Origin of the sequence: Bifidobacterium leontopitheci (assembly GCF_009193355.1) — a bacterium.
In the GTDB taxonomy this organism is placed as follows: Bacteria; Actinomycetota; Actinomycetes; order Actinomycetales; family Bifidobacteriaceae; genus Bifidobacterium; species Bifidobacterium leontopitheci.
The window spans coordinates 1-56,483 of record NZ_WBVT01000008.1 but is presented as its reverse complement, the minus strand read 5'-3'; the positions used below and the strand labels follow the sequence as shown (position 1 = coordinate 56,483).

At 64.6% G+C, this 56,483-nt stretch carries 54 protein-coding genes (1 of these 54 running past the window's edge); 20 read left to right on the top strand and 34 right to left on the bottom strand.

Going from position 1 to position 56,483, the window contains the following annotated elements; translation table 11 throughout:
- The 5 genes from F7D09_RS04140 to F7D09_RS04120 all read right to left on the bottom strand — a co-directional run.
- Nucleotides 1-334, bottom strand: the 5' portion of a protein-coding gene (locus F7D09_RS04140; RefSeq protein ID WP_152234153.1) for a hypothetical protein. It extends 20 nt beyond the left edge of the window; 334 of the gene's 354 nt are visible here — the first part of the coding sequence; its start codon is at nt 332-334; the stop codon falls past the left edge of the window.
- Nucleotides 335-378: 44 nt separating this feature from the next.
- The gene (locus tag F7D09_RS04135; protein ID WP_152234152.1) at nt 379-1,656 is read right to left on the bottom strand and encodes an MFS transporter; all 1,278 of its coding nucleotides are present in this window, start codon (nt 1,654-1,656) and stop codon (nt 379-381) included.
- A 210-nt stretch (nt 1,657-1,866) separates the two neighbouring features.
- Entirely contained in the window at nt 1,867-2,529 is a 663-nt protein-coding gene (locus F7D09_RS04130; RefSeq protein WP_152234151.1) for a DedA family protein, read from the bottom strand.
- A gap of 139 nt (nt 2,530-2,668) precedes the next feature.
- Complete coding sequence (locus F7D09_RS04125) at nt 2,669-3,727, bottom strand: sensor histidine kinase (protein WP_152234150.1); 1,059 nt, start codon at nt 3,725-3,727, stop codon at nt 2,669-2,671.
- A gap of 31 nt (nt 3,728-3,758) precedes the next feature.
- A complete protein-coding gene (locus F7D09_RS04120) occupies nt 3,759-4,466 on the bottom strand; it encodes a response regulator transcription factor (protein ID WP_152234149.1) in 708 nt (235 codons plus the stop codon).
- Nucleotides 4,467-4,673: 207 nt separating this feature from the next.
- Between F7D09_RS04120 and F7D09_RS04115 the strand changes: the two genes are divergently transcribed.
- Both F7D09_RS04115 and F7D09_RS04110 read left to right on the top strand, forming a co-directional pair.
- Nucleotides 4,674-5,474, top strand: a complete 801-nt coding sequence (locus F7D09_RS04115; protein ID WP_226835940.1) for an ABC transporter ATP-binding protein — start codon at nt 4,674-4,676, stop codon at nt 5,472-5,474.
- Nucleotides 5,471-6,271, top strand: a complete 801-nt coding sequence (locus tag F7D09_RS04110) for an ABC transporter permease (RefSeq protein WP_152234148.1) — start codon at nt 5,471-5,473, stop codon at nt 6,269-6,271. The genes F7D09_RS04115 and F7D09_RS04110 overlap by 4 nt, the downstream gene beginning before the upstream one ends.
- Nucleotides 6,272-6,290: 19 nt before the next feature.
- On the opposite strand, the gene F7D09_RS04105 is transcribed toward F7D09_RS04110, so the two are convergent.
- Nucleotides 6,291-6,953: an endonuclease III domain-containing protein gene (locus F7D09_RS04105; protein ID WP_152234201.1), complete on the bottom strand. Its 663-nt coding sequence runs from the start codon at nt 6,951-6,953 to the stop codon at nt 6,291-6,293.
- 374 nt (nt 6,954-7,327) lie between these two features.
- Here F7D09_RS04105 and F7D09_RS04100 point away from each other — a divergent pair, with 374 nt between their 5' ends.
- Entirely contained in the window at nt 7,328-8,497 is a 1,170-nt protein-coding gene (locus F7D09_RS04100; protein WP_152234147.1) for a hypothetical protein, read from the top strand.
- 49 nt (nt 8,498-8,546) lie between these two features.
- Here F7D09_RS04100 and F7D09_RS04095 read toward each other — a convergent pair whose 3' ends face one another.
- Nucleotides 8,547-9,080 (bottom strand): PadR family transcriptional regulator, encoded by a 534-nt coding sequence (locus F7D09_RS04095; RefSeq protein WP_226835938.1) that lies wholly within the window; start codon nt 9,078-9,080, stop codon nt 8,547-8,549.
- 137 nt (nt 9,081-9,217) lie between these two features.
- Between F7D09_RS04095 and F7D09_RS04090 the strand changes: the two genes are divergently transcribed.
- Nucleotides 9,218-9,991: an NADPH-dependent F420 reductase gene (locus F7D09_RS04090; RefSeq protein ID WP_152234146.1), complete on the top strand. Its 774-nt coding sequence runs from the start codon at nt 9,218-9,220 to the stop codon at nt 9,989-9,991.
- 163 nt (nt 9,992-10,154) lie between these two features.
- On the opposite strand, the gene F7D09_RS04085 is transcribed toward F7D09_RS04090, so the two are convergent.
- Nucleotides 10,155-10,685 (bottom strand): PadR family transcriptional regulator, encoded by a 531-nt coding sequence (locus F7D09_RS04085; protein WP_152234145.1) that lies wholly within the window; start codon nt 10,683-10,685, stop codon nt 10,155-10,157.
- Between the two features lie 111 nt (nt 10,686-10,796).
- The gene (locus F7D09_RS04080) at nt 10,797-11,261 is read right to left on the bottom strand and encodes a MerR family transcriptional regulator (protein ID WP_152234144.1); all 465 of its coding nucleotides are present in this window, start codon (nt 11,259-11,261) and stop codon (nt 10,797-10,799) included.
- 291 nt (nt 11,262-11,552) lie between these two features.
- Between F7D09_RS04080 and F7D09_RS04075 the strand changes: the two genes are divergently transcribed.
- The gene (locus F7D09_RS04075) at nt 11,553-12,125 is read left to right on the top strand and encodes a TetR/AcrR family transcriptional regulator (protein WP_193312315.1); all 573 of its coding nucleotides are present in this window, start codon (nt 11,553-11,555) and stop codon (nt 12,123-12,125) included.
- Between the two features lie 68 nt (nt 12,126-12,193).
- Here F7D09_RS04075 and F7D09_RS04070 read toward each other — a convergent pair whose 3' ends face one another.
- Nucleotides 12,194-13,336, bottom strand: a complete 1,143-nt coding sequence (locus F7D09_RS04070) for an ATP-binding protein (protein WP_152234142.1) — start codon at nt 13,334-13,336, stop codon at nt 12,194-12,196.
- Between the two features lie 123 nt (nt 13,337-13,459).
- Between F7D09_RS04070 and F7D09_RS04065 the strand changes: the two genes are divergently transcribed.
- Nucleotides 13,460-13,678 (top strand): hypothetical protein, encoded by a 219-nt coding sequence (locus F7D09_RS04065; RefSeq protein WP_152234141.1) that lies wholly within the window; start codon nt 13,460-13,462, stop codon nt 13,676-13,678.
- 61 nt (nt 13,679-13,739) lie between these two features.
- On the opposite strand, the gene F7D09_RS04060 is transcribed toward F7D09_RS04065, so the two are convergent.
- Together F7D09_RS04060 and F7D09_RS04055 are read right to left on the bottom strand one after the other, a co-directional pair.
- Complete coding sequence (locus F7D09_RS04060; RefSeq protein ID WP_152234140.1) at nt 13,740-14,630, bottom strand: hypothetical protein; 891 nt, start codon at nt 14,628-14,630, stop codon at nt 13,740-13,742.
- Between the two features lie 437 nt (nt 14,631-15,067).
- The gene (locus F7D09_RS04055) at nt 15,068-17,569 is read right to left on the bottom strand and encodes an excinuclease ABC subunit UvrA (protein WP_193312314.1); all 2,502 of its coding nucleotides are present in this window, start codon (nt 17,567-17,569) and stop codon (nt 15,068-15,070) included.
- A 203-nt stretch (nt 17,570-17,772) separates the two neighbouring features.
- Here F7D09_RS04055 and F7D09_RS04050 point away from each other — a divergent pair, with 203 nt between their 5' ends.
- The 5 genes from F7D09_RS04050 to F7D09_RS04030 all read left to right on the top strand — a co-directional run bounded on the left by F7D09_RS04050 (nt 17,773) and on the right by F7D09_RS04030 (nt 23,397).
- Nucleotides 17,773-18,777 (top strand): DUF3737 family protein, encoded by a 1,005-nt coding sequence (locus F7D09_RS04050; protein WP_152234138.1) that lies wholly within the window; start codon nt 17,773-17,775, stop codon nt 18,775-18,777.
- Nucleotides 18,774-20,060: a MalY/PatB family protein gene (locus F7D09_RS04045; RefSeq protein ID WP_226835936.1), complete on the top strand. Its 1,287-nt coding sequence runs from the start codon at nt 18,774-18,776 to the stop codon at nt 20,058-20,060. The genes F7D09_RS04050 and F7D09_RS04045 overlap by 4 nt, the downstream gene beginning before the upstream one ends.
- 304 nt (nt 20,061-20,364) lie before the next feature.
- Entirely contained in the window at nt 20,365-21,837 is a 1,473-nt protein-coding gene (locus tag F7D09_RS04040; RefSeq protein WP_152234137.1) for a DUF6591 domain-containing protein, read from the top strand.
- A gap of 49 nt (nt 21,838-21,886) precedes the next feature.
- Complete coding sequence (locus tag F7D09_RS04035) at nt 21,887-22,120, top strand: hypothetical protein (RefSeq protein ID WP_152234136.1); 234 nt, start codon at nt 21,887-21,889, stop codon at nt 22,118-22,120.
- 104 nt (nt 22,121-22,224) lie between these two features.
- Nucleotides 22,225-23,397 (top strand): SPFH domain-containing protein, encoded by a 1,173-nt coding sequence (locus F7D09_RS04030; RefSeq protein ID WP_152234135.1) that lies wholly within the window; start codon nt 22,225-22,227, stop codon nt 23,395-23,397.
- Nucleotides 23,398-23,663: 266 nt separating this feature from the next.
- On the opposite strand, the gene F7D09_RS04025 is transcribed toward F7D09_RS04030, so the two are convergent.
- From F7D09_RS04025 to F7D09_RS04010, 4 genes are all read right to left on the bottom strand, one after another.
- Nucleotides 23,664-24,707: a zinc-dependent alcohol dehydrogenase family protein gene (locus tag F7D09_RS04025; protein WP_152234134.1), complete on the bottom strand. Its 1,044-nt coding sequence runs from the start codon at nt 24,705-24,707 to the stop codon at nt 23,664-23,666.
- Between the two features lie 247 nt (nt 24,708-24,954).
- Nucleotides 24,955-26,313: an MATE family efflux transporter gene (locus tag F7D09_RS04020; protein WP_152234133.1), complete on the bottom strand. Its 1,359-nt coding sequence runs from the start codon at nt 26,311-26,313 to the stop codon at nt 24,955-24,957.
- A 104-nt stretch (nt 26,314-26,417) separates the two neighbouring features.
- On the bottom strand, nt 26,418-26,609 hold the full coding sequence (locus tag F7D09_RS04015; protein ID WP_152234132.1) for a hypothetical protein: 192 nt from the start codon (nt 26,607-26,609) through the stop codon (nt 26,418-26,420).
- A gap of 106 nt (nt 26,610-26,715) precedes the next feature.
- Entirely contained in the window at nt 26,716-26,925 is a 210-nt protein-coding gene (locus F7D09_RS04010) for a helix-turn-helix transcriptional regulator (protein ID WP_152234131.1), read from the bottom strand.
- A 648-nt stretch (nt 26,926-27,573) separates the two neighbouring features.
- On the opposite strand from F7D09_RS04010, the gene F7D09_RS04005 reads away from it, so the two are divergent.
- From F7D09_RS04005 to F7D09_RS03985, 5 genes are all read left to right on the top strand, one after another.
- The gene (locus F7D09_RS04005; RefSeq protein ID WP_226835934.1) at nt 27,574-28,620 is read left to right on the top strand and encodes a phage portal protein; all 1,047 of its coding nucleotides are present in this window, start codon (nt 27,574-27,576) and stop codon (nt 28,618-28,620) included.
- A complete protein-coding gene (locus tag F7D09_RS04000; RefSeq protein ID WP_152234130.1) occupies nt 28,508-29,926 on the top strand; it encodes a VG15 protein in 1,419 nt (472 codons plus the stop codon). Before F7D09_RS04005 ends, F7D09_RS04000 begins: the two co-directional genes overlap by 113 nt.
- Nucleotides 29,923-30,171 carry a hypothetical protein gene (locus F7D09_RS03995; RefSeq protein WP_152234129.1) on the top strand — a complete coding sequence of 83 codons (249 nt, stop codon included), beginning with the start codon at nt 29,923-29,925 and terminating at the stop codon, nt 30,169-30,171. The genes F7D09_RS04000 and F7D09_RS03995 overlap by 4 nt, the downstream gene beginning before the upstream one ends.
- A 97-nt stretch (nt 30,172-30,268) precedes the next feature.
- Nucleotides 30,269-30,817: a hypothetical protein gene (locus F7D09_RS03990; RefSeq protein ID WP_152234128.1), complete on the top strand. Its 549-nt coding sequence runs from the start codon at nt 30,269-30,271 to the stop codon at nt 30,815-30,817.
- A 200-nt stretch (nt 30,818-31,017) separates the two neighbouring features.
- Complete coding sequence (locus F7D09_RS03985) at nt 31,018-31,287, top strand: phage major capsid protein (protein WP_264371975.1); 270 nt, start codon at nt 31,018-31,020, stop codon at nt 31,285-31,287.
- A gap of 87 nt (nt 31,288-31,374) precedes the next feature.
- On the opposite strand, the gene F7D09_RS03980 is transcribed toward F7D09_RS03985, so the two are convergent.
- The gene (locus F7D09_RS03980) at nt 31,375-31,644 is read right to left on the bottom strand and encodes a hypothetical protein (RefSeq protein ID WP_152234127.1); all 270 of its coding nucleotides are present in this window, start codon (nt 31,642-31,644) and stop codon (nt 31,375-31,377) included.
- 181 nt (nt 31,645-31,825) lie between these two features.
- On the opposite strand from F7D09_RS03980, the gene F7D09_RS03975 reads away from it, so the two are divergent.
- The gene (locus F7D09_RS03975; RefSeq protein WP_193312313.1) at nt 31,826-32,245 is read left to right on the top strand and encodes a hypothetical protein; all 420 of its coding nucleotides are present in this window, start codon (nt 31,826-31,828) and stop codon (nt 32,243-32,245) included.
- Between the two features lie 6 nt (nt 32,246-32,251).
- On the opposite strand, the gene pyrE is transcribed toward F7D09_RS03975, so the two are convergent.
- The 7 genes from pyrE to pyrB form a co-directional block, all read right to left on the bottom strand.
- Nucleotides 32,252-32,953, bottom strand: a complete 702-nt coding sequence (pyrE, locus tag F7D09_RS03970) for an orotate phosphoribosyltransferase (RefSeq protein WP_152234125.1) — start codon at nt 32,951-32,953, stop codon at nt 32,252-32,254.
- A 121-nt stretch (nt 32,954-33,074) separates the two neighbouring features.
- Entirely contained in the window at nt 33,075-34,031 is a 957-nt protein-coding gene (locus F7D09_RS03965; RefSeq protein WP_152234124.1) for a dihydroorotate dehydrogenase, read from the bottom strand.
- Between the two features lie 5 nt (nt 34,032-34,036).
- Nucleotides 34,037-34,867 carry a dihydroorotate dehydrogenase electron transfer subunit gene (locus F7D09_RS03960; protein ID WP_152234123.1) on the bottom strand — a complete coding sequence of 277 codons (831 nt, stop codon included), beginning with the start codon at nt 34,865-34,867 and terminating at the stop codon, nt 34,037-34,039.
- A 67-nt stretch (nt 34,868-34,934) separates the two neighbouring features.
- Nucleotides 34,935-35,882 carry an orotidine-5'-phosphate decarboxylase gene (pyrF, locus tag F7D09_RS03955; protein ID WP_152234122.1) on the bottom strand — a complete coding sequence of 316 codons (948 nt, stop codon included), beginning with the start codon at nt 35,880-35,882 and terminating at the stop codon, nt 34,935-34,937.
- A gap of 49 nt (nt 35,883-35,931) precedes the next feature.
- Nucleotides 35,932-37,380, bottom strand: coding sequence for a dihydroorotase (locus F7D09_RS03950; protein ID WP_152234121.1), 1,449 nt, complete (start codon nt 37,378-37,380; stop codon nt 35,932-35,934).
- A 106-nt stretch (nt 37,381-37,486) separates the two neighbouring features.
- On the bottom strand, nt 37,487-37,921 hold the full coding sequence (locus tag F7D09_RS03945; RefSeq protein WP_152234120.1) for an aspartate carbamoyltransferase regulatory subunit: 435 nt from the start codon (nt 37,919-37,921) through the stop codon (nt 37,487-37,489).
- Entirely contained in the window at nt 37,921-38,883 is a 963-nt protein-coding gene (gene pyrB / locus F7D09_RS03940; protein WP_152234198.1) for an aspartate carbamoyltransferase, read from the bottom strand. The genes F7D09_RS03945 and pyrB overlap by 1 nt, the downstream gene beginning before the upstream one ends.
- A 245-nt stretch (nt 38,884-39,128) precedes the next feature.
- Between pyrB and F7D09_RS03935 the strand changes: the two genes are divergently transcribed.
- Entirely contained in the window at nt 39,129-41,297 is a 2,169-nt protein-coding gene (locus tag F7D09_RS03935) for an SWIM zinc finger family protein (RefSeq protein WP_152234119.1), read from the top strand.
- Nucleotides 41,298-41,490: 193 nt separating this feature from the next.
- On the opposite strand, the gene F7D09_RS03930 is transcribed toward F7D09_RS03935, so the two are convergent.
- Both F7D09_RS03930 and F7D09_RS03925 read right to left on the bottom strand, forming a co-directional pair.
- On the bottom strand, nt 41,491-42,138 hold the full coding sequence (locus tag F7D09_RS03930) for a tetratricopeptide repeat protein (protein WP_152234118.1): 648 nt from the start codon (nt 42,136-42,138) through the stop codon (nt 41,491-41,493).
- Between the two features lie 252 nt (nt 42,139-42,390).
- Complete coding sequence (locus F7D09_RS03925) at nt 42,391-43,521, bottom strand: hypothetical protein (RefSeq protein WP_193312311.1); 1,131 nt, start codon at nt 43,519-43,521, stop codon at nt 42,391-42,393.
- 242 nt (nt 43,522-43,763) lie between these two features.
- Between F7D09_RS03925 and F7D09_RS03920 the strand changes: the two genes are divergently transcribed.
- Nucleotides 43,764-44,612 (top strand): aldo/keto reductase, encoded by an 849-nt coding sequence (locus tag F7D09_RS03920; RefSeq protein WP_152234197.1) that lies wholly within the window; start codon nt 43,764-43,766, stop codon nt 44,610-44,612.
- Between the two features lie 347 nt (nt 44,613-44,959).
- On the opposite strand, the gene F7D09_RS03915 is transcribed toward F7D09_RS03920, so the two are convergent.
- The 8 genes from F7D09_RS03915 to F7D09_RS03880 form a co-directional block, all read right to left on the bottom strand.
- Nucleotides 44,960-48,091: a bifunctional [glutamine synthetase] adenylyltransferase/[glutamine synthetase]-adenylyl-L-tyrosine phosphorylase gene (locus F7D09_RS03915; RefSeq protein ID WP_152234116.1), complete on the bottom strand. Its 3,132-nt coding sequence runs from the start codon at nt 48,089-48,091 to the stop codon at nt 44,960-44,962.
- 80 nt (nt 48,092-48,171) lie between these two features.
- A complete protein-coding gene (gene metF / locus F7D09_RS03910; RefSeq protein ID WP_152234115.1) occupies nt 48,172-49,020 on the bottom strand; it encodes a methylenetetrahydrofolate reductase [NAD(P)H] in 849 nt (282 codons plus the stop codon).
- 218 nt (nt 49,021-49,238) lie between these two features.
- Nucleotides 49,239-51,542 carry a 5-methyltetrahydropteroyltriglutamate--homocysteine S-methyltransferase gene (metE, locus tag F7D09_RS03905; RefSeq protein ID WP_152234114.1) on the bottom strand — a complete coding sequence of 768 codons (2,304 nt, stop codon included), beginning with the start codon at nt 51,540-51,542 and terminating at the stop codon, nt 49,239-49,241.
- 178 nt (nt 51,543-51,720) lie between these two features.
- Entirely contained in the window at nt 51,721-52,407 is a 687-nt protein-coding gene (locus F7D09_RS03900; protein WP_152234113.1) for a hypothetical protein, read from the bottom strand.
- Between the two features lie 91 nt (nt 52,408-52,498).
- Complete coding sequence (locus tag F7D09_RS03895; protein WP_193312310.1) at nt 52,499-53,386, bottom strand: ImmA/IrrE family metallo-endopeptidase; 888 nt, start codon at nt 53,384-53,386, stop codon at nt 52,499-52,501.
- 37 nt (nt 53,387-53,423) lie between these two features.
- The gene (locus F7D09_RS03890) at nt 53,424-54,455 is read right to left on the bottom strand and encodes a hypothetical protein (RefSeq protein WP_152234111.1); all 1,032 of its coding nucleotides are present in this window, start codon (nt 54,453-54,455) and stop codon (nt 53,424-53,426) included.
- On the bottom strand, nt 54,452-55,393 hold the full coding sequence (locus F7D09_RS03885; RefSeq protein ID WP_152234110.1) for a hypothetical protein: 942 nt from the start codon (nt 55,391-55,393) through the stop codon (nt 54,452-54,454). The genes F7D09_RS03890 and F7D09_RS03885 overlap by 4 nt, the downstream gene beginning before the upstream one ends.
- A gap of 54 nt (nt 55,394-55,447) precedes the next feature.
- Nucleotides 55,448-55,915, bottom strand: coding sequence for a hypothetical protein (locus F7D09_RS03880; RefSeq protein WP_152234109.1), 468 nt, complete (start codon nt 55,913-55,915; stop codon nt 55,448-55,450).
- A 157-nt stretch (nt 55,916-56,072) separates the two neighbouring features.
- On the opposite strand from F7D09_RS03880, the gene F7D09_RS03875 reads away from it, so the two are divergent.
- The gene (locus F7D09_RS03875) at nt 56,073-56,363 is read left to right on the top strand and encodes a hypothetical protein (protein WP_152234108.1); all 291 of its coding nucleotides are present in this window, start codon (nt 56,073-56,075) and stop codon (nt 56,361-56,363) included.
- The last annotated feature ends 120 nt before the right edge of the window (nt 56,364-56,483 follow it).

Sequence of the window (56,483 nt, the reverse complement as noted above, 5' to 3'; positions counted from 1 at the left end):
TTGGATCATGTGTCGCATCGGTTGCTGCTATAGACATGTTATTCTTGGTGACGGGCGGAAAATGGCGGTTGATGAATGATTGTGGTTGATAGTGTGTGAACCGAAAGTTCATGCAATTGCCGTTTGTCGCCGGCTGGAAGGCGGCGATGCGAGCATCCGGCTCGGCGTCTCGCTGCTGCGCCCGGCCATGGGGTTGCTGGACCTGTGGCCCAGGCTTGCGCCGGCCATGGCCGTGCACCGTCCTCCCCTGCGCGTCGAGCTGGTGCCGTTGACGAACCCCCTGGCCAACCGTGCGCTGCTCATGCTCGGCGACCTCGCCGGACAGCGCGCTCACGCAGTCCGACGCCACATCGTCCGCGACTGCCGGTTCGCACTCCCCTATCGCCGCGAATCCGGCTCGCTGACGGCCGTCCGCTCCGCGCGCCTGCCGAACAGCAGATACACGACGACGGCCAGCGGCACGCATGCCGCCAACGTGGGGAACAGCCACTGCGCCGGCAGGCTGGCGTATAGCAGTCCGCCGATGATCGGTCCCAGCGACATGCCCAGGTCGATGCCCACATAGTAGGTGGCGTTCGCCTGTCCGCTGCGGCCGGGGCCTGCGATGCGTACCGCCGCGGCTTGTGACACCGAGCTCATCAGGCCGTATGAGGCCGCCATGAGGATGGCGGCGAGGAGCATCCCCCAATCGTCGCGCATGAGAGCGAGCGCCGCCATCGTCGCCGCCATGGCGAGCGATCCGACGGTGAGGAACCAGGCGAAGGAGAGCCGGTCGAACAGGTTGCGCATGGCGATGCGCATCACCAGCAAGGCGGCCGCGTAGAGGGGGAAGAAGAGGCTGACCTCGACGGCGAGGTGCCGTACGCGCACATAGGTGACGATGTAGGATTGCGTGGCGCAGTAGGGGATCGCGAACAGCATGAATACGACTGCGACGGGGATGACGTTCACGGCGACCACGTGGTCGAGGAGCGTGCGCAGCCGCCCTGCGTCTGCGTGGCCCGGCTGCGTCCCGTGCGTGGGCGGTTTGCGGGGGTCTCCCCCGTTGCGTACCAGCATGACCGAGACGGCCATGAGGATCATCATCGCCGTGGAGGCGATGAACGAGCCGCGGTAGCCGAACGTCTGTTCGACCTTGATGCCGAGCGCGGGGCCGACGGCCATGGCGAGCGCGTTGACGGTGCCGTATACGCCCATGGCCTTGCCGACGTGCGACAGCGGGATCAGCGACACCATCCATGTGGCTAGGCATACGGACACGCAGGAGAAGCCGACGCCGTTGATCGCGCGTGCGGCGGCCAGCACGGCCGGGTTCGGCGACAGCGCGTACATGACGTTGGCGGCGATCAGGCATGCGGCTCCGATGCCGACGAGCCGCCGTTTGGGCATGGTGTCGGAGAGGTTGCCGGCGACGGGCCTGCAGAACAGGGAGACGACGTACATGCCTCCGGCGATTAGGCCTGCCAGCTCGCCGGAGGCGCCGATCCGGTGCGCATAGCCGACGATGATCGGCGTGACGAGCATCGAACTGCCCATGTAGAAGAATGCGGCGGCCATGATGAGGATGACGTCGCGGCTGAGGATCGAATCCTGTCGCCGGGCCGTCGTCCGCGTCGCCGTCGTCGTCTGCTGTGTCGTCGTCTGCTGTGTCGTCATGCCGTGCGCCGCCTCTCGCTTTCCTGTAGGTTCCGTCGACCACTGTAGGCGGGGGCCGGTGTGCGGTGTTGCGACGAGTATCATCATTCGGTTCACATGCGGCGGGTTATGGTTCACGTCGGTGACGTGCGCGGCTGGCAAACGACGGCCGCGGCGCGGGCCTTGCCGGTGGCCCGCGCCGCGGTGCGGATGATGTGCGTGGATGCTGTGTCAGGCGTTCTTCACGGCGAGGCGTGCGTGCACCTTGACGACGACGTACCAGACGACCAGGGCGACGACGATTGCGGCGACCGCGTACTGGAATCTGTCGAGGAAGCCGAGGATGGAACACCATTGAGCGCCGAGCAGGTAGCCTGCCATGACGAGGATCGTGTTCCAGACGGCCGACCCGATGGCGGTGAGCAGCGTGAACTTCGCGAGGTTCGTGCGCGCGATGCCGGCCGGGATGGAGATCAGCGAGCGGACGATCGGGATGACGCGGCCGACGAACACGGAGACCAGCCCATACCGGGCGAACCAGGCGTTCGCCTTGTCGATGTCGGAGGCGTCGGTCAGCGGCATCCGGTCGAACAGGCGGCGCATGCGGCCCGCGCCGATTGCGTAGGCGATGCCGTACAGCATGAGCGCGCCGACCACCGAGCCGACGGTCGCGCCGCCGATTGCCTCGAACAACGTCATATGGCCCTGCGCCGCGGTGAACCCTGCCAGCGGCAGGATGACCTCGCTGGGGATCGGCGGGAACAGGTTCTCCAGCAGCACGGCGACGCCCGTGCCGAGTCCGCCCATGACGGACATGAGACCGACGAGCCAGTCGGTCATGGCTCCGATGAAACCGCCCGTGGAGACCGGGCATGCGGTGATGTTCTCGATCATGCACCCCACCGTACGATGGCTTCGCTTAGACGCCGCTAACCGTCCGTCCTCCCCTGCTGTCCCGACCCTTTCTGTCACAGCGTGCGAACACCCGCTGTGACGGACGCCCGCGCAGTGAAGCGACATGGGCGGCGACGTTCTACGCCGTCAGCGGCAGGACGAGCCGCATCGTCGTGCCCTGCGGCGAGGTCGACTCCACGTCGAGCGTGCCCCCGTACCGGTCCGCCACGTCGCGCGCGAGCGCCAGCCCCAGCCCGTAGCCTTGGTGGGCGGTGCCGTCGTCATCGCGGGCGAAGCGGCGGAACAGCCGTTCCGGGTCTTCGCCGATGCCGGGGCCGTGGTCGCTCACCCTGATGGCCGCCGATTCGCCGTGGTGCAGGAATCCGAGTGATACGGTCACCGCGGTGCCTTGCGGCGCGTGCGCGATCGCGTTGTCGAGTACGGCGACCATGCAGCGTGACAGGCCGGTTTCGTTGCCTTGGACGATGAACTGCTGTGCCTCGCCGTCCACGCGTGTGTCGATGGTGACGTCGGAGCGTTCGGCGAGCGGCCGGACGGCGTCCACGGAGCGGGCGATGACGTTGCCGAGCGCCACGGGCTGCGTGTTTACGGCGCCGCGTGCGGCGGACAGCAGGTCGGTGAGGATGGCGTTCATGCGGTCGACGTCGCTGCGCAGGTCGTTGAGTGCGGTGTCGATGGGCTGGTGGTGGGTGCGGCGGAAGTCGATGAGGTCGATGCGTGTGGCGATGACGGCGAGCGGGGTCTTCAGTTCGTGGCTGGCGTCGGCGACGAAGTTCTTCTGCAGTTCGAGTGCGTGTTCGAGTGGGGCGACTTCCTTGCGTGAGTAGTGGTGGCCGATGATCGCGACGGCGGCGACCACGCCGGCGACGAACAGGAGGGTGAACGCGATGGCTTTGCGTGTGTCGATGACCATCATGCCGGATCCGAATTGTTCGGTGACGCTCATGGCGTTGGGGTCGAGGCCGCGTTCGGTGATCTCGTGCCGTGAGCCGAGGAGCACGCCTGCGGCGAAGAGGATGCCGCCGACGATGGTGACGACGGCCATGGCGATGGTCATGCGTCGGCTGATCAGCCCGGCGACGGTGGTGTTCGCCTGCCGGCCTGGCGTGTGGCCGTGCGATGCCGTGGTGGGGGTCTTGGTCTTCGTGGTGGGGGTCGTGTGTCCTGTCGTGCGCATGATGGTCGCTCCTTTGCGTGTGTGTCGCGTCCTACTCCTGCGGGCTGCCGATCCGGTAGCCGCGGCCGCGCACGGTGTCGATGATGGGGCGCGTGGTTTTGCCGCGCACGTAGGAGACGTAGACGTCGACGGCGCCGAGGTCGCTGCCTTCGGAGAACACGTCGGCGAGCAGCTCTTCCCGGCTGAACACGTGGTCGGGTGATGAGGCGAGCGTGGCGAGCAGCCGGCTTTCGGTTTCGGTGAGCCTGACCGTGCGTCCGTCGGGGTCTTCGATGAGGTTGGATGCGGGTTTGAGCAGCCAGTCGCCGATCATGACGCTGGCGGCTTGTGCGCTGAAGCCGCGTAGCAGGGAGCGCAGGCGCGCCTGGAGTTCGATGATGTGGAACGGTTTGGTCAGGTAGTCGTTGGCGCCGCCGTCGAGGCCGCTTACGATGTCGTCGACTTCGGCGAGTGCGGTGAGCATGAGCGCGGGCGTGGAGATGCCTCCGCCGCGCAGTTCGCGGATCAGGTCGAGGCCATCGCCGTCCGGCAGCCGGCGGTCGACGACGAGCGCGTCGAAGCCGTGCCGCGACAGTGCGTCGTGGGCTTCGTGCAGCGTGCGCGCCCAGGTGGTGCGGTAGTCGGCGTCGAGCATCTCCTTGAGCATGGAGCCGAGGCTCGGGTCGTCCTCGACCAGCAGTATGGCCGGAAGGAGCAGCCGGGACGGGTCGAACCCATCGTTCGCGTGTGGATGGTCCATGATGCTCCCCCTTTGTCTCGTCGGTCCTTCCCGCCTGTGCGCGGCCGGCTGCGACCCATGCTCCTGTTATAGCAGATGCGCTGGGGTCGGATTCGGCGGGCCGTGCGGCGTTCCCGCATCGTCCATCCCAGTCGCCGCACGCTAAGACTGCCCTAAGAAACGCTAGGAAATTGGCGGGCGGCCGTGATGGGCGTAACGTACGCGACTATGGAAATGCTATCGTCGGATGCCTCATCGGTGTTGTTCGCCGCCAGTGACGTGCGCTGCGCAGTGCCGTCGCCGAGCGGCGAGCGCACGATCTTCTCCGGATTGTCGTTCACGATCGACGCCGGCGAGATCGTCGACCTGATAGGCCCTTCCGGTTCTGGCAAAAGCAGCCTGCTGACCGCGTTCGCACGGCTCAACCCGCACGCGGACGGCACGCTGACGCTTGACGGGCGCGATTCGACGTCATTCGCTCCGCAGCAGTGGCGTCGCGAGGTCGCCTACCTGCCGCAGAAGCCGATCCTGCCGGGCGATACGGTCGCCGACGCGATCCGGCTGCCGTTCACGCTCGGCGTGCGCGCCGACGGCCAGCCGTCGGACGTGCGGCCGTCGCGACACGGTCGCGGCCGTCTCGCCCGGCTGTTCCGCGGCAATGCGGAGCGTGCGCGCCAGCTGCTGCCCGACTCTCGCATCCGCGAGACCCTGGACGCCATGGGCTGCGCGGACATCGACCTTGCGCGCGCCCCGCACGACCTGTCGGGCGGCCAGGCGGCGCGCGTGTCATTGGCGCGCACGCTGTTGACCGGGCCGCGCGTGCTGCTCGCCGACGAGGTGGACGCCGGACTCGACGACGACAACGCCGAGAAGGTCGCCGACATCATGGCGCAGGCCGCGGCGGACGGCATGGCGATTGTCAGAATCCGCCACCGTCCGCCCGACGGCCGCGCCACGCGCATCGTCACACTGGCGGACGGCCGGCTCGACTCGAAGACGACCGATACGGAAACGGAGGCGCGGGCATGAGCGGCAACGCATACGACATCGACATCTGGGGCCTCGTCGTGGCCCTGACCATGGTGGCCGTCGCCGCCGGCATCAGCGAGGTCATGCGCATGGGCATTGGGCGTTCCCTCATCTGGTCGGCCTGCCGCGCGCTCCTGCAACTGTGCGCCATGGGGTACGTCGTCGGCTACGTGATCCGCGCCAACAACGTCTGGCTCGTGTTCGCCGTCATCGCGGTCATGCTCGTCGCCGCCGTGCAGATCACCCTCTCACGCGCCAAAGGCGTGCCGAAGGGGCTGGCCGGCCCCGTGCTGCTGAGCCTGACCATCACCATGCTGCTCATGATCGCGCTGGTCACCGAACTGGTCGTACGCCCCCACCCCTGGTATGCGCCGCAGCTGGTCGTGCCGCTCACCGGCATGCTGCTCGGCAACACCGTCTCCGCGCTCGCCGTCGGCCTGAGCCGGTTCTACGAAAGCATGGACGAGCGGCGCGACGAGATCGACACGATGCTCGCGTTGGGCTCGACCGCCTGGGAGGCGGCCCGCCCCTCCATCGTCTCGTCGATCCGGCTGGGACTCCTGCCTACCATGGCCACGCTCGCGTCCTGCGGCATCGTCACCATCCCCGGCATGATGGCCGGCCAGGTCATCGCCGGCGGCGACCCGTTGGAGGCGGCGAAATACCAGTTCGTCGTGTTCGCCGCCATCGCCGCGCTGACCTTGGTCGCCGACAGCCTCATCATGGCCATGGTCTACCGCACCTGCTTCACCGCCGACGACCAGTACCGGCCCGCCGACATGCGCGGCGTGCGCTGACACGGCGTCATGCCGCCGGTCAGGACGACGGCAGCCCGGCCGACGACGGTCCGCCATCCCAATCGGCGAGGAACGATGCCGCCTTCGCGTCGTCGTCGCGATACGCCTTGCCGTACTCGTCGATCAGCCCATGGAACTCCTTGAGCTGCGCCACATCCAGCGACGAGGCGAGCACAGCCGGGGCGAACGCCCGATGGAACGCCGCATAGCCGGCAGGCACGGAGAACCCGAGAAAGCCGAACAGTCGCCTGGCGTACGTGTCCGCCACGAACGTGCGACGCGAGAACACGTACAACACCAGGTCGTCGGCCGTCTCCCCGCCCACGCCGAACAGGGACAGCAGTTCGGCGCGCAGCTCGTCGTCCGCGATCGCCTCGGCACCCTCGGGCGAGGCGCCGCAACGCGCTATATACCAGCGGCTCAGCTCCTGCAGCGTGCGCGCCTTGTTACGATAGAAGCCGGATGGGCGGATCAACGTCTGCAGACGCTCCGGCTCCATCGCGGCGAGAGTCCGCGGATCAAGCGCCTCCGCGTCGCGCAACGCGGCGAGCGACCGGTCGACGTTGCCCCACGCGGTGTTCTGCGTGAGCACCGCCCCCGCCATGATCTCGAACAACGTGTCGGCCGGCAACCAGTCGGTCGGGCCAAGCTCACGCTCCAACACGTCGTACAGCCGCTCCATGTACCGCGGCGTCGGCCGTCCGGCACCGGACCCGTCCGTGCGTGCGATACGCCTCCCCGTGCGCGGGTTCCGGCCGCTCCCGTTCGCCGTCATGGCATCCTCCTTCACTGCAGTACGACCGTTTCCGCGGGACATACGGTGCTTCCGCGCTGTCACCACACGCCGCCACAAATCTTCCGCGGTGCCAGCCGCAACGCCTCCTTCACACAGTACCGTCACCGCGCCCCGCAGCGTGTAGGGCAAGGCGGCGGGCGGAATGCATTGCGGCCGCGCCCGGACGGTCCTAGACTGGTGCCCAACAGGAACGTCGCAGCGCAAACGACACAACAGGAACGTCACGACAGCAACGTCCAGGAACGTCGAAGGGACCGGCCATGTCGTTCTCAAGTCTCATCTGGAACCTCAGCCATCAGGGCATGATGGACATCAACGTCGGCGACGGCGCGTGCGGCTCGTTCGTCACCGGAGCGTTCGCCGGCAACCCCCGGCTTTGGGGCCGCGGGCGGACGACCATACGATGGCGCGGCGGCGGCAGGACCGGACCATACCATGCCGTCGGCGCCGACCTGTGGATCACCGCGCGCGACGGCTACTCGTACGTCGGCCTCGTCCCCGACGACCGTAAACACACGCTGACGGCCTTCGACCTCATGCAGGGTCGCACCGTGGCCGATGGACGGCCGTATCTGGGCGTGAAGGCGAAGGTGCCCGACAGGGCGCTCGCCCTCTACTGCGATGCTGCCGGCGACGCGGTGTTCGCTGACGGCCACGTCATCCCCGGGGCCTTCCGCGGCACGGTCTGGCAACGCGACGCGCTGGCCTCGCGCGACGGACGCGGCTCGACGCCGGGCCTCTACCGGCTGCGCCCCGACTCGGCCGCCACGTTCGAGCGCAACGGCATGGAACGGGCGCAGGGCATGGTGCTCGCCGTGAACGGCGACGTGTTCCGCGCATCGCACGGCCTGCTCGGCGCGGCGGCCATCATCCTCGCCACCATGCCGGTCGTCGCGTTCATCATGATGGGCGAATACGGTCCGGCAGGCGTGGCCGACTGGCTGATGCTGCTCTGGTCGCTTGCGGCGCTGTGCGTCATCGCAGCATATTGGGCGCGGCGAAGCGCGACATTGCTGCGCCGCGGCTGCGCATCCAGCCCGATGCTGGGCTGTCCGGGCGCCGACGCCGTGCTACGCGTCGCACGCCGGCGTTCGGCCGCGACCCTCGTGGCCTTGGTGTTGGCCGTCCTGCTCGCCGTGGCATCCCTGTGGTTCGTGACCGACCTGACGGGCGGGGCGCAGGTCTACGAGGCAACCTACGAGGGGCCGGATTACGCGTCGCTGTATGAGGACTACCGGATCAGTTTCGGCTCGGACACGCCGTACCCGACCGTCCGGTTCAGGCTTGACGGCGGCGGCGAGGTGGACGTGCGCACCGGCCCCGATGAGTTCTTCGCCGACCTCGGCAAGGAAGCGCGCACCGGAGACCGGTACTGGGTGTACGTCTACCCGCATTCACGTATCGTGCAACGGGTGGCACGCATCGAATGACACCGTCCGGCCGGCGTGCCGAATCCGCTGCGGCGTCCGCCGCCGGCCGTCACTCGCCGATGCCGAGCTCGCGCGTGAGCCACGCGCGCTCCGCGTTGATCTCGGCGTCATGCACCATGATGATGGCGCGACGGTACTTGTCGGCGACGTCGTCGTTGTCGATCGGCCCCTCGCCGTCGCTGTACAGGCAACGCACGTCGGCCTCGGCAAGCAAGTCGAGACGCCGGCGCAGCACCGCACGACGGTCCTCCTCGTCGGGGATGACCGACAGGAACGACATGACGACCGCCCATTTGGTGATGTTGGTGAGCATGTAGCCGCTCGTGCCCTTCAGCTCCTCAATCAGCTTCTCGCGGCCCGCGGGCTCCAGATGGAACTCGCGCAGGCGCCGGCCGTTGACCACGGTGAAGGTCTCGCCGATGTAGCCGGCCTTGACGAAACGGTTCGTCACCGTGTGCAGCGTACCGTCGGAGACCGCCTGCATGTAGCCCTGCAGCTGCTCCATTTTCTTGCGCAGCCGGTAGCCGCACAACGGCTCCTCCGACAGGAAGCCCAAGGTCATCAGTTCTATCGTGTTCATCATGTTCACCATCATATCTCAATCCGAGATATCTCAGAACGACACGCCGTATGAGGTCGTCCGGCGACTCCGTGCAAACGCCGGAACCGCAACGGTTTGGCATGGTCTATAAATCTTTCTGATATATCTCAGTTTGATATATCTCGAATTGGGGTGCATACTGGCATCAACGCGAACGCCGCCGGCAAGGACATCACGGACGACACAGCCCGCCGAACCGGCCCGGCGCTCGCCGGAAGACGCAACGCGGCCCGCACACGGCGGGGCGCAACACAACCCGAAAGGACACCACCATGACCAACATCACCATCTTCGGCGCAGGCAACATCGGATCCGCCGTGGCAGGCATCGCCACCAAGGCCGGCGCCAACGTCCAGGTCATCGACCGCAACCCCGACAAGGCCGCCGCCGCGGCGCAGGGCGTGACCGGCGCGAAGTTCGGCGAGGCCGCCGTCAGCGGCGATATCGTCGTCCTCGCACTGCCGTTCCCCGCCTACGACGAAGTGCTCGCCGCCTACGCCGACCAGCTCGCCGGCAAGACCGTCGTCGACGTCGCCAATCCGATCGACTTCACCACCTTCGACCTCGCCCTGCCGGAAGGCTACAAGTCCGCCGCCGAATACGTGGCCGCCAAGCTGCCGGAGAGCAAGGTCGTCAAGGGCTTCAACACCACGTTCGCCGCGACGCTCGCCACCGGCGAGAACGACGGCGCCCCGACCGTCGTGCAGCTCGCCTCCGACGACGATGAGGCCAAGAAGTCCGTCGCCGCGTTCATCGAGGCCGCCGGCCTCAAGACCGTGGACGCCGGCGCCCTCAAGCGTGCGCAGTACCTCGAGGGCTACGGCGCCCTGCAGATCATCCTCGGTGTGACCGAGCAGACCCCGTGGACCGGCGGCTTCAAGGTCGTCAAGTAAGACATGGGCGTGGGCGGCTGGACCGCCCACGACGAAGAGGCCCTGTGGCCGGCTATGATGGTGATCCAGCCGGCCACAGGGCCTCTTCGTTTATGGTTGCCGGGACCGGGTGACGCACGCGGTAACCATGCGGTTTCCGTGTCTGCCGCTCCCCCTGCCGCGGTCAGTCCGCCAGGTCGAGCATCGAGCCCAGCCAGCCGAGTTCGGCGGCGACCGCGGCGTCGTTCACCTTCAGCAGGCCGCGCCGGTACGGGTCGCCGATATGGTCGAGGGTGAGCGGATTGCCGGCCTCGCAGTAGAAGAAATGCACGTCCTTGCCGTTGAGCAGGTCGTAGCGGCGGCGCAGCACGGCGTCGCGGTCGTCCTTGTCCGGCACTATCGACAGGAACGTGAGCACGATGCGCCACCTGTTGAAATCGCTGACCATCAGGCCGTCGCATCCGCGCAGCTCGGCGATGAGACGCTCCCGGCCGGCCGTCTCGAGCGTGAACAGATGACGCTGACGGCCATCGCGCATCTCGGTGCGCTCCGAAATCAGCCCCGCCTTGACGAGACGCGCGGTCGCGGGATATACGGACCCGTCGCTGAAACGGCGCATGTCTCCCTGCAGCTGTTCCATCTTCTTGCGCAGCTCGTACCCGCACATCGCGCGTTCGGACAGGAATCCGAGGATCATCATCTCGATAAGGCTCATACGCACCAGATTACCTCGAATCGACGTATCGGCCAGTCCGATCGCCGCCGGAACGGCGGGTTTTCGCTATCGGCCATATCGGCGTGCGCCCGGCGGCCGGTTCGCGGGCGGCTACTCCTTGATCCCGTCCGGCAGCCGCTTCACCTGTTCGATGACGTCGCGGTGCTCGTCCAGCAGCGCCTGCGCGTCCGCATCCCGGCCCTCGGCGACGGCCTGCCAGTACAGGGTCTTGAGCGACACGTACGCCTGCTGCATGCGGATCGCCTCCGCGCGTGCGGCCAGCCGTAGCGCCTGCGCGTCGAGCAGCTCGACCTGACGGCGTGCGCCCTCCTCGCCGTCTTCCGTGTTGCGCAGGTACGCGCGCATCGAATCGATCGGCATGCCCGTGGCCGACAGGCAGGCGACCGACGACAGCCGCGTCAGGTCGTCGTCCGAATACGCGCGATGCCCCGACTGGTCGCGTGCGATCGGCGGGATGATGCCGATCTGCTCGTAATAGCGCAGCGTCGACTCCGGCAGGCCGCAGATCATCGACGCTTCGCGGATGGTATGCCAGGTGGTGGTGCGCAGGCTCATGGATGTGCGCTCCTCTCATGCGTTCGAGTAGGTGCAAAAGTGACGCATCCCATTGAACCGCGCGCGCCGCGGCCAGTCCAATAGCTTTCGCCGATGGCCGACGATACCCGGGCCGCATGGCTTGCGGACCGTCTTGCATGGTTTTGCGGCTGTCAATTTTTTGCGATACGCCAGTATTTGACAATTGGGAAAATATGGACGATGGAATATGCTGGGAAGGCAACGGAACAGCCGGCGTCACGCCATGACGCGGCGGTCGATGCGACAGGCGGACAAGGAGACGGATACCCTATGAAGAAAGACCTCGGAGCGCCCCTCACGCGCGGCGCGCAACGCACGCTCGGCGCCTTCCACAAGGCGATGCTCACGCTGCTCACCGAACAGCCGCTCGGCTCGGTCAGCATCAACGCGCTGTGCGAACGCGCCGGCTACCCGCGCGCCACGTTCTACAACTACTTCGACGACCGCGACGACCTGCTCGACTACTGCTGGCTGACCCTGACCAAACAGGCCAACCTCGATGACCTCGCCGCCACGCCGTCCGAGCGGCGAGTGGACGTCGCCCTCGACGCGATGGCCGACATGCTCGAACGCAACGCGGCCACACTGCAAGCCATCATGCGGCACAACCCTCCCGAAGGCCCGTTATTCGGCAGCCTGCACCGGTACGTCGAATCGCAGGCGCATCAGATCATGCGATCGTGCATCGACCGGGACCGTTTCGGCCTGCCCGCCGACCTGGTCGCTGACCATTACGCCAACACCATGCTGCTCGTGCTCGACTGGTCCTACGTGCGCGGCCACGCCCTGACCCGCGGACGCCTGCACGAGATTGTCCACGCCTTGCTCGGCGGGGTGGAGTGAGGGTGCGTCCTTTCCCCTGTGTTTCTCTGTGCAGGTCAGTTAATCGTGACTATAGGGCGGGGGTTCGGCTAGTCAGTGGATTCGGCGTTCATGCGATAGTATGCGGCGTGTTCGCGCAGATACTCTCTGAGATACGGGATGGCGAAATCCACCAGCCCGTATCCCTTGGGTTCAATGACCTGAGCATCCAGCAGACGGGCGCGATACTGGCCTGCGTAGTTCTTCTCCTTGCCCATTCGCTCGGCAACCATCGACGTGGAGGATGGCCCGTCATCCTGAGCCATGGCGAGCAGATACGTACGGTCGACGGGTGAGAGACTGTCCAGTTCCGGCCCGTGTACCGTGTCGCCCAATCGGGTCAACGCCTTGCCGATACCGAGTTTTGCGTCCTCGACGCTGATTGTCGGCGTATCTGGATGGTTGCGTCGGGCGCTGCTCCAAATGTGGTAACCGACAAGCTGGATCATGAATGGGTATCCGTATGTCGCTTCAACCGCCATGTGCAGGGGCGTGTCGGAGATTGCCATGCCGGATTCGCGGAACGTGTCTTCAAACGCTCTTTTCACTTCGTCCAGCGGAATGTCTTGGAGCATATGCGGGTCGGCTCTGCGCATGAACGTGGTCGCATCTTCGTTCAGCCATTTTGATGACATCGAGGGGAGCCCGGCAAATACGAGCGCATAGTCACGGTTGTTGATGTTCATGTCCTGCGCGGCAGTGGATATGGCGATCATGTCGTCACGTTCGGCCGCTTGGGCTTCATCGATTGCGATAAGCAATCCCGCGCCCTTTTTCTCCAGTTCATGAATCCGGCGATCCATTGCCTCGGAAAGGGTCAACGGCATCTGTTCTGCAGATTGGTAATGGTAGACGCCAAGGCTCCCAGCGGTTTCACCGACTTGCAGAGTCGGCTTGACTGTGAATTCGTGCCGACCTCTTGGCGCTGGCTGCAGTCTGGAGAGAAGGCGTGCCGCCAATCCTTTTGAAGCGTTCTCTCTGATGACCTCCCATTTGCGCTCCCGGGCGATTCTGGCGAACTCGGAAAGCAGGACGGTTTTGCCGATGCCTCGTGCGCCAGTCACGCGCATGAGGCGCGTGGGTGATCCCGGCCCATTGTCAAGTCCTTCAATGAAGTCCTCGATATCATGATCGCGTCCGATGAGAAGTGGCGGCGTGTGCCCAGCGCTTGGTTTGAACGGATTATAGTGCATGGTATTTCCTTTGCTAGCCCTATGCAAAGTATAAAACAATTCAACGAATTCAAAAAGTATAAAATTATCTAAACCGTCGATTGTCTATTGTTCTCTCAGCTAAGTCGATTGTGAGGGTTGCTCATGAAGGTTGCTCATGACGGGGTCATGGTCGCCAAGGACGACGGGCGATGGATGCTCGCACTGACCCCCGACCCCGAGGACGGTTCCATACGCGGCAATCTCACCGACAGGCACGGGAACGTGAACGGCTGGCTTCGATGGCCCCGGCTCAAGGACGACACGAGCGACCTGGAAGCCGTCGCCGCCGCCTGCACATGGATCAACAACTATCTCAAGTAAGCAGAAGGCCCGCACCTCGAATCGAAGTGCGGGCCCTCGCGGACAAACGGGCTAAAGAAAGTCAGCCAATCGGACAAGCTTCATTGGGCTTGCACCCTGTATGAGGCATAGAAGGATACTTACCGCAATCTTGGCCGCAGCCGTATGAGTGGGACTGTGGCGTGTCATTCGACCCGCCGCCCGAGGAGGACGATCCCGTCGACGAGGAGCCGGAGCCTCGACTGCCCGAATACCCCTTCGAGCCACCGCCCGAATACGAGTAGCCGGAGCCGCTGTACGAGTACCTGCGGGAAGTGGAACCGGACGAGGAGCGTTGCGCCTGCGCGGCCTTCGCCGCAGCCTCCGCCTTCTTCTTCGCCTCCGCGTCCGCCTTCCGCTTCGCCGCGATCGAATCGTTCACCGCCTTCACCGCCGCGTCCAATTCCTTGCCTTTCGCGTCCAGGGCCTTCACGTCCGTGGATGTGTTGAGCTTGTCGGCCTCCTGGATGCGCTGCGTCAACCGTACGCGCGTCGCATTGTCCTTGACCTTCCCGTTCGACGAGTCCAGGAGTTTGCGCGCCGACGCCGCCTTATCCGACAGGTGTTTGCGAGCGTCCGTCAGTAGCTTCGCGTCACGCGAGGCGAGCACGGCCTTCGCCTGCGCCTTCAGGTCCTTGGCGGCCGACGTGTACGAGTCGGCCGACTCGCGCAAGCCCGCGGACGCCGCGTCCAGGTCCGCGCGCTTCGAGGCGGAGCAATCCGACGCGCCGGAAGCCTTCGGCTTCGCGTCCAGCGTCTTCTGGAACGCGGTCAGCGTCTTCGCGTCCTCGACCTGCTTGGACGTCACCTTCGCGGCCTCGGTCACATCTCCGGACGCCACGACCGTCGCATACGCCTTACGCGCCTTCGACAAGGCCGTCTGCGAGCTCTCGCACGCCGATCGAGCCGCCGTCAGATGGTTATGCTCGACCACACGCCACGTGGTCAGGGATCCAGCCAGGACGACGACCGCCGCCACGGCGGCGCCTATGATAATCCACCGTTTCCGGTTCTTCCTCTTCGGCGGGGCCGGGATAGGCGGCAACGATGCCAGAATGCGGGGTGGGGATGTCGTGTTCGTCATGTCGTTCATGCGGATGCACCAGCCTTCTTGTCATTCTCTGCGCCAATATCATCCCACATGCGAATGACGCATGCGACAGTGGCGTCGCCTATTGCGTTGTTGCGGGTGGCGCTCCCCCAGTCTTCGCTGCGCTCAGACAGCCCCCTCCACCGAGGGGGCTAGGTTCCGGGTTGATGTTTTCGCACTGGTTTGTTGATGGTTCCACTGACAGACCCTCCGCCGAAGGAGGGGTTGAGGCCCTCGCTCCGGCTCCGTTGGCAGCGTCCTGCAATCAAGGACGGTGTCCCTCACCGCAGGTATCGGCCCGTGATGCTGTCCGGGTTCGCGGCTATGTCCTCCGGGGTGCCGGCGGCGATGATGCGGCCGCCGTTGACGCCGCCGCCAGGGCCCATGTCGATGATCCAGTCGGCGTTGGCGATTATGTCGAGGTCATGCTCAATGACCACGACCGTCGCGCCGCTGGACACCAGCCGGTCGAACACGCCCAACAGCACGCGCACGTCCAACGGGTGCAGGCCGATGGTCGGCTCGTCGAACACGAACACGGCGTCCGACTGGGCGCGGCCCATCTCGCTCGCCAGCTTCAGCCGCTGCGCCTCCCCGCCCGACAACGCCGGCGTCGGCTCCCCCAACGTCAGGTAACCCAATCCCAGGTCGTGCAGCGTCTCCAACCGCGCATGCACCTTGCGCATGTCGGCTGTCGCGTCCAACGCCTCGTCCACGCTCATCGCCATGAGCTGCGGCAGCGAGAACGCCCGCCCGGCCTTCGACTGTCGGCGAATGTCCGACGCGGCGGCCGCATAGCGTGAGCCGCGGCAGTCCGGGCAGTCGATGTCCACGTCCGGCAGGAACTGCACGTCAAGCGAGATCTGCCCCGTCCCGTCGCACGTCGGGCAGCGCAGCCGGCCAGTGTTGTACGAGAAATCCCCCGCCTTCCAGCCGGCTGCCTTCGCCGCGTCCGTACGTGCGAACGCGCGGCGCAGGTCGTCATGGATGTCCGCGTACGTGGCGACCGTGGAGCGCACATTCGCGCCGATCGGAGTAGCGTCGATCAGGTTCGCCCGCGCGATGCCGTCCGCCTCGATCGCATGCACGTGCGTGGGCAGCGGCTCACCGGCCGCCGCCGCACGCAACGCCGGAATCAGCGACTCCAGCACCATCGTCGTCTTGCCGGAACCCGACACGCCTGTCACCACGGTGAGCCGGCCGTGCGGCACGTCCACCGCCAACGGCCTGACCGTATGCAACGCGCCCGTCTCCATATGCAGGCGGCCGGCATCGAACATATGCGAACGTTCCACCACGCCGCGCACACGCCTCGGCGCATCCTCGGCAAGGAACGGCGCGATCCGGCTGCCATGCCCCACCGCGGCCTCCACGTCGGAGACCGTGCCCTGCGCGATCACCCGACCACCGCCCGCACCCGCCACCGGACCCATCTCGATGAGATGGTCGCACGCTTTGAGCACGCGCACGTCATGGTCGACCACGACCACCGAATTGCCGTCCGCCACCAGGTCACGCATCACGCCGAGCAGACCGTCCACATTCGACGGGTGCAGGCCGATCGACGGCTCGTCCAGCACATACAGCACGCCCGTCGTCCGGTTGCGCACCGCGCGCGCCAACTGGACGCGCTGGCGCTCGCCGGTCGACAAGGTCGCCCCCGCACGGTCGAGCGACAGGTAGCCAAGACCCAGCTCCAGCAGCCGTTTCGCCACGTCGAGGAACGACTCGCCGATGTTCGTCGCCATGCGGCGCATCTCAACGGACAGCGTCTCCGGCACGCCTCGCACCCACGCGACCGCATCGTCCAACGTCATCGCGCTCGCCTCGGCCAGGTCGATGCCCCGCACCCGCGGCGCACGCGCGGCCTCGCTCAGCCGCGTGCCGCCGCACGACTTGCACGGCCGCTCCTCAAGGAACCTCGCGACCCGCTTGAGCCCCTTCTCGTCCTTGGCCTTGGCGAGCGCGTTCTCCACCGTGTAGACGGCGTTGTAGTACGTGAAATCAAGTTCTGCAAAGTCGTCGCTCTTCTTCGACCGGTACAGGATGTGCTTCTTGACCGCCGGGCCATGGAAAACGATGTCGCGCTCCTTGTCGGTCAGCTCGCGGAACGGCACATCCGTGCGCACGCCCATCGCACGGCACACGTCCTTCATCAGGTCCCACATGAGCGAACCCCACGGCAGGACCGCGCCATCGTCGATGCTCTTCGACTCGTCCGGCACCAGCGACGCCATGTTCACCTCGCGCACCACGCCGGTGCCCGAGCAGGCGGGGCAGGCACCGGCCGAGTTGAAGGCGAGTGACTCGGCGCCCGGACCGTAGAACGTCTTGCCGCACGAGCCGCAGGTGATGGGCAGTTCGGCGGCCACATCCAGCGTCGGCTCGTGACGCGCCCCGCAGTGCGGGCACACGTGCGTGCCGCAACGCGAGAACAGCAGCCGCAGACTGTTGAGCAGCTCGCTCATCGTGCCGAACGTGGAACGGATGCCCGGCACCGCAGGACGCTGGTGCAATGCGAGCGCCGCGGGCACGTGGCGCACGTCGTCGACCTGCGCGCGGCCCGCTTGGGTGAGGCGGCGGCGCGTGTACGTGGACAATGCCTCTAGGTAGCGGCGCGAGCCTTCCGCGTAGAGCACGCCGAGCGCGAGCGAGCTTTTGCCCGAGCCGGATACGCCGGCCACGCCGACCATCTCGCCGAGCGGCACGTCGATGTCGATGTCCTTGAGATTGTGCACGCGCGCCCCGCGCACTTCGATTGCAGTCGGTCCCTTCACGGTCATGGGGCCCATTGTAGCCGCGTCGCATGTTCGCTATCCGATTGAACGTTGACTTCAAGCGCTTCAAGTCACCACAATCGTATACGGCGTTCTCGCCGCGGCCGCGCCGTTCGTTGCGTGCGCTGCGCGCGTGCGGCCTGTTGCGGCTGCGGCGGGACCGGGATGGCAGACAAGGATATCCGGACACGGAAAGAGGGGGTTGTTTCATGGGCGAATCCACAGTGGAGACGAAGGCGGGGCAGCGGCCGCGGACACTACGGTCGGATGCGGCGCGTGCGGATGCGGCGCGGACCGGCGTGACGCGATCCGGCGGTGCGCAGACGGTCGTGCAGCCTGCCGCCGGCGGTGCGCGCACCGTGCGCCAGCAGCGGCTCACCGGCGAGCGCGCCGAGTTCTTCGCGCACGACGTCACGTATGTGGACACGATCTTCGCGGACGGCGAGTCGCCGCTCAAGCATGCGCGCGGCGTGACGCTGCGTGGCGTGTCCTTCCAGTGGAAGTACCCGCTGTGGTATTGCAGCGGCGTGGACGTGCGCGACTCCACGTGGTTCGAGATGGCGCGTGCCGGCGTATGGTACACGGAGCACATGGTGGTCGAGGATTCGACGATCGAGGCGCCGAAGAACTTCCGCCGCTGCCGTGACCTCACGTTGCGCGGCGTGGACCTCACGCACGCCGAGGAGACGCTGTGGGCCTGCTCCGACGTGACGTTGCATGATGTCGTCGCGCGCGGCGACTACTTCGGCATGAACTGCGAGAACGTGACCGCGGAGAGACTGCGGCTTGTGGGCAACTATCCGTTCGACGGCGCGCATGACGTCATCGTGCGCGACTCGCGGCTCGTCTCCAAGGACGCGTTCTGGAACTGCGAGAACGTGACCGTCGAGCATTCGACCATCTCGGGCGAATACCTGGGCTGGAACTCGCGCAACCTCACGTTCATCGACTGCACGATCGAAAGCCTGCAGGGGCTGTGCTACGTGGACAACCTGGTGATGAAGGACTGCCGTCTGGTCAACACGACCCGCGCGTTCGAGTATTCGACCGTGGACGTGGACGCGCACGGCACGATCGACAGCGTGGTCAACCCGTCGGGAGGCCTGATCCGCGCCGACCGGATCGGCACGCTCGTCATGGAGCCCGAACGGGTGGACCCGTCGCGCACCACCATCATCACCGGCGACGACTCGCGGAAGGAGACTCGGGCATGACGGGGCAGGATATGACGGAACGTACGGGCGCATCCGCGTTCGACTTCGATACGCCGGTGGACCGCGCCGGCACGCACGCGCTCAAATGGGAGGAGGCCGGCGGCGCGCTGCCCATGTGGGTGGCCGACATGGACTTCACGACCGCGCCCGCGATCCGCGAGGCGCTGCAGCGACGGCTCGACAACGGCGTGTTCGGATACTCGACCATCCCCGGCGAATGGAACCGCGCCTACGCCGACTGGTGGAAGACGCGGCACGGGCTCGACATCGACCCCGAGTCGCTGATCTTCACCACCGGCGTCATCCCCGCCATCTCCAGCATGGTGCGCAAGCTCACCACGCCCGCGGAGAACGTGCTCATCATGACGCCCGTGTACAACATCTTCTTCAACTCGATCCTCAACAACGGCCGCAACGCGCTGCAATGCCCGCTCGTCTACCGGCGCGGCGCCGCCGACGACGGCATGCCGGCCGGCCGTTACGAAATCGACTGGGAGGACCTGGAGGCGAAGCTCGCCGACCCGCAGACCACGCTGATGATCCTGTGCAACCCGCACAATCCGACCGGCATGATCTGGGACCGCGGGACGCTCGCGCGCATCGGCGACCTGTGCTGGACGCACCACGTGACGGTCATCAGCGACGAGATTCACTGCGACCTGACCGACCCCGGCGTCGGCTACGTGCCGTTCGCCGCCGCCGGACCGCACTGCGCCGCCATCAGCGCCACCTGCCTCGCCCCCACGAAGGCGTTCAACATCGCCGGACTGCACACGGCGGCCGTCATGGTCCCCGACCCGACCCTGCGGCACAAGGTGTGGCGCGGGCTCAACACCGACGAAGTGGCCGAACCGAACGCGTTCGCCGTCGACGCCGCCATCGCAGCCTTCCGAGAGGGCGGCCCCTGGCTCGACGCGCTGCGTGATTACCTCGCCGTCAATAAGCGCGAGGCCGCGCGCATCATCGCCGAATACAACGGCACCGTCTCCGCCGATTGCCGGGTCGCGCTCGTCAGCGGCCCGGCCACCTACCTGCTGTGGCTCGACTGCGCCGCATTCGTCACCGCAGATGCGACGGACGCGGACGCGGCCGGTCCGCGACGCCGGTTCACCGACACGGACGGCCTGTGCGCTTGGCTCAAACGCGAGCATTACGTGATGTTCTCCCCCGGCCGCCAATATGGCGGCGACGGACGCGGCTTCCTGCGCATCAACGTCGCCTGCCCGCGCGCGCAGATGGTCGAGGGGCTGAACCGCCTCATCGCCGGGCTGCATGCCCTGTGACATCGGTTGATGGTGCGGTTTGCCCGTTTTCCGCGGCGAAAACGGGCAAAACGCACCATCAACCGTCTGGAACGGGCTTTCGGACGCTCCCACGCGGTGACACGGTGATGACACAACGCTAATTTGATTACATTTTCACACTTGATTACAGTTGGTAGATGTACGTGCAAGGCTGTGACCACACAGGGGAACATGATTGCGCCGAACCTGATGCCGGGTTGGTCGCGTGGTCGTATGACGATGAGGCCGACGGACATCATGCCGCCCTTCCACAGCTGCGAGAAGCCGAGACGAAGGAAGCACCATGTCAGATTCCACCACACAACCGGCGCAGCCCGACAAGCCCACCGCCGACCGCATCTATGCGACAGAACCTCGGCAGGTGATTCAGGCCGTGCGCGACCTGTTCGCCGTCAACGCGACGTTCACCCTGGACTCGGTGGACGAGCCTGCCGGCACCGTCGCCTTCCATGACTACGATGACGCGACCTTCGTGCTGCGACTGACGTCGACGCCGAACGGGACCGAGGCCCGGCTTGACGGCACGGGCGACGACAGCGGCAAACGCCGTGACGAATTCTACGCCGGCCTCGACGCCCAGGTGTCCGCCATGCCGGCCGCACCAGTGCAAGCAGACCGATCGGGGTCCGCGTCACCGATGAACCCGGCGGCAGGCTCCCCCGCGCAGGCTTCCGTCGTCACGCCCGCCGGCCCCACGACCAAGGACAAGAAGACGTCGAAGCTCGCCGTGCTGGCCGTCATCGTCGACGCGCTGTTCCTGCTGCTCATCCTCATCAGCATGAAGGTCGGCATCGGCAGCTGGGGACTGCTCGTGTTCCTCACGCTCCTGCCCGCGCTGCTCGCCGGATTCGCCGTATACGTCACACGCAAGGACGGCAAAGCGCAGGGACGCATCCTAGCTTGGGTGGCGGTCGGCATCACCGCCGCAGGCTTTATTCTCGGCGGCGTGTCCGTCATCCAAGGCGACCTCAAAGACAAGGCCGCCGAACGTGAACTCCAGGAATCGCTCAAGGTCACCTGCAAGGAGTACACGTGGCCGACCTCCGACCTCGTCGCCCGCCTGCCTCATCCGAAATCCGCCACCGGCGAGATTAATCATGAGAGCGCCGACTCGTTCTCCATCTCCGTGTGCGACACCGACGCGTCGCAGTACGACGCCTACGTTTCGGCGGTGCAGGCCAAGGGCTTCACCGTCGACTACAGCAAGAGCGACACGATGTTCTCCGGCAAGGACAAGGACGGCTACAGCGTGCAAGTCTCCGTGAACGACGACAACACGGACGTCATGGACATCTCCATCAGCAAGCCCGACGACTCACAGGCCGACGATCCGCAGACCGATGATTCCCAGACCAATGATTCCCAGACCGACGGCACGGGCGCGTCCAGCGCCACGGAAGGCAAGTCGTCGGACGGCCAATCGTCCGGCACGCAGTCCGGCAACGGCAACGCCAGCGGACAGAACATCCAGTCCGGCAACCAATCCGGCACCACGACTGACGGCGACTTCAAGGCTGCCGTCGACAGCTACGAGAAGTTCATGAACGAGTACGTGGACTTCATGAACAAGTACGCGTCCGAAGGGCATCCCGCCAGCATGCTGGTCGACTACACCAAGTGGATGTCGCAATACGACGACATGGCCAAGAAGTTCGACGCGCTCGACGACGACCGTCAGCTCACCGCCGAGGAACAGCAGTACTACATCGACGCGCAGACCCGCATCAACCAGAAGCTCGCCACCATGGCGCAATGAGCCGCCTGCCGTGACGGGACCGGTCCGCGTATGGAAAGGAGACCATGACATGGGATTGTTCAACTCCGACAGCGGGGACGGCAAGCCGTTCTCGCACGCCATCCCCGGCACCGAACAGCTGGCGACCACGCTCAAGGACACTGTCGGCGCGTTCGCCAGCGGACTTGGCGTGAAACCGGCGCAATCGACCTGCGTGTGCGAAGGCTGCGGGGCGCCGCTGTCCGGCGCACGCCACGAGACCGTGCAATGCCCCTACTGCGACCGACGCACGCAGCTGCCGTAACAGGGACCATACAGACGGCACGACAGCGGCGACGGCCACCGGTCGACTGCATGACGGACAATCGGCCGGCGGCGGCAAGCCGCGTATGACGAAGAAAGACGAACATGGCAATCATCAGAGCATTCTCCGGCGCCATCGGCGGCACCTTCGCCGACCTGTGGAAAGACATCATCACCGCAGACACGTTCGACGAACATACGGTCGTCGCGCCCGGCGTGCCCCGTCGGTCGAACAACGGACGCGGCTCCAACGACAGCGGTTCGGACGGCGTGATCAGCAACGGCTCGCGCATCTACGTGCCGGAGAACACCGCCGCCTTCATCTTCAGCCAGTCCGGCATCGAGAACGTGATCACCGAACCAGGCGGATACGAATACCGTGACGGAGAGAACAGCGTGCTCGCCGGCGACGGCATCGGCTCGCTCTTCACCACGGTCGCCGACCGGTTCAAGTTCGGCGGGCAACCCGGCGTCACCAAGTACGTGGCGTTCATCAACCTACGCGAAATCCGCGGCGTCAAATTCGGCACGCCGGCACCCCTCGTCTACCATGACCGGTTCTACGACACCGACCTGGAGATTCGCGCGCGCGGTGCACTCTCGCTCAAAGTCGTCGACGCCGTACGCTTCGTACGCAACTTCGTGCCGGCGAACGCGACATCGTACTCGTTCGACGACCCCGGGGCGCGACGGCAGATCCTCTCCGAGTTCATCCAGTCGTTCAGCGTCGCCGTCAACTCGCTGTCCGAACAGTACCGGATATCCCAACTGCCGGGACAGTCGAACACAATCGCCGCCACCGTACGCGAGGACCCGGCCAACGCCGGCACATGGCGCTCGCGGTTCGGCTTCGAAGTGACCAACGTAGGCATCGAAAGCATCGAGTTCACGGACGAATCACGTGAGCTGGTGAACAAGTATTCCTCGAAGCGCATGGATGTGACCGCCTATGAAGGCGTGTCCGCCGCAGCCGGGAACATGGCGGCGCAGCAGCGCATCGCGGCGGGGATCGGCGAACACGGATTCGGCGAAGGCGGCATGCTGCTCGGCATGGCCATGGCCCAGTCCATCAACCCGATGAACGCCGCTCCCCTGGTGCAGGATGTTGCACCGGCCGTGCAGCCGGCGGCGACCACCGCAACGCCGTCTCCGGCCGCATCCACCATGACGCTCGACGAGCAGATGGCCGCGTTGAAAAAGCTCAAGGAGCTGCTCGACGCCGGCATCCTCACCGCCGAGGAGTTCGACGCGAAGAAACGGCAGATACTCGGACTGTAATCAGCCGCCGCAGACCATCCGTGGAGGTGGGGCTGGTCACCTATCACCGTGGATCCGCCGGACGATAGCACCCTTGCGCGCTCCGTGGAGGAGCTGTCCCACGCGACGCCAGCACATAAGACGCCCAGCCTTGGCCCCCTCGGTGGAGGTGGCTGTCACCTAGCGCTGTGGATGCGCCGGACAATGGTGCCCTTGGCCCCCTCGGTGGAGGTGGCTGTCAGCGAAGCTGACGGGGGAGCGTCACGGCCGCATCCGGCCGGCCAACGTCAGAACCGGATCAGCGACTTGATGACCTTACGCTGGTCCATCGCCTCATAAGCCTCCTGAATGTGGTCGAGGTCGTACACGCCCGTGAACACGCGGCCGGGATCGATCTCATGGTTCACCACCGCGTCCAGCAGACCGGCCTTGAGGTCATAGTGGCGCACCGGCGCGGGGCCGCCCTTGATGCCGATGTTGCCATAGAACGTGCCTTCGGCGCTGATCTCCACATCATGCGGCAGGCCGACACGGCCGATGACGCCGCCACGACGGATCAGACCCAACGCCGTGTCGAACGACTGCCTCGACCCGACGCATTCGAGCACCGCGTCCGCGCCATAGCCGCCGGTCATCCCCAGCACACGGTCGATCGCCGCCTGATCGCGTTCGGGCACGATGTCGGTCGCGCCGAACTCGCGGGCCACAGCCGCACGGTCCTCATGACGGCTCATCGCGATGATGCGGCTCGCACCCAGCATCTTCGCCGACAGCACGCCGCACAGGCCGACCGCGCCGTCACCCATCACCACCGCCGTATAGCCGGGCCTCACCTCGGCGGAGACAGCCGCATGGTAGCCGGTGCTCATCACGTCGGCGATGGTCAGCAGCGAGGCGAGCGTCTCGTCATCATAATCCTCCGGGCTTCCCGGCACCTTCACGCACGTGCCGTCCGCCTCCGGCACACGCACATACTCGGCCTGGCTGGCGCCGAAATAGCCGCCGTGCGGGCACACGGACTCGAAGCCGGCCTCGCACACCGGGCACTTGCCACAGCTGTACGGGAACGGCAGCACCACGAAATCGCCGGGCTGCACGGACGTGACCTCATCGCCCACCTGCTCGACCACGCCGATCGACTCATGGCCAATCTGGCTGTTTTGCGGATGCGGCGAAACCCCACGGAAATACCACAGGTCGGAGCCGCACACGCAGGCGCGCACCACACGCACCAGCGCGTCACCGGGCTGCTCGACCCGCGCCTTCGGCACCTCGCGCACGGTCATCTCGCCGGGTTTGACGAAGATTGCGGCCTTCATCGTCTCAGTCATGTCAACTCCATTCCATCAGACGCCGCCAGGTTCCCGCCGCAGCCGGCACTCCGGCCGGGCGGGCCCCGACGGTACGGATTCCAACGATGTCAACGCTACGAGCCTGAAGCGCTTGAAGTGCAAATCGCGACACGCCGGGAAGCCTGTTGAAAAGCCCGCCGAAAGACCCGTCCTCCGCGGTTCATGGTGCGTTCCGCCCGGTTTCAGGGGTGCGAACCGGGCAAAACGCACCACGAACCGCGGGCGGCTAGCGCAGTCCGCGCAGCAGCCGCGCGGTGAACGGCAGCGTCACAGCGAACGACAGCACATCCGACACGGACTGCGCCATCTCCACGCCCAGCACGCCCAGAACATGCGGCAGGATCAGCACCACGGGCGCCAGGAACAGGCCCATGCGGCACACGGCGAGGAACGAGGCGATGACCGTCTTGCCCATGGTCTGGCTGAGCATGTTGCCCATCATGTTCACGCCGTTGAGCATGACCGTGCAGCATTGGATGTGCAACGCGGCCACGCCGACCGACACCACCGCCGGGTCGGAGCGGAACACCTCCACCAGCTGCGGGGCGGACAGCCAGATCGCAGCTCCCAGGCACAGCAGCACGCAGGTGGAGAGGGTCATGCAGAACCAGTACGCCTCCTTGACGCGCCGGTACAGGCCGGCCCCGTAATTGTAGCCGCACACCGGCTGGAACCCTTGGCCCAAGCCGATGATTACCGAGTTCGCCGCCAGCATGATGCGCATGACGATCGCCATGCCGGCGATCGCCGCGTCGCCGAACGGGTTTGCCGCGATGTTCACGCACGTCGTCGCGATCGAACCGGCACCCTGCCGAAGCAGCGACGGCAGCCCTCCCCCGCACACCTCGCGCATGAGCAACGTGTCCGGACGGCAGTTGCGCAGCGACAGCTTCATCACGCCGAACCGGCGGCTCATGAACGTCAGGATCAGGAAGCTGACCGTCTGGCAGATGCCGGTTGCCAGCCCAGCGCCGAAAATGCCCATGTGCAGCACGAAAATGAACAACGGCGCCAGCAGGAAGTTCAGCAGCGCGCCGGTCACCAGGCCGATCATGCCGTACGCGGACTGGCCTTGGTAACGCAGCAGGCCGTTGAGCGCGAACGAGCCGCACACGCAGGGCGCGGCGATGAGGATCGGCGTGAGATACACGATGGCGTACGGCGCGATGGTCGGCGTCGACCCGAGCATCACCACCAGCGGATGCAGGGTCGCCAAGCCGATGACGGCGAGCGTCAGACCGCACAGGAACGCACCGGCGAAACCGACGGCCAGAAGCCGCGCGGCACGCTCGTTGTTGCGTTTGCCGAGTTCGCGGCTCATCGAATTGCCGGCACCCTGGCCGAAGAAGAAGCCAATGGCCTGCATGACCGTCATGATGGAGAACGCGATGCCGATCGCGCCCGACTGCGAGGTGCCCAGCTGTCCGATGAAAAACGTATCGGTCAGGTTGTACGCGGTCGTCACCAGATTCGACACGACCGCCGGCACGCAAAGCCGCAGGATAAGCGGCTTCACGGGCCTCTCCGTCATCTCGTGATACTTCGCGTCCGCCGACGCGCGTCTGATTGCATGCACCTGAACCACGTACCGTCACTGTACACGCGTCGGCGGCTGCGCGTGGCGTCACCGTCCGGCTGTCGGGACGCTGCGACCATCTGCCGCACTGGTTTCGTGTGCTGCTCGGACGGTCAGCAGTACGGATAGTACTTGCCGTGATCCATCTTACGTGAGATGTCACGCAGATCCTTGGAGTATGCACGGTCGACCGTGTTGCCGTGCGAGAGTCGGTTCGCCTTGTCGTCCAGATGATGCTGAACGCCGAAGATGGCACACAACGCCGTAACGATGATGAGCCCTATGGTCATGACGATGCCGAGCATATGCGCTCCTTCCGCCTTTGACTTCGGTATAGGCCCGGGCGCGGACCGGCTGTACGGTCCGGAACAGACAACGCCTGTGGTTGCGATGCCACGGGCACTGTTCCATCTAGTCGTCGCCCTTGTGCTTGCGGGGCCGGCCGCCGCCGACGCCGCGACTGGGACGGCTCGCGTTCCATTCATCGATGGTCTCCGGCAGCCAGCCGCGGGCGCGGCCGACGGTCACGTCGGGTTCGGGGAGCTTGTATTGGGCGAGCGCGCCTTTGGTGATGCCGAGTTTTTTGGCGACCTCCGTCAGGCTCAGGTAGTGTATGGTCATTGCGTGTTCCCCGCCATGTATCCGAGGGGCCCGGCGCACAGTCCGAAGACGCCTGCTACGATTGGCTCGTCGAAAATCGCAGCGCTCAGTGATATCGCGCCGAACAATACTGCGAATTGTCCTAATATCTTGCTGTTCATGGTAGTCATAGTGTAGTTCGGGGAGAGACGTCGCAGACTCTGGACAGTGAGGTTGCTCGGGGCCTGCGCGCCACATCACCGCCGCTTGCCGCGTCTGTGGAACCGGATGCGCTTGCGGGGCTTTTGCGGTCGAGACGTCTTGCCGCCACGCAGATTGATGACCAGCGGCACGATGGGCAAGCGCTGTGCCATCTCCCATAAGCAGCTGGCCTGCAGCCTGCATCATCTCTATTTCCTTGGCTTACATAAGTGTCATAACAAAATAATGATAGGTATGCAAGCCGTGCCACCGAGACACACCAACAAAACAAGGAGCCGCAATGCCGGTGAGCCGATGCTGCTGGCCGCGCTGCCCCGGCTCCTGCCGTCCGGCACACGGTATTGAGAGTTGTGATATGGCGACCCAGTCCCGACCATCGGAACCTACTCAACAGGGTAATGGGGGAACGAGAAAGCCCGCGCCGCACGAGTCCGGCGGCGAGACGTTCAGCTGCGACGGAAGCAGCGTGTGCACGTTCCGTTCGGGAGCGTTCATGGCCGTGAGCTGACTGTCACCGTCAACGACAAGTACGGCAACCTCACCGCGTTCAACATATGGATGCCCGGCCGCAACTACGCGTGCCGGAAATCCGGCGGCAGGTGGGAGGCCGAACGGCAGGACAACCGGCTCGGCCGCACCGCCGTGGTGCCCATCGTCTACGACCGGCAGATGGACCGGCCCTTCGGCCGCAGCCGCATCAACCGCGCGCTCATGAACCTGACCGACATGGCCATGCGCACCATGGTGCGCATGGAGGCGTCCGCCGAGTTCTACTCGGTGCCCAAGATCTGGTTCCTCGGCCTGAACCGCGAAAGCTTCAGCGCGGACACGTGGACCGCGCTCGTGTCCAACATCAACGCCGTGTCCCGCGACGCGAACGGCGACATCCCCACGCTCCAACAGGTCAGCCAGGCGTCGATGCAGCCCCACGGCGACATGCTCGAGACCATCGCCATGCTCGCCGCCGCCGAGACCGACATCCCCGCCGAACAGTTGGGCATACGGTTGAGCAACCCGACCAGCGCCGAGGCGTTGGCCGCCAGCGAGAACCAATTGACCCGCACCGCGAACCGGCAGAACCGCGCCTTCGGCCGGCAGCTCATGAACGCCCTGGGCATGGCCGTGCAGTTGCGCGACAACACCGCCGAGCCGCCCGACCTGACCGGCATACGCCCCCTGTGGGCGCCCACCCGCGAGGTGAGCGACGCGGCCCGCGCCGACTACTACGCGAAGGTCGCCGGCGTCAACAGCGCGTGGGGCGACAGCGACGTGGGCCTCGCCAAGCTCGGCCTGACCGCCGAGGAGCTCGCCTCGTTCCGCGCATACCAGCAGCGAGTGCGCGCACAGGAGCACATAGACCAGATCCGGGAGCAGGTAGCCGCGAACAGACAGGGAGGTTCCGATGGCCAGTCCGAACCTTCCTCCGATATCGGACGACAAGCGCCGGCAGCTGGAAGCGACGCTGGAACAACTGACCAAGAGGTACCAGAGCGGGCTCGAGACGCTGGCCGATGAGGCTGCTGCAGCCATCGAGGCCGAACATGGCCGCTCTGACGCCGACCTGACCGGCATCATGCGCGACTACGCGCGCGATGCGTCCCAGCGGGCGAACGACTACTACAACGACGTGCGCCACGCTTACGAGCAGGCGTACGGCGTCACAATGGAGGACTTCGACGCCGGCGGCATATACGATCCCGACCGCACGCTCTACCGCATGGCCGGCGGCTTCAACGACACGGACTACAACGGCCTGACCTACGAGCAGACCATCAACCGGCGAAGCCGCGCTGGAGTGACCATAGACGACCTGTGGCCGAGTCTGACGAACGTGGACGACGCGATGCAGTGGGCGGCAGACATGGTGCGCGCCTCCGCCCGCTACACCATGCAGGACAACATCGCCAAGGACCCCACCGGACCGCGCTGGGCGCGCGTCACAGGAGGCATCAGGCCTTGTGCGTTCTGCGTCATGCTCGCAGGACGCGGTTTCGTCTACCACAGCAAGGACACCGCCAAGTTCGGCGGCAGCTTCCACGACGGTCACTGTCATTGCACCGCAATCCCCGGATGGAAGAACGATGTCCTCACCACTTCGCAACGCGAAGCCAAGACCATGTACGAGGCCGGCAAGGCCGCGGCCGGCAAGGCCGCGCCACGCAACGCTGACCTCGCCGCCATGCGCCGCATCTACGCTGACAGACTCAGCGACGGCGTGACGCCGACCCCGAACATCCGCTGGAGCCACAACGCCATCAAACCAACAGATGACGAGCTCTCTCGCCTGTCCGATTTCACCGTGCGTATGCCGTGGGACAAATACACTCCCGAACAGAAGCGGAAGGCGCTGCGCGGATGGACCGACGGCACGTTCAAGCAAATCAACATGGCGCTGTACGGGCAATCCCCGATGGACGACATCACCCGGGAACTCATCGACATGATAGATGAGGCCATGAGCGACCATTGGACGCAGAAACAGTTCACCGTCGACCGCCTTATGCCGCTGAGTACATTTGGGTTGTCTTCCGTCGAAGACGTCTTTGGCCTCGTGCCCGGAAAGTTCTACGACCATCCCGGATACATGGCCACATCATTGCTTGATGGTGGCGTGCTCGCCGACAAGAGCCTTGACCGAATCGCCGTCAGAATCCTTGTCCCGTCAGGATTCAACGCCGTCTATCTCCAACCAATCAGCAAGTCCAAGAAGCGTCAGGAGGAAGTTCTGATCGCAAGAAACAGCCGTCTCCGGGTAGAAAGCGTCGCGAATACCGGCAACGGCGTCATGGTGTTCGTTCGACTGGTAGACTGGACATTATGAGCGACAATCCTTTCGACGATGAGGAATACGACCGCTTCGTATTCCACCCCGGTGACCTGATCGAGGTGACTGACCCCGAGGAGATCGCTTCTGTATGCAAGAAAACCGGCCTTTATCCCTATCCGGAAGTCAAACAGGCTTGGGTCTCAGCAGAAGCCAAGAAGCGTTTCCGTGCCGGATTGCTGTTCTCAACGGATGACTTGGCCGATGAATATGACCGGCTGAAGGCTTCCGGCAGGCTCTGACCTGACGCCATAACCATTTTTCATGTTTATGACCACCCGCACGGGTGGTTTTTTTATGCCCGGAACGGGCCCATCAACCAATTCAAGGAGGACCATCATGCATGGATTCAACCTGCCGTGGCATTGCTTGCCGAAGCGCCTGCGTCTCGTGGACTCGGGCGCGGAGGGCGGCTCGGACGCATCCGGGACCGGCGACGACGGCGAGGACACGGCTGACGCCGTGGACTGGCAGGCCAAGTACCAGGACGCGATCCGCCACTCGCGCGAGTGGGAGAAACGCGCCAAGGACAACAAGACCGCGGCCGACGAGCTGGAAAAGCTCAAGGAGTCGCAGATGAGCGAAGCGCAGAAGGCCGAGGCGCGCACAGCGAAGCTCCAGAAGGAGCTCGACGCGCTCAAGGCCGAGAAGCAGACTGCCGAATGGCGTGCGCAGGTCGCCGAGGAGAATGGCCTGCCCGCGTCGCTGATCGTGGGCGACAGCCTCGAGGCGATGCAGGCGCACGCGAAGGCCGTCAACGAGTACGTGGAATCCAGGCTCCCGAAGACCGGCATCCCCGCGCAGACGAACGGGACCGTCCAGCCGGAGAACCCGCGCTCCACGCTCGCCGACGATTTCCGCCACGCGTTCGGCCTCATCAACTTCTGAAAAACCCTCCGAGCACCATCACATCAGCAACCCCATAGCTCGAAAGGAGCATCATCATGGCAGATCCGACCATGACACGACAGTCCGGCGGTCTTGACCTGACCCCAGAGACCCAGAACACCATCTGGCAGAACGCCGTCTACCAGATGGTGTTCATGCAGCTCGTCCCGTAGATCCCGCTGCCGGGCAAGGGCGTGCGCGTGCCGATCATCACCGGCGACCCCGAGGCCGACTGGGTCGCCGAGGGCGCGGAGAAGTCCAAGAGCGGCGTCGGCTTCGACAAGAAGGACATGGTGCCGTACACCATCGCAGTGATCCTGCCGTTTAGCAACCAGTTCCGCCGTGACTTCGACGCGATCACCCAGCAGGTCATCGCGAAGGGCCCGCAGGCCATCGCCCGCAAGGCTGGCCAGGTGGTCCGCGCTACCATGAAAAAGCTCGGATTATCCCCTAAAACCCGTTCAAAATAAGACGCCTACGACAACGCCCTCGACCAGCACCAAAACCATGGTGCCGGCTGGGTTCGTTTTTCGCATACGTGCGCATAGCGCGATGACTCATGCTTTGTGCGTGTTGATGATGCTCAGCCCCTCCTGCGCCTGTTTTCTGTTTCTGAAGCGCAACATGATGACGTTTTTCATGGCGGCCTTCTTGACATCCATGATGCTGCCTCGAACGGAAATCCCGGCGATGTCACTGTAGTAGATAACGTCCACGCCCTTGAACCCGCCGAAAAAGCCATGCTTGTCTATCTCGATGTGATTGTCGTAGAAGCGGAAGCCGCCGCAGTCAAGTAACGTCTCCGACGCAATATCTGCTTTCCTCATGTCAACCCTCCTTGGCGGCTCCATCGTCATGCGGAGACGATTGGAAATCGATTCTCATGGCAGGTATGGACATGCCAAATGAATTCACTCGTGCTTGTTCACTTTCGCTGATAGCCAAGCTCATTTGCTATGATTCGGATAGCAAACGTGTAGATTGAAGGGCTGATGGCCCATGAAGACAATGAGCAAAGCGGTTTCTCGGGGGATCAGGCGCGGACTGGGCATCGCGACGAATCCGGATCCCCACGGCGAGTTCCAGCGCATACGTCGCAGCATCATGACAGCGAACGCAGAAGTCGGCAGCGGAACAAGTCAAATTAGCGATGGCGGAATCGACCCGGAGGATGGTCAACGCGCACTGATCGCCCGCGCCTCCTACTGGGAGGGCGCTGTGCCCTCTCCCGAGGATATGGCGGCGTTCAAAAGGGTCGATGCGACGTTCCCTGAACGCATATTGAGCATGACTGAGCAGACTGTCGATACGCAGAACAAGGCACTGCGGAAAACCATCTCTCTTGAACAGGCCGGCATAGAACATGAAAACGTCTTGGCGCCGTGCTCCACACCGCCAAGACGTTTTCATGTTCTATGCCGGCTATGAGGCACCTCACGCGCCGTACTGCGCAAGGTAGGCGTCCGCGGCGTCCTTGATGGCGTCGGTCACGTACGGCTCGCCGTCGGCGGTCTCGATCTTGCGGCCCGCCTCGAAGATCTCGCGCACGTTGGCGATGGCGAACACGGGGAAGCCGAACTCGGCCTCGACGGCCTTGACCGCTGACGTGTCGGAATCCTTCGTCTTCTCCATGCGGTCGACGGACAGCACGAGGCCGACGATCTCCACGTCCGCCTCGGCCTTGAGCTTGGGGACGACCTCGCGCACCGCGGTGCCGGCGGTCATCACGTCGTCGACGAGCAGCACCTTCATGCCGTCCTTGAGCTGCGTGCCGACCATCATGCCGCCGTCGCCGTGGTCCTTCTTCTCCTTGCGATCGAACGTGTAGCCGATCTGCATGCCGTGTGCCGCAGTGAGCGCGATCGCCGTGGAGACGGCCAGCGGAATGCCCTTGTACGCCGGTCCGAACACGGTGTCGATGCCCTGCGGCAGACGGCCGGCGGCGGTCTCCGCGGCGATCTTCTCCGCGTAGAACGCGCCGAGCGTGGCGATCTTCGCGCCGTCGTTGAACGCGCCCGCGTTGATGAAGTACGGGGACTTGCGGCCCGACTTGAGCGTGAACTCGCCGAACTTGAGCGCCTGCGATTCGAGCAGGAACCGGGTGAACCGGATGTCGAGCGGTGTGGTGTTGGTCATATCAATCCTATTCCCCTCCCGCTGGCGGGAGGTGTCACGAAGTGACGGAGGGTGGTCCACCCCCAGTCGGCTTCCGCCGACAGCCCCCGCCAGCGGGGGCCGTGCATGGATGCGATTCAGGTCAGCGCCAGGTCTTGCCTGCGGCGAGCTTGGCGGCGAGCTCCGGCCGTTCGTCAAGCAGGTCGTCGAGTTCGCGGGCGACGCGCAGCGGAGCGACCGGATCGAACAGTGCGGCCGCGCCCACTTCGACGGCGTTCGCGCCCGCATACAGGTATTCGAGCGCCTTCTCGCCGGAGTCGACGCCGCCGATGCCGATGATCGGGATGTCAGGCAGCACGGTGCGCGTGCGGTAGACGGCCACGAGTCCGATGGGCAGCACGGCCGGACCGGACACGCCGCCGGTGACGTGCGCGATGATCGGCTTGCCGGTGCGGATGTCGATGCGCATGCCCAGCACGGTGTTGATCATGCTCAACGCGTCGGCGCCGTGCTCGACGGCGGCTCGAGCGGGCACGGTGATGTCGGTGACGTTCGGCGTGAGCTTGATGATCATCGGCTTGTCGGTCATCGGGCGCAGCCGGTCCATGAGCTTGGCGAGGGCGACCGGATCGGTGCCCACGCTCATGCCGCCGTGCGTCACGTTCGGGCAGCTCACGTTGATCTCGAGCATGTCGGCCGCTGAGTCGGCGAGCTTGGCCACGACGGCCGCGTAGTCGTCGTCGCTGTGGCCGGCCACGTTCGCGACGACCGTGGCGCCGGCCTCCTTGAGCTTGGGCAGGTCGTCGACGAGATAGTGGTCGACGCCGGGGTTTTGCAGGCCGACAGCGTTGATGTTCGAGGCCGGGCCCTCCGCGGTGCGCGGGCTGGGATTACCCTCCCACGGCACCGGGGAGACGCCTTTCGTGGAGACGGCGCCCAGCTGGCTGACGTCGTAGAACCAGCGGACGGCCGCGTACTGGAACGTGCCGGACGCGGTGCCGACCGGGTTCTTCCACGTGACGCCCGCCACCTTGGTGGGGTGCTTCCACTCGTGCGGCTCGTACAGGTTGATGCGGTTCGCTGTGGTTTCGACGGTCATCGGTCTCACTCCCCCCATCCGAGCTGTTCGCGGGTGAACACCGGGCCGTCGGAGCACACCTTGAGACGCCCGTCCACGGTGTCAACGGTGCACAGCACGCACGTGCCGTAGCCGCAACCCATGCGCTGCTCCATGCTCAGCTGGCAGGCGAGGCCGCGCTTGGCGGTCCATGAGGCGACCGCCTTCATCATCGGCAGCGGGCCGCAGGAGAGGACCACGGTCTCGAGCCCATCCGCGTGCAGCGAACCGGCCGCCTCCAGTCGGTCGAGCAACGTGATGACGTTGCCTTCCGACTCGTCGATGCTGGCGGTCGCGTCGGCGAACGGTTCGACGTACCGGTCGGCGAAATGCTCGTTGCGGTAGCCGAACACGGCGGTGGTGCGGGTCGCCGGATCGGCGGCGAGATGCTGCGCGGCGTAGATGAGCGGCGGCACGCCGAGGCCGCCTGCCACGAGCACGTAGTGCGCGGCCTGCTTGGTCTTGAACGGCCGGCCCAGCGGGCCGAGCACCTGCAGCGTGTCGCCGGCGGCGAGTTCTGCGAATTCGGCGGTGCCCTTGCCGACGACGGCGAAGATGACGCTCACCTCGTCGCCGTGCACTTCGCTTACGCCGAACGGACGGGGCATCGGCATCAGCGGATCGTTGGTGAACAGGTTGACGAACTGGGCCGGACGGGCGTGCTTCGCGATGTACGGGTCGCGGAAGGTCAGCCGTACCACGCGGTCGGCGAGCGTTTCGACGGCGGTGATGTCGACGGGGTGGCGCGGCGGGAAGTAGCCTGCCGCGACGGCCTCGTCCACCACGTCATACGTCGGGGTGAAAGTGGCGGTCATCATGCTCCTTACGTCAGATGATGCTGTCGGATGATGAATGAGTGGGTGCGCGCAAAACGCAGGGTGCGGATCAGAGCACGGCCGTGAGGTCGTCGCGCATGCGTTCAGCTGCCGCACGCGACGTCTCGAACACGAGGCCGAGCGCGTCGTCGGCGGACATGGACTCCTTGTAGCCGCCGTTCTTCTTCCACGCGCCGATGATGCCGCGCGAGGAGTTGACGATGGCGCCGGAGCCGTCCGCGTCGAACATGCCGCGCACGTCGGCGGCGGTGCCGCCCTGCGCGCCGTAACCGGGCACGAGGAAGAACGTGTGCGGCATGCGCGCGCGTAGCGCCTTGCCTTCCTCGGGGTGCGTGGCGCCGACGACCGCGCCGACGCGCGAATAACCATGATCGCCGATCGTGTCGGCGCCCCAGCCTTCCACCAGGTCGGCGACATGCTCGTACACCTTCGTGCCGTCCGCGAGGTCGAGCATCTGCAGCTCGCTGGAGGACGGGTTCGAGGTGCGCACGAGGACGAACAGGTCCTTGTCGGCCTGTTTGGCGGCGTCGACGAACGGGGTGATGCCGTCGGTGCCGAGATACGGGTTGACGGTGACCGCGTCCACGTTCCACGGGTCGTGGCCTTCGACGCCGGTGAGCATGCGCGCGTAGGCTGCAGCGGTCGAGCCGATGTCGCCGCGCTTGACGTCGGCGAGCACGTACAGGCCCTGCTGTGCCGCGTACTCGCAGGTCATCGTGTACACGTCGACGCCGGCAGGGCCGAGCGCCTCGTACATGGCGATCTGCGGTTTGACCGCGGGCACGATGCCGGCGACCGCATCGATGACGGTCCGGTTGAACTCGTAGAACGCGACGGCGAGCTGCGCCGCCGGCACTTCGTCGGGCGAGTCGACCGAGTCACGCACCTCTTCGGCGAAGCTCGCCACGACCTGCGGCGGCACGAGCGCCTCGGTGGGGTCGAGCCCGACGACGCTCGGGTTCTGCGTCGCCTCGATGGCGTCGATCAAACGATCCATGATGGTCCTTTCTTGCGAAGCCGCCCCGCGTTCGGCGGGGCCGTACGGTCTACAGTCGGCTGAACGCGAGCGTGCGTCCGATGATGGTGGCGAGCGGCCGGCCGGTCACGTTCCAACCGCCGAACGGCGTGTTGCGCGCCTTGGAATGGAAGCGCTCAGGGTCGACGGCCCAGGCGGCGTCCGTGGCGAGCACGACGAGGCCGATGCCGTCCGCGTCCTGCACTGCGGTGAGGTCAAGCAGCCGCTTGGCGCCGGGCTCACGCGAGGCGTCGGTCTCACGGTCGAGCAGCGCGGTGATGTCAGTGGCCTCATGGCCCATAAGATTCATCGGGTTGACGCTCATGAGCTCGATGAGCCGCCGGTCGCTGATGTAGCCGCCGTCGACGAGCGTCCTGTGACAGACGCCGTACGCGCATTCCAGGCCGATGATGCCGTTGGGCGCGTCAAGGAAGCCGCGCTCCTTCTCCTCCATGGTGTGCGGCGCATGGTCGGTGGCGAGCAGGTCCACCGTGCCGTCGGCGACCGCCTCGCACGTGGCCTTGCGGTCCGCCTCGCTCCTGAGCGGCGGGTTCATCTTGGCGAGCGTGCCGTACTTGAGCAGCGCCTCGTCGCTCAACGACAGGTAGTGCGGCGCGGTCTCGCAGGTGATCGGCAGGCCTTCGGCCTTTGCCTTGCGGATCGCGTCGAAGCTGATGGCGGTGCTCACATGCTGGAAGTGCACGTGCACGCCGGTCTCGCGGGCCTTGGCGATGTCTCGTTCGACGATCCGCAGCTCCGTGTCCTCCGGGATACCGGGAACGCCGAGCTCGCGCGAGACCGGGCCCTCGTTCACCGCGCCCGTGTCGTGATGCTCGCAATGCTCGATGAGCGGCAATCCGGACTCCTTGGCGAGCGCGAACACGGCGTCCAGCGTCTGCGGCGTGACGGCCGAGCCGTCGTCGCTGATCGACGTGACCGGATGCGCCAGCTGGTCGGCGTCCTTCGCCTCGTCGCCGACGCCGGACATGTGGCGGCGCCAATGCTCCAGTTCGGTCGCCTCCTGACCGGCGCGCCCCTTTGACGCGCACACGCACAGATCGTAGCGCACCGGCAGGGGCACGTCATGGTCGGCGGCGTAATGCTGCAGAAAGTCGATGACGTCGGTCCGTCCAGTCGCCAGCACTTCGGCCGCGCCGGGGGCGTCCGGGTCGCTGACCGGCTCGCCGTCCATCGCGGGCACGGTGTTCGGCATGATGAGCACGTCGGTGTATCCGCCGGACGCCGCGGCCGCGCAGCCGGAGGTCATGGACTCCTTGTAGGTCTGGCCGGGGTCGCGGAAGTGCACGTGCGGGTCGGCGAATCCGGGCGCAAGCGTCAGCCCGGTCGCGTCGATGTCGGCGTCGCCATGCGCGGCGTTGACGTTCGCGGCGCCGGCCTCGAACAGTGCGCCTGTCGCGTCGACCTTCACGTCGATGATCTCATCCGTGTCCCACACCCTGATGTTGCGCAGCGTGAGCATTGCCCCTCCTTGCAGTGACTATGAAGTGTTGTCGCGGCAGCCGATGGCCGCCGCAGGACGGTCGGGCCGTGCGGTCACGACGTCCGGCCCGACCGTCCGCGCCCGGCTACAGCTTGGCTTCCTCGTCGCAGTAGTCGCAGCGGTATTCCTGACGTTCCGAATGCGTCAGGTGGAACATCTGGTCGATGCCGCGTTCGGTGGTGGTCACGCAGCGCGGGTTCTTGCACGTGAGGATGTTCACCACATGCTCGGGCAGCGTCGGCGTCTTCTTCTCGACGATGGTGCCGCCGCGCACGATGCCGACCGTGGCGGTGCGGGCCACCAGGCCGAGCACGTCAAGGTCGATGTGCGGGTTGTCCTCGCCGTCGCGGTCCTCGATCTTGATGATGTCCTTCGAGCCGTACAGGTGGCTGTCGGTGTTCATGATGAGGGCGAGCTTGGTCTTCGCCGGGTCGATCTTCAGATAGTCGAGCACTTTGAGCGCGGTGCCTGCCGGCACATGGTCGATGATGATGCCGTTTTGGATGCTGGTGACTTCCATCAGGCCTGGACCTCCTTGGTTTCGAGCGGTTCGTATCCGGGCAGGTCGTCGCCCACAACGGAGCTTTCCAACGCCATGCGCATGAGCATGCCGTTCTTCACCTGTTCGAAGTAGGCGGCACGCGGGTCGTCGTCGACCTCGACGGCGATCTCGTTGATGCGCGGCAGCGGGTGCAGCACGGCCATGTCCGGCTTGGCGTGCGAGAGCTTGTCCTCGTCGAGGATGTACGTGTCGCGCAGGCGCAGGTAGTCGTCCTCGTTGAAGAAGCGCTCCTGCTGCACGCGGGTCATGTACAGCACGTCGAGGTCGCCGATCACGGAGACCAGATCCTTGACCTCCGTGTAGGAGCAGGACGGGGTCGCGTCGATGCGGTCGAGCACGTACTGCGGGGTCTTCAGCTCGTCGGGGCTGATGAGCACGAAGTTCACGTTGCCGAAGCGGCAGAGCGTCTCGATGAGGCTGTGCACGGTGCGGCCGAACATGAGGTCGCCGCACAGGCCGACGGTCAGGTTGGTGACGCGGCCGAAGCGCGACTGCAGCGTGGCCAGGTCGGCGAGCGTCTGCGTCGGGTGCATGTGGCCGCCGTCGCCCGCGTTGATGACGGGCACGGACGCGGCGCGGGAGGCGACCAGCGCGGCGCCCTCCTTCGGATGGCGGATCGCGACCACGTCCACATAGTTGGAGACGGTCTTGAGCGTGTCGGCGATGGACTCGCCCTTCGAGACGGAGGCGAGCTGCGCGCCGGCGAAGCCGATCACCTTGCCGCCGAGACGCAGCATGGCGGTCTCGAAGCTCAGACGGGTGCGAGTCGACGGCTCATAAAAAAGCGTGGCCAGCACCCTGCCGTCGCAGGTGTGCGCCACGCGCTTGCGGTTCGCGTCGATGTACTGCGCTTTGTGCAGTAGTTCACGAATCTGTCGGAGGGAAAGATCATCCAGGGAAATGACGCTCTTGCCGAGCATCGGCGTCTCCGTCGGCTCGACTGCGGCTGTCTCGGCTGTGACTGACACGGCTCACCTTTCTTGCGTGAAGCGGATAAGGTGGCCACCAATGTGACCTATCCGACTATAATCCAATCCCGCGATTTTGCCGACATCTGCGCGTCACCGCGTGTTCACCTCGCATTCGCGGCGCTCAGGGCCGTACGGCACGCCCCTGACGGCGGGTCACGCGGCGCCGGCCGCCCTCCCGCCGTTACACTGGAGTCATGAGCCTTCCGCCGAAACCCCTGCTTGACGAATGCGAGACCATGTTCGACGATGTCCCGCAGATACTCGAACGCGCCTGGAACTACTGGGACGACGGCCGCGTCGGAGACCTCGAACAGGTGACCGCGTCGCTCTACCATGCGCAGGTGCGCGGCAGCGGCGACGCCGTCTACGACGTCGACGTGCGGCTCGACGACAGTCATCATGTGCTGTCCACCGCCTGCACGTGCCCGTACCAGGCGACGCCGTACTGCAAGCATGTGGGCGCGGTGCTGCTCGCGCTGCGCGACCAACTGGGCGGCTCTGCTGACGGACGACGCGTCGACGGCTCGCGAAGGACGCGCCGTGAGGACGATGACCCGCCGGTCAGCGTGCCGAAATACGTGTCGGACGCCATCCTCGACCGCATCCGCGAACAGGAGCTGGAGGGCGACGGCGACGTCCTGTTCTTCTGGTCGCACGGCCTTCGCGACCACGCGCGGCACATGCGCCGCGGCAAGCCCGTTTCGACGCTGGTCGGCAGGGATGAGGCCATCGACATCATGCTCGGGCCGATCCGCGCGTACGAGCTTGCGCACGACATCTCCGCGCACTCCTCTGATGAAGGCGTCGACTGGACGGACGCGTTCTTCAATGACGGCGGCGATGCGGGACGCGCCGGCGGCAACGACGGCGTCGGCAAGGCCGGCAGGCGGACGGCCGGAGATCCTGGAAACGTCGAGAACGCGCTCGCCGGCGTGCGGTTCGTGGCGGACAACGCCCTGTGCTCCGACGATTATGTGGCCGCATGCCGCAACCTCGCCATGTGCGTGGAGGCGCTGGCGCTGTTCCTCAACGCGTTCTCCGGCCTCGACGAACCTGCGGACGGCTACGACGATGACTTCGGCGGCGGCGACGGCTACGACCCGCTGGACGACTTCGGCATGGTCAGCGACGAGAACGACCTGCTCGTCGGCAAGATCCGCTGTTATATGGAGCTCGTCGCGCAGCATGCCGACTCGCAGACCGCCGGCAAGGCGCTGAGCATGATCGGCAAGGCCGCCTATTCCCCGGTCGTCAGGTTCTTCGACCCGACGAACTGCTCGATGCTCATCGCCTCCGCCTTGGCCTTCGCCGACAGCCCCGACAAGTCGATGTGGGCCTACGACATGATCGAAACCGCCATGGAACGCTTCGCTGAAGACCACGACCGCGACTTGCCGCATCAGTCGCTGTTCGTCTCGCGTGAAGTGCTACGCCGCTACACGCGCATGGTCGCCTACGACCTGTACCGCCGCGCCGGCGACGCCGCCGGCTGTGAGCGCCTGTGGCGCGACCATGCCGACTCCCCCGCGCTGCTGCTCATGCATGCGGTCACGCTCATGCAGCGGCGCAGATTCCGTGAGGCGTACGATCTGGTTGACGACCATCTGCAGCGCAGCGTGCATGCCGACGACGCGGATCAGGAGATCGTCACCAACGGCCTGCTGTACGGTCTGCTGCCGCATGGGTGGCACAGTGTGCTCGAGGTGTGCGCCGAGCAGATGGATAGTGTCAGCCGTCTCGCCGGCGTGTACCGGCACATCATCGTCCATGCGAGCGACCGTGCGGACAAGCCGTATGTGACCAGGCTGCGGCGTCTGCTGAAGATCGCGGGGGTGGACGCGGACCAGTGGCGTGATCAGGCCGTTTCGCTCGCCCACCGGTGCGCCGGCGACATCGCGAAACGCATCAACGGGCGTCGCGGGGTCGATCTGACTGAGGATGCCGGTCGCGGCGCCTGGCGCAACCCCGCGTATGAGAGCCTCATCGTCAGCGCACAGCTGACCGACGACGCGCTCGCCTACTGCATGATGCTCTCCTACCCGCCGCTCGATCTGCTGCGCACCATGGCGATCGGCCATCCCGACCGTGCCGAGCAGGTGATCTTCGACGCCATGCCTGCAGGCGCGTTGGACGGCGGTACTGTCGGCGGCGCTGGCGGCGGCGCGGCCGGAGGTCGGCGGCATGGTACGCACGGCGGCCGCACTCTTGCCGCGAGTCGCTCGACATACCGGCAGGTGGCGAAGCAGCTGCGCCGGTACGGCACGATCTTCGGCGAGGAACGCATGATCGAAGTCGCCCGTGGCATCGTCTCCCGATACCCGAACCGCAAGGCCCTGCGCGACGAGCTCGCCTTCGCGCTGTAAGCGGTGTGGCGGTCCGCGTTGTCATCTCCTGCGATGATTCCGGTGATTCTCTCAAATCAAAGAAATCAAAAAAATCAAAAGAATCAAAAGAATCAAAAACCGTGCAAGGCGGTGAATGACGCACGCGATCAGGGCCGTGCGCCTTGCCGTCGCATTGGCGCGTCGGTTTGCATGCCGTGCCGGCAGACGGCGGTCAACGAGCTTCCGCGGTGCGGTCGGCGCCGGCCTTCGCACTGTCGAGGGTCTTGGCGTACCAGTGCAGCCCGCCGTCGACCGCGTCGGCGAACCGTTCTACGGCGCTCGCATAATACCGGTGCGCCGTCCGGCGTGCATCGTCGCCCGCCACATGCTCCCAGTGACCGGCCAGTCGCAGGTCGATGCTCGCCAGCACCGCCTGATTCTGTGGCTCATACGGGTCGCAGGTCTGTGCGGCGATGCGCTCCGCCTTGCAGTACAGCCTGAACGCGGCGTCATAGTCGCGCGCACAGCCCCTGCCCGCACGGTACAGGTCGCCCAGCTTGTAGCAGCTCTCCTCATTGCCGAGCTCGGCGCCTCGCGTGAACCATGAGAACGCCTTGCTGTCGTCGACCATACCGATGCGGCCGTACAGGTATACGTAGCCGAGGTTCGTGGCGGCTTGGGCGTTGCCGAACCCGGCGCTCTTCTCATACCAGTGCGCCGCCTGCTGGAACAGCCGGTTGCGCTCCCCCGGATCCTTCGTGTTCATCGCATCCGTGTAGGCCTGCGCGCCGAAATCCAGCGACATGTCGCCGTGAATCTCCTGATCGTATGCTTCGTCATAGGATTCGCCAGCGTAATCGGAATCGTCATAGCCGTTCATCCCCGCTCCTTCACGCGTTCCATGGCACCGCTTCGTACAGTTCGCATGGTACCACCGCCGGAACGACTCCCGAGGATGCACATTGTGTATCTTGGGGCGTAAACACTTCGGATTGTGCGCTTTAAGATGCACAATCCGGGTCGTTTCTTCACTGTTCCGTCACATCTGAGCGTCAAGATGCACAATCTGCATCTTGATGGAGGCACGGCAGCGAAAAGTGGGCACGTCGCGCACGTCCTCGCCCCTTCGTGCCTATCTGCCGCCCGCAACCTTGTCCCAGTCGACCTTGACGAACGTGACGTCCACGGGATCGCCGGACGCGGCCGTCACGGCAAGCCATTCGTCGGCGAGACCCGTGGTGTACGTGAACGCGTTGCCCGGGCGCAGCAGCGGCATCCCCGTACCGTAGCCCGACGCGCCGAGCGTGCTGTCCGACGCGCCGTCCGTGGCGAACAGCGTGTCGGCAGGCGGCAGCTTCGTGCCGCTGGGCCGTGCCGCGCCTGCCGTGATGAACCGCGGTGCGTGGCATGGCAGCAGGCCGATATTCGTCAACGTCACCGAACGGGTGCCGGCCGACCTGCCTGCCGCCGCCACGGACAGCCTGCACGGTTCGCTGCGGTCCGTGCCCCACACGGAAACGCCCTGATCCGGTCCGATCGCAGAGCCGAGCGTCGGCGTGCCCAGGCCGCTCAGCTTGATGTCGAGCCCAGGATCGGTGACGATGACCTCGCCGATGGTCTTCACTGTTGCGCCGGGCTTCACCTTCACCCTGGCCCCGCCCATCGTCAACGTGAGCGTGGCCTTCGCGTCGGTGTCGACCTGCTGGCTGACCGCCCATTGCACGGCGACGGTGGTCGACCATAACGGCGGCAGCGTCACCTTGCCGCCGATGCCGGCCTCCGTCACGCCGGTCTGCTCGTTCTCATGGATGATGTGGAACTTCTGGTCCTCGCCGGCCCTGGTCATGGTCAGCTGCGGCACGTCCGCCGGCAGCGAGCAGGCGCTGACCGACGACGTGTTCATGATCCTCACATAGACGATCGCATGGCCCATGGCGACCATTGGATATTCGGCGACGGCCTCCAATCCATCGGACTTGCAGGGTCTGGCGGCGGATGATGCCGCGTCGCCGGCATCCGCGGGGACGGTGGTCACGTCATGCAGCGCCACGGTGATCTTGCTGCGGTCGACCTTTCTGGGGGTGTGCGATGACTCGACGCCGGGCTTACTCGCCTCGGCGCCGGATTGCAGGGATTGGCCCGGCGCAGAGCCGCCCGAGCGCAGATAGCCTGACACCGCGACGCCCAGCATGATGAGCGGCGGAATCCAGACCAACACCAGCAGCATGATGAACATGCGAAGACGCTTGTTTGGCTTGCCCATGGGATTCAGTGTACTCGGCGGCGGCCGGCGTCGTTCACGATTTGCCGCCGCCGGCAAATCGTGAACGCAGAAGCGCACAAACCCGCACAGGCGATTATGCGGGAACGGCCTGATTGCAGGCATATGTATGTTCACATGCACATGCCTGCCGTTCACGATTTACGCGGCGGGCCGAATCGTGAACGGCGATGACTACGATGGAGACGCAACCCTATGCCCCAAGAAAGGAATGCATCATGACCATGCTGGAACCGCCCGCGATCCCCGTGCGCCGCGCCCATGACGGGCTGGAACTGCCGGCCATCGGCTTCGGCACCTACAAGGTCAACGGCTTCACCGGCGTCGACGCCATCAAGTCGGCGCTCGAGGTCGGATACCGGCTCGTCGACTCGGCGTTCAACTACGAGAACGAGGGCGTAGTCGGCAAGGCGATCCGCGAATCCGGCGTGCCGCGCGACCGGATCATCGTCACGTCCAAGCTGCCGGGACGCCACCACCAGTACGACCAGGCGCGCACCACCATCGAAGAGTCCGTGGCCCGCATGGGACTCGACTACATCGACCTGTACCTCATCCACTGGCCGAACCCGTCGCAGGGCCAGTTCGTGGAGGCGTGGCAGGCGCTCGTCGACGCGCAGCAGCAGGGCGTCGTCAAGCACATCGGCGTCAGCAACTTCCTGCCCGGCCACATCGACCTGCTCACCCGCGCCACCGGCGTCACGCCGGCGGTCAACCAGATCGAGCTGCACCCGTACTTCCAGCAGGTGGAGCAGCGCGCCTACGACGACGCGCACGGCATCATCACCGAAGCGTGGAGCCCGCTTGGCCGCGCCAACCAGATGCTCAAGGACCCGACCATCCTGCGCATCGCCGACAAGCACGGCGTCTCCCCCGTCGCCGCCATCCTGCGCTGGCACATCCAGCTCGGCGACGTGGCGATCCCGAAGTCCATGAACCGCGAACGCCAGCGCGCCAACATCGACCTGGCCGGCTTCACGCTCGACGAGCAGGACATGAAGGACATCGCCGCCATGGACAATCCGGAAGGCCGCTCCTTCGCCCAGGACCCGCACTGGCACGAAGAGGCCTGAGAAGGGGTGGGATGGTTGCCGGCTAGGCGCGCCAGCGGGTGCGCCGGTTGAATCACCCGGCCTGACCACCCCCACCCGCTTCGCGGGAGCCCCCGCCAGCGGGGGCGAACAGAACAGAATCCCGTTGCGGGAGCCCCGCCAAAGAGCGCGGAAAGAAGGGAATCCCGCTGGCGGGTATCGCACCTTGCTCCGCCAGCGGGAGCAAACGCGAAATGGGTAACATAGCACCTTGCTCCCGCTGGCGGGAGCTGTCGAGCGGAGCGAGACTGAGGGTGGTCTCCACGCGTTCACCGGACACTACCTGCCGGCCGAGAGCAGAGAGCAGTACCCCGGCCCCGCCCGCCCCATCAGCGCCCGTAGAACAGCCGCTCCACGATGTCGCGGCACTTGCGCATCGCGCCCATCAGATCGTTCTCGAAATGCTGGCCGCGATGCGCGTCATATCCGAGATACACGGCGATGCCGCCCAGCGAATACATGTCGTCGGGCAGGATGTCCGCCTGCGCGGCGCGGCCGCTCCACAGATAGTTGCCGTTGCGCGCCGCCGTGCACATCTTCCATGCGCGCCGCAGCACGACCGCATCCCCCTTGTCGAGGAACTTGCGGCGTTCCAGCTCGTCCAGCGCCTCCATCGTCGAGTTGAGCCTCAGGTCGGCGTTGTCGCCGGCGTGCTGCAATTGCAGCAGCTGCACGGTCCACTCCACGTCGGACAGTCCGCCCTTGCCGAGCTTCAGGTGCCGGTCGCGGCGCACGCCTCGCGGCAGTCGCTCCGCCTCCATACGCGCCTTGAGCTTGCGGATCTCGCCCAGCTCGGCGTCGCTCAGCTGCATGATCGGGTAGCGCAACGGGTCGGCGATGTCATGCAGGAAGTCCTCGGCCAGCGTGCGGTCGCCCGCCGCATACCGGGCGCGCAGCAGCGCCTGATGCTCCCATGTGCTCGCCCACGACGCATAGTATTCGCGGCATGAGGCGAACGAGCGCACCAGCGGGCCGTTCTTTCCCTCCGGCCGCAGGTCCAGGTCCATCTCGATTTTCGGCTCCAGCGTGGTCGGCCCCTGCAGCACCTGCCGCAGGCTTTCCGTCACCTTGCGCGCGAACTGGTTGGCCGGCGCGTCGTTGGCGCCGGCAGAGCCGTCCGCACGTTCCGCGTCCTCGACCGGACGGTAGATGATGATCATGTCGGCGTCCGAACTGAAGTTCACCTCACGCCCGCCGTACCGGCCCATCGCGATCGCCGCGATGGATGCCGGCGCGGCGTCAAGCCCCATCTGCGCAGTCTGGTAGCGGATCGACCAGGTGAGCGCCGCCTCGATGATCGCGTCGTACACGTCCGTCATACCAGCCAGGCAGGCGTCGTCGTCCATGACGCCGCTCAGCCACGCCAAACCGATCCGCTCGATCTCATGACGGCGCATCGCACGCATCGACGTGGCGAAATCGTTGATGTTGCCCGCGTTGCGCGCCAGCGACGACGCGCATTGCACGTCCAGGCTTTCGCGGCTGCGCGCCACGAGCAGCTCGTCGTGGCCGAGCCAGGTGACCGATTCGACGGACTTGTTGAGCGCGTCGCCGAGGAACCGCGAGTTCGACAGCACGTGGCACAGTCGCTGCGCCGCGGAGTTCGAGTCGCGCAGGAAGCCGAGGTACTCGCTGTCGGTGCCGAACCGCTCCTCCAGCTTGCGCCAGTTGAGCAGCCCCATGTCCGGGTTCTGGCCTTGGCCGAGCCATTGCAGCACGGCCGGCAGGATGATTCGGTTGATCTTCGCCGCGCGCGACACGCCTGCGGTCAGCGCCTGCACGTGCCGCATGGCCGCTTCGGGGTCGGCGAAACCGATGGACGCGAACCGTTCGTGTGCGGCCTGCGGGGTGAGCGAGATGTCGTCGCCGTCGGTGAGGGCGGCGATCGGCAGCATGGGCCGGTAGTAGATGTCCATGTGCAGGCGGCGCACTTCGCGGCGCGTCTCGTCGTATTTGGCGACCAGCTGTTCGGGGTGCAGGCCGAACGCGCGGGCGAGACGGCGCAGTTCCGGCGTCTGGTTGAGCTGCTCGAGGTTGACGTCGCGTTTGCGTTCCAGACCGCCCGCGTTCGCCTCCGGAGAGCCGAGGTCGGGGAACAGGTGGGTGCGTTTGAGCGCCCACATCTGCTGGCGGTGCTCCATGACTCGCTCGAACCGGTAGTCGGCGGCGAGCCGGGACGCCTGCTGGCGGGACACGTAGCCGCCTTCGGACAGCCGGTCCAGCGATTCGAGCGTGGAGCTGGTGCGCAGCGTTTCGTCGGTGCGTCCGTGGACGAGCTGCAGCATCTGCACGGTGAATTCGACGTCGCGCAGGCCGCCGCGGCCGAGCTTGATTTCGCGGTCCTTGAGCGCGGCGGGGATGAGGTCCTCGACGCGTTTGCGCATCTGCTGGCAGTCGTAGACGAAGTTCTTGCGTTTCGACGCGCTCCACACGAACGGCCTGGTCATGGCGATGTAGTCGGCGCCGAGCCGTGGGTCGCCTGCGACCGCGCGCGCCTTGAGCAGCGCCTGGAACTCCCAGTTCTCCGCCCAGTTCTCGTAGTACGCCTGATGTGATTCGAGCGTGCGCACGAGCGGGCCGTCCTTGCCTTCCGGTCGCAGACCGCCGTCGATCTGCCACAACGCCGGTTCGGCGACTCCCATGATGACCGACTGGCAGACGCGTTGCAGCAGCGTGCCCATCTTGGTGCCGATGCGGTAGAGCAACGGCCGGTCGGTCTCCTTGTCGGCCGGTTCGACCACGTAGATGAGGTCCACGTCGGACACGTAGTTGAGTTCCTGCGCGCCCAGCTTGCCCATGCCGATGATGGCGAACCGGCAATGCTCGGCGCCCGGCACCTCATGCCGGGCGATGGCGAGTGCGCCTTCGAGCGCCGCGTCGGCCAGGTCGGACAGTTCGCGGCTGATGCGCGGCTGGATGACGACCGGATCGTCCGCGGTCATGTCCTGTGCGACGATGGCGGCCAACTGGTTGCGGTAGGTGCGGCGCAATGCGGTCGCCGCGTCCGCGAGGGCGAGCGTTGACGTGGGGGCTGCGGCGTCGGGATCCGCGCCGACGGAGCGCAATACGTGGGCGCGGCGTTGCGCCGGATTGAACAGGTGGCTGTCACATGGGTCGGTGGCTGCCGCGCGCACGAGTTCGGGCCGGAACCGCATGAGCTTGCCGAGCGCGTCGGAGACGCCGAGCACGGTGACGAGCCGCCGGAACGCACGGTCGTCGGGCATGATCTCGTCAAGGTCGAGGCCTTGGCTGACCTGCGCATTGACGATGTCGACGAGGTTGCGCAACGCGACGTCGGGATCGCACACGCGCTGCATCGCGTCAAGCATGAGCGCGTTGCGTTTGGCGTCGAAGCCATTCGCCTCCAAACGGGCGAACATGCCCCTCGCCTCGTCGATGTCCTGCAATCCCGCGTGAATCAGATCGCGGGCGCTGATCGCATTGTCTCCCGGAACACTCATACGTTCCAATGTACAGTGATTCCGGCGAGACCGACGACAATCCGGCATTCGTGTCGCGATACGAGCGCCGGATCGTCGGCTTATTCGACGGTGAACAGCGGCTCCACGTTGCGCCAGATGCGCCGCGTGGTGGCCGGCCGGTTCATCGTGTACAGGTGGACGCCGTCGACGCCGTGCGCGACCAGATCGGTGATCTGCTCGGACGCGTAGTTGATGCCGGCGACGCGCAGCGACTCGCGGTCGTCGCCCCAACGTTCCAGCATCGCCTCGACGGGCGCGGGGATCGCCGACTTGTTACGCTGTGCCATGGAGCGCACGGATTTCGCCGAGGTGACCGGCATGATGCCCGCCTCGATCGGCACGTCGATGCCGGCCGCACGGGCCTTGTCGAGGAACCGGTAGAAGTCGTCGTTGCTGTAGAACAGCTGGGAGATGAGATGGCTGGCGCCCGCGTCGACCTTGACCTTGAGGTTGTCGATGTCGGCGTCCAGCGATGCGGCTTCGATGTGGCCTTCCGGATAGCAGGCGCCGAACACCTTCAGTTCGGGCTTGCGCTGGCGGATGTAGCGGACGAGGTCGCTGGCGTGCTCGAATTCGCCGACCGGCGTTTCGCCTTCGAGATGGTCGCCGCGTAGTGCGAGCACCGCGCTCACTCCGGCGGATTCGAACAGGTCGAGCGCCTGGTCGATGCGTTCCTTGTCGGAGTATAGCGCGGTCAGGTGCGCGACCGTCGGAATCCTGTACTCCTTGCGGATGGTGGCCGCGATGCGCGCGGTCGCGGTCCGGTCCGAGTGGGTGCCGTGCCCGTAGGTGACCGAAATGAAATCGGGCTTGAGCCCTTCGAGCCCGTCGAGCGTGTCATAAATGGTGCCGACCGGCGCATCCCTCTTAGGCGGAAACACCTCCAACGAAAACATCGGCTTATGCATATCTATCCCCTTTTCCCCTCCGCGCGAGGTCGTGTCGATTATCCTGGCTATATCCACGAGATAAGCCGGCATTCCGCGACAATGTGTACGGACAGGGCTGGGTGACAGGTGTGGTTCGCGACCGTAAGCTTGGCCGAACGGCCTTGAGTGTGTCGCGAACCACACCTGTCACCCAGCCCCACACGCTGGAACTATCTATCTGCCAACGCCGAACCCGCTCACGCGAGCTTCGCGCGCACGGCCCTCGCGGCTGCCACGAGATGCTCGAGGCTCGGCCATGTCTCCGCGTTGCCGCGCGTCTTCAGACCGCAGTCCGGGTTGATCCAGACCTTCTGCACGTCCATCTTCTTGAGAATCTCGTAGATGCGCTCTTCGATTTCCTGCTCGGAGGGGATGCGCGGCGAGTGGATGTCGTAGACGCCGGGGCCGGCTTCAGTCTCGAAGTGCGCGTCGTGGATGGCGTCGAGTACCACGAGGTCGCCACGGGAGGCTTCGAAGGAGATCACGTCGGCGTCCATCGCGTCGATGTCGCGGATGATGTCGTTGAACTCCGAGTAGCACATGTGCGTGTGGATCTGCGTGGTCGGCTTGACGGCGGAGTGCACGAGACGGAACGCGGGGACGGCCCAGTCGAGGTACTTCTTGTGCCAGTCGGTCTTGCGCAGCGGCAGCTTTTCGCGCAGCGCGGCCTCGTCGATCTGGATGACTTTGATGCCGGCGGCTTCGAGGTCGAGCACTTCGTCGCGGATGGCGAGGGCGAGCTGCTGGGTCTGCTGCTCGTGGGTGATGTCCTCGCGCGGCCAGGACCAGTTGAGGATGGTGACCGGACCGGTGAGCATGCCCTTCATCACGTGGTTGGTGCGGCTCTGCGCGTACGCGGACCATTCCACGGTGATCGGCTTGGCGCGGGAGACATCGCCCCACACGATCGGGGGCTTGACGCAGCGGGTGCCGTAGGACTGGACCCACGCGTTCTTGGTGAACAGGAAGCCGTTGAGGTTCTGGCCGAAGTATTCGACCATGTCGTTGCGTTCGAATTCGCCGTGGACGAGCACGTCGAGGCCGATCTCTTCCTGGTGCTTGATGCAGGCGTCAATCTGGGCCTTCATGAACTCGTCGTACGCTTCCTTGGTGATCTCGCCCTTGCGCAGCTTGGCGCGTTCGGCGCGGATCTCCTTGGTTTGCGGGAACGAGCCGATCGTGGTGGTCGGCAGCAGCGGCAGGCCGAGGGCCTCGCGCTGGAGCTTCTGGCGTTCGGCGCGGGCGGGCTGGCGGACGAAATCGGCGTCGGTGAGCTTGCTGAGGCGTTCGGCGACGGCCGGGTCGGCGGCGACGCGCGTGCCGTCGAACAGCGCCTGGTTAGCGGCGAGGGCGGCGTCGGCCTTACGCTCGTCGTCGGTGGCGTCGGCGAGCGTGGCGATCTCCTTGAGTTCGCCGAGCTTCTCGACGGCGAACGCGAAATGCTTGAGCACGGCCGGGTCGAGGGCGGTCTCGCCTTCGGTGCTGAACGGCACGTGGAGCAGCGAGGAGGCGGTGGAGACGGCCACGTTGTCGGTCTTGGTCTTCAGCGCGTCGACCAGGCCGAGGCTGACGGCGTAGTTGTTGCGCCAGATGTTGCGGCCGTTGACCACGCCGGCGAAGATCGTGGTGGCGGAGTTCACGCCGTACTGTTCGACGGCGGCCAGGTTCTCCTCGCGGCCTTCGTTGAGGTCGAGGCCGATGCCGTCGAAACCGAGCAGGTTGACGGTCTCGTACACGTCGGCGATGTGGCCGAAGTAGGTGTTGAGCAGCACCTTGACCTTGCCGTCGCGGGCGGGCAGGATCTTCGCGTACAGGCTCTTGAACAGGGAGACGTCGCCGTCCTCCTTGTCGAGCACGAGGTACGGCTCGTCGATCTGCACCCATTCGGCGCCGAGACCGGCGAAACGGCGCAGCACTTCGGCGTACACGGCGGCGACCGCGTTCACCAGGCCCTTGTCGTAGTCGATCTCCTCGGCCTGGTCGTTGCGGGCGAGCTTGAGGAACGTGTACGGGCCGATGAGCACCGGCTTGGTGGTGATGCCGAGCGCCTTCGCCTCGTTGAACTCGTCGAACGGCTTGGTGCCGTTGATCTTGATCTCGGTGGACGGCTCGATTTCGGGGACGAGGTAGTGGTAGTTGGTGGTGAACCACTTCTTCATCGGCAGCGCGGTCACGTCGCCCTTGTCGCCCTGGTAGCCGCGGGCCATGGCGAACAGCGTCTCCTCCGGGTTCGCGAAGGCGAGACGCTGGTAGCGCTGCGGGATTACGTTCAGCAGGATGGCCGTATCCAGCATCTGATCGTAATAGCTGAAGTCGTTGCTGGGGATGAGGTCCACACCCGCCTGCGCCTGCAGCTTCCAGTGCTTGGCGCGAAGCTCCTTCGCGGTGGCGCGAACGTCGTTGAGCGAGGCGGCGCCCTTCCAATACGCTTCGATGACCTTCTTCAGTTCACGATTCTGTCCGATGCGAGGGAACCCCGAGACGGATGTAAGAGCAGGCATGAATCCTCCCATAGTTACGGCTGTGACCCGCCTAGCCTACCAAAAAACCGCGGCTGACGGGTCATCAGAACCATTGGGGTGTCGTCATAAGTGCGATTTATATGGTCCTGTGAATTAGGATTGCGGGGAGCGTGTTTTCGTTGCCGGCCCATGGCCTGCAAAGCTTCACTCATGACTGTCAGAAACTCACGTCGCCGGAGAGGATTCTGGTCCAGACCCGATTGCGGGACGCCGCCGGACAGTTTCGCGTTCGCATCAGCCTGTCAAGTCGGACACCCCGGGACAGCAGGTTGAACGCATTGGGATACTGCCGTGGCATCATATCGGCAAACAGCGGCAGCGGCTCGATGTAGATGGGAGTCGTATCGTATGCAGAATTGGAAAACATGCCGCCCTGCCCTCGGTAGTTGCGCATGACGAAATTGTCTCCCCAGATAACGTCACAGAACGGGCATCCGTTGGACAGGTACGTTGTGTTGTTCATCATCTTGGATGTCCGCAGCCGAATCGAGCAGTGACTCCACAGATACTGCTTGAACTCCGTGGCGAGCAACCTGCAGTAATCGAACGTCGAAAGCGGCACAAGACGAAAGGCCTCCAACCCATCGGTTTGCGCGGATTGCAGTCGAATGTATATGGCGAACTCGGGCGAACGGCGGTGGCAGCGGAAACAATCCTTGTTCACCCCATACGCCAGAGCGCAATCCATCAACTGCCAATACTGATCGGCCAGCAGCGGAGCATCGACGGTTTGTGAAGAGAACAAGCCTTCAGTCTTCTCTAACTCATCTGCATAATGGCATTCCCCGTTCAGCAGATCCTCTAGCTGATCCATCGTCAAGGGGCGAATAGTCACCGTCATCATACCCTCCTGTGAGAAGCAATACCTACATAGGGAATAACCGGACAAAACGCCGGTCTGCTGAATTCGGTCGCCCGGCAAGATGCTATCGGCATCAATGCCGGCGTATGACGATGAGCGTGTGCATCGACGTTCTCCCCGAGAACGAACCGGCCACACTCACGTGAATCGCGTCCTTGACCTCCTGCAGATTATCCAACTGCATGGGACTGAGTTCGCGATGATCCAGCCGTTTCGGGAAGAGGCTGAGTATTTCGCGCTCGGCTGTGGATACCCCAGATGTGCCATCATGAGGCTGGTACTCGCAATGGCCATCTGAAAAGGCGCGAATCGACAGCTCACCTTTCGGATTCAGTAATGTCACCGACCCGGGATCATCCATCATTTCTGCGGCTCGGCGCACGATGCATGGCCGGGACACCCGTTGATAGTTGATGCTTCCGCTGCGCCAGCGGTTCAGATCGTCATCGTAAATGCTCCGAATGTTCTGAGCGGTAACACCTTGATTCTCGAACATGGATTCCATGTAATCGTCAGGCAGCAGTGACCGAGACGCGAAGCGGTTGCAGGCGTCCTCCTCGAAACGTTTCCGCATGACGTCGTCCTCTAGCCGGAATAACCTCCGGGCGAGTGTGGACTCGCCGCGTTGAAGTAGGTGCCCGATTTCATGTAGCAAGGTGAAATGAACTCGCGGCAGGAATGCATCATCGGGCGAACGCACCAGGATAAGCGGTCTACCGTCCTTGCCTGACTGCACGAACAGTCCTGAAGGTCCGTGGTCGCCGTCGAGTCCGACATCCACGGCGGCATCGGGATGATGTATGAAAATGGAGTCATCAACGGATTTAGGGTAATCGAACGTTGCATAGTCACTCCAGTTCCATTTGATTCGTCTCTTCAGATCATGGCTCATGCAGGAGTTTTGGAAATCAGGGTCTTTCGTTGCGGCAGCCGCCAGCATATCCCGCACTTGATCGTTCATGTCAAGCTCATATGCGGCACTACGGGCATGAAGGGCATTATTGTTCATCGTCAGCGTCCCTTTCTGACAGCAGTCGTTGCGCTGCCATGGCCATCATCCCATCAAGGGATTCCTGATCATGGCCGTTGCTTCGCGCTGCGAGCGTGAATGCTGTCCGCGCAAGCAGCAGTCTTACATCCTCATGTGGTTCCGCGGGTTTCGAGGATTCCGCGCGCCCACCCAGCTGCCTATGTTCCAGGGCGTCGGCGATTTCGCGCCATCGCGGTCGCTCGGCTTGGATGAGGTATTCGTCGGGGACCGTCTGTCGTTGCGTCGGCGCCTTGCGGTATCCGGCGGATTCCAACGCGGCGCGTTCTCCATCGGTCAAGGCCCTTTCGCCGTTGCGTATGCGTAGAATCTCATACGGCGGCAAGCCGATTTCCATCAGAGCATCAAAATATGCATCAGCATCGGTGTCGATTTGATAGCGGTTGTTCGCTTGGTGCAATTGAGGCAGCAGCCCGATCATCCGATGCCATTGGACGAATCGTGCCGCTTTGGCGCGAAGATTCTGCTTGGGCCGACGCCATGCCCCCGGCAGGGTCTTGCCCCGGGTCACTGCGTGACCGGCATCGGTCGTCATGCCAATCGCGGATTGCAGCACTGCCTCCGATATCTTGCCGCATGGTGTTTTCAGCAGACGCATGGGAACCGCAATCGTCAGCTTCGGCCACACGACCATGGGCATGCCCAGCGGAGTGTCATGGATGACCATGGATTCATCGGTCTGGTATGACACGTCATTGCTCATCGCTGTCACGACCACTGTACGAGGATCGTCGCCGATTGCGAGTACCAGTGCATATTCGGCGTTCTCATCGTCGCATAGCAGCCAGATTTGGCCACGATCGGGGCTTGATCGCATCATTTGAATGGCGTAATCGGAATGGCTTACTGCAAGAGCCTCCCCCGGTATGGGAAAACGCTCGTTCAGTTCCCGCAAAGACGACAACTGTCGTTGGTCCCGCTCTGCTTCATTATGCTCACACATCGTTATCCGTCCTTGTCTTTCATCGGATTGCTTTTTCATACGGATGCTGCTGAGTGCAGGTACTCCCCCGGATCCACGAAACCATATTGTTCGAGATGCTCAAGATTGTCCATCTGCATCATGACAGCTTTAAAAGTGGGGTCGTCGGTGCCTTCGCGCATCGTGGAATACTTGTTCTCCCTGATTGCGTCAAGGTTCTCCATATGATAACGGCTGTCCTGGGAATGGTCACCAATGAGGTATGGACAGCTTTCGCATATCAGGTCAGCGACCGAAGTGCGTTGCAGCGCGCCTTTGGCCGTAGTGAAGACGACGAGAAGCCACTCATTGAACTGATTCTTTTTGCCAAGTTTGGGGCCATGGCCCTTAGCCTTGCGGACCTTCCCTTCCTCATTGCGGTAATGCTTTTTCTTCCTGCGCTCATCTCGGTCTCGGGCGACCGCTTCCTCAGAAGGCCAGTCAACATGGCATTGGTCAGCGGCTTGCTTCAACACGGATACATCCACCGTAGAAGGAGCCGAAGGCATGGTCTTCAGCCAATTCCAGAGTTTGTTTGTCTCGTATCGCTCATCCCGGTTCAAACGCGCCCGCAGCCGGTCAAGTAACCGTCCATAATCGGAACGTGCGATATAGTCCTGCATCCAGTGCTTTAGAGGTTTCCTCGCCAATAGTTCGAATTCCGCATCATCATGGGCGGTCTGATAGAGCATGACGAATTGCGGATTCAAGCCGACGAAACCGCTCCCGCCTTCTATGGTCTCGTCGCCGTCACATAGGTAGCAGAATAGCAGTGCGCACTCGTCGGCGGAGTCAAACCAGTACTTTCGCCAAGCGGGGTTTTCGCGAAGGATGCGTTCCGCCACTCGGGTAAGAACGGCAAGCGTCCTCTCTCCCGGCCCCTTCCGCCGTGCAATCTCATTCGCGATAGTGTAGTCATGAACGGGCTGCTGATATGTACCCAGTGAGTCGTTCGGCATCCTTGTCGTCTCCTCTCATGCTCGTATGATTCGCTACCATAGCAGTCATCCTTCTTAATACCGGTACCAATAACAATCGCACGCTCTTGCCTCTCCTGATTCGATGTCGCGCAGCATGGAGCGAATCATCATGAATGCAAGATGTACGCCGTTGACATGGGGCTCGTCCAGTAGATTCCAATACTTGACGCTGATTGCATTCAGCGGGCGCCCGTCTTCTGCATATCCGATGAATTCGACGGAGACGGTAGCCAGAATGTCGTTTGACTTGGCAGCCTCCTCTTCGGTTTCGCTTTCGGTCAGCACGTAGTAGTCGCACATGTTGACGGGAGAATGGGGGTCATACCTCTCAGCACACAAATCGAAGGTATTGGATGACGCGAACGCGTAATCTGCCATGGCCCGGTCATGCAGCTTTCCATTCGGCGAAGACCAGACACGCAGCCATGCGACCGCGTGCGCTTCGTGCTCTCCGACTTCGGCGGCATGTAGACGGTATACGATCCTGCTTTGATCCATCATGATTCCTTCCTCGTTCTTTTGGACGGATATGCCTGCACACCCTATAACCGGACAAAACGCCGGAGCGGTGCTCTCGGCGTTTTGTCCGGTTACTGATGGTGAAATACCCTTCGGCCGAGGGCAACGCCCCGAGAAAGAGCAGAGAACCATGGACCATATGAGCAACAACAAGGACATTCCCTCCGTTCCCAATCCGCAAAGCCACTCAGCATACAAGCCTCATGCAAGATTTCGTGGTACACCTCACTTCGGTAGGCGATTTACGGTCACCGTAGCGGTGATGATTACGTTGGCGGTGATGGCGCTCGCAGGTATCACCATGGCCATCGCATGGGGCTCAGGAGACCATCATGAGACTGCGTTTTTTAGGCTTGCCGCTCCCGGTCCGTCGAGGCGGGCGTTGCCACAGCCTAAAGGATCGAAGCAATCCGGCCGCAAGACTGTTTAGCTTCAGCGGATAGTTGACGCATGTGTCAGCGGATGGTTGACGGTATGTCCTGGGGCATGGTTGACGGTCGTGCGTGGTGACAATGGTGTATGGACACTCACGCATCATCACAGGCCGGCG

What these genes read in the sequence shown, in the direction of transcription:
- F7D09_RS04135 (WP_152234152.1), bottom strand. Translation starts at nt 1,656, where the DNA reads ATGACGACACAGCAGACGACGACACAGCAGACGACGACGGCGACGCGG.
- F7D09_RS04130 (WP_152234151.1), bottom strand. Translation starts at nt 2,529, where the DNA reads ATGATCGAGAACATCACCGCATGCCCGGTCTCCACGGGCGGTTTCATC.
- F7D09_RS04125 (WP_152234150.1), bottom strand. Translation starts at nt 3,727, where the DNA reads ATGCGCACGACAGGACACACGACCCCCACCACGAAGACCAAGACCCCC.
- F7D09_RS04120 (WP_152234149.1), bottom strand. Translation starts at nt 4,466, where the DNA reads ATGGACCATCCACACGCGAACGATGGGTTCGACCCGTCCCGGCTGCTC.
- F7D09_RS04115 (WP_226835940.1), top strand. Translation starts at nt 4,674, where the DNA reads ATGGAAATGCTATCGTCGGATGCCTCATCGGTGTTGTTCGCCGCCAGT.
- F7D09_RS04110 (WP_152234148.1), top strand. Translation starts at nt 5,471, where the DNA reads ATGAGCGGCAACGCATACGACATCGACATCTGGGGCCTCGTCGTGGCC.
- F7D09_RS04105 (WP_152234201.1), bottom strand. Translation starts at nt 6,953, where the DNA reads ATGGAGCGGCTGTACGACGTGTTGGAGCGTGAGCTTGGCCCGACCGAC.
- F7D09_RS04100 (WP_152234147.1), top strand. Translation starts at nt 7,328, where the DNA reads ATGTCGTTCTCAAGTCTCATCTGGAACCTCAGCCATCAGGGCATGATG.
- F7D09_RS04095 (WP_226835938.1), bottom strand. Translation starts at nt 9,080, where the DNA reads ATGATGAACACGATAGAACTGATGACCTTGGGCTTCCTGTCGGAGGAG.
- F7D09_RS04085 (WP_152234145.1), bottom strand. Translation starts at nt 10,685, where the DNA reads ATGAGCCTTATCGAGATGATGATCCTCGGATTCCTGTCCGAACGCGCG.
- F7D09_RS04080 (WP_152234144.1), bottom strand. Translation starts at nt 11,261, where the DNA reads ATGAGCCTGCGCACCACCACCTGGCATACCATCCGCGAAGCGTCGATG.
- F7D09_RS04075 (WP_193312315.1), top strand. Translation starts at nt 11,553, where the DNA reads ATGAAGAAAGACCTCGGAGCGCCCCTCACGCGCGGCGCGCAACGCACG.
- F7D09_RS04070 (WP_152234142.1), bottom strand. Translation starts at nt 13,336, where the DNA reads ATGCACTATAATCCGTTCAAACCAAGCGCTGGGCACACGCCGCCACTT.
- F7D09_RS04065 (WP_152234141.1), top strand. Translation starts at nt 13,460, where the DNA reads ATGAAGGTTGCTCATGACGGGGTCATGGTCGCCAAGGACGACGGGCGA.
- F7D09_RS04055 (WP_193312314.1), bottom strand. Translation starts at nt 17,569, where the DNA reads ATGACCGTGAAGGGACCGACTGCAATCGAAGTGCGCGGGGCGCGCGTG.
- F7D09_RS04050 (WP_152234138.1), top strand. Translation starts at nt 17,773, where the DNA reads ATGGGCGAATCCACAGTGGAGACGAAGGCGGGGCAGCGGCCGCGGACA.
- F7D09_RS04045 (WP_226835936.1), top strand. Translation starts at nt 18,774, where the DNA reads ATGACGGGGCAGGATATGACGGAACGTACGGGCGCATCCGCGTTCGAC.
- F7D09_RS04040 (WP_152234137.1), top strand. Translation starts at nt 20,365, where the DNA reads ATGTCAGATTCCACCACACAACCGGCGCAGCCCGACAAGCCCACCGCC.
- F7D09_RS04035 (WP_152234136.1), top strand. Translation starts at nt 21,887, where the DNA reads ATGGGATTGTTCAACTCCGACAGCGGGGACGGCAAGCCGTTCTCGCAC.
- F7D09_RS04030 (WP_152234135.1), top strand. Translation starts at nt 22,225, where the DNA reads ATGGCAATCATCAGAGCATTCTCCGGCGCCATCGGCGGCACCTTCGCC.
- F7D09_RS04025 (WP_152234134.1), bottom strand. Translation starts at nt 24,707, where the DNA reads ATGACTGAGACGATGAAGGCCGCAATCTTCGTCAAACCCGGCGAGATG.
- F7D09_RS04015 (WP_152234132.1), bottom strand. Translation starts at nt 26,609, where the DNA reads ATGCTCGGCATCGTCATGACCATAGGGCTCATCATCGTTACGGCGTTG.
- F7D09_RS04010 (WP_152234131.1), bottom strand. Translation starts at nt 26,925, where the DNA reads ATGACCATACACTACCTGAGCCTGACGGAGGTCGCCAAAAAACTCGGC.
- F7D09_RS04000 (WP_152234130.1), top strand. Translation starts at nt 28,508, where the DNA reads ATGGCCAGTCCGAACCTTCCTCCGATATCGGACGACAAGCGCCGGCAG.
- F7D09_RS03995 (WP_152234129.1), top strand. Translation starts at nt 29,923, where the DNA reads ATGAGCGACAATCCTTTCGACGATGAGGAATACGACCGCTTCGTATTC.
- F7D09_RS03990 (WP_152234128.1), top strand. Translation starts at nt 30,269, where the DNA reads ATGCATGGATTCAACCTGCCGTGGCATTGCTTGCCGAAGCGCCTGCGT.
- F7D09_RS03980 (WP_152234127.1), bottom strand. Translation starts at nt 31,644, where the DNA reads ATGAGGAAAGCAGATATTGCGTCGGAGACGTTACTTGACTGCGGCGGC.
- F7D09_RS03975 (WP_193312313.1), top strand. Translation starts at nt 31,826, where the DNA reads ATGAGCAAAGCGGTTTCTCGGGGGATCAGGCGCGGACTGGGCATCGCG.
- pyrE (WP_152234125.1), bottom strand. Translation starts at nt 32,953, where the DNA reads ATGACCAACACCACACCGCTCGACATCCGGTTCACCCGGTTCCTGCTC.
- F7D09_RS03965 (WP_152234124.1), bottom strand. Translation starts at nt 34,031, where the DNA reads ATGACCGTCGAAACCACAGCGAACCGCATCAACCTGTACGAGCCGCAC.
- F7D09_RS03960 (WP_152234123.1), bottom strand. Translation starts at nt 34,867, where the DNA reads ATGATGACCGCCACTTTCACCCCGACGTATGACGTGGTGGACGAGGCC.
- pyrF (WP_152234122.1), bottom strand. Translation starts at nt 35,882, where the DNA reads ATGGATCGTTTGATCGACGCCATCGAGGCGACGCAGAACCCGAGCGTC.
- F7D09_RS03950 (WP_152234121.1), bottom strand. Translation starts at nt 37,380, where the DNA reads ATGCTCACGCTGCGCAACATCAGGGTGTGGGACACGGATGAGATCATC.
- F7D09_RS03945 (WP_152234120.1), bottom strand. Translation starts at nt 37,921, where the DNA reads ATGGAAGTCACCAGCATCCAAAACGGCATCATCATCGACCATGTGCCG.
- pyrB (WP_152234198.1), bottom strand. Translation starts at nt 38,883, where the DNA reads ATGCTCGGCAAGAGCGTCATTTCCCTGGATGATCTTTCCCTCCGACAG.
- F7D09_RS03935 (WP_152234119.1), top strand. Translation starts at nt 39,129, where the DNA reads ATGAGCCTTCCGCCGAAACCCCTGCTTGACGAATGCGAGACCATGTTC.
- F7D09_RS03930 (WP_152234118.1), bottom strand. Translation starts at nt 42,138, where the DNA reads ATGAACGGCTATGACGATTCCGATTACGCTGGCGAATCCTATGACGAA.
- F7D09_RS03925 (WP_193312311.1), bottom strand. Translation starts at nt 43,521, where the DNA reads ATGGGCAAGCCAAACAAGCGTCTTCGCATGTTCATCATGCTGCTGGTG.
- F7D09_RS03920 (WP_152234197.1), top strand. Translation starts at nt 43,764, where the DNA reads ATGCTGGAACCGCCCGCGATCCCCGTGCGCCGCGCCCATGACGGGCTG.
- F7D09_RS03915 (WP_152234116.1), bottom strand. Translation starts at nt 48,091, where the DNA reads ATGAGTGTTCCGGGAGACAATGCGATCAGCGCCCGCGATCTGATTCAC.
- metF (WP_152234115.1), bottom strand. Translation starts at nt 49,020, where the DNA reads ATGCATAAGCCGATGTTTTCGTTGGAGGTGTTTCCGCCTAAGAGGGAT.
- metE (WP_152234114.1), bottom strand. Translation starts at nt 51,542, where the DNA reads ATGCCTGCTCTTACATCCGTCTCGGGGTTCCCTCGCATCGGACAGAAT.
- F7D09_RS03900 (WP_152234113.1), bottom strand. Translation starts at nt 52,407, where the DNA reads ATGATGACGGTGACTATTCGCCCCTTGACGATGGATCAGCTAGAGGAT.
- F7D09_RS03895 (WP_193312310.1), bottom strand. Translation starts at nt 53,386, where the DNA reads ATGAACGATCAAGTGCGGGATATGCTGGCGGCTGCCGCAACGAAAGAC.
- F7D09_RS03890 (WP_152234111.1), bottom strand. Translation starts at nt 54,455, where the DNA reads ATGAAAAAGCAATCCGATGAAAGACAAGGACGGATAACGATGTGTGAG.
- F7D09_RS03885 (WP_152234110.1), bottom strand. Translation starts at nt 55,393, where the DNA reads ATGCCGAACGACTCACTGGGTACATATCAGCAGCCCGTTCATGACTAC.
- F7D09_RS03880 (WP_152234109.1), bottom strand. Translation starts at nt 55,915, where the DNA reads ATGATGGATCAAAGCAGGATCGTATACCGTCTACATGCCGCCGAAGTC.
- F7D09_RS03875 (WP_152234108.1), top strand. Translation starts at nt 56,073, where the DNA reads ATGAGCAACAACAAGGACATTCCCTCCGTTCCCAATCCGCAAAGCCAC.